Here is a 54182-nt window from a genome sequence, read left to right on the forward strand (position 1 = left end):
ACGGTGCGGATATCCGCGCCGCTTCGCAGCAGCAAGGTCGCGAACGAGTGGCGCAGCTTGTGGCAGGAATAGGATCGTCCGCGTCCCGGTGTTATGACGCCCTCTTCCGCTGCCAATCCTTCGAATGCCTGCTCGGCGATATATTGAATGTTGCGGATGGACAGCCGGCGTCCTTTTTGCGAGATGAACAGCGCATCCTCGCCCGCTCGCCACGGCGTCAAGCGCTCTTCCAGCGCGAGTTGGAGCTGCTCCGCCACCGCCGCCGGAAGCGGGACGGTCCGCCATTTGCGCCCTTTCCCGAGTACCTCCAGCGTATGCCGCTCCGGATGATAATCGCCCACATTCAGCCGGTGCACCTCCCCTACCCGCAGGCCGGCATAGGCCATCAGCATTAAAATGGCGAGATTCCGGTTATAATATTTGCCCCCTGCATGCGTCAGCATCGTCTGCAGCTGCTCCGGCTCCAAATAGACGGGAGCCCGGTTCATTTCCGTCTTCGACTTCTTCACGCCGAGCGCGGGATTGACGCTGGTCCATTCCAGCTCGTTCAGCGCCCGGTAGAAGCTGGTCAGCGCGCAATGCTTGCGGTTCCGGGTCGCATCGCTGACGCCGGAAGCCTTGACCTGCGCGAAGAAAGCCAGCACCTGCATCTTGGTCACTTCCTCGACGGGCTTGCCGTTCAGCGTGCGCAGGAACTGCCTCACATCGCCTATGTAATTGCGCTGTGTATATTCGGTATACCCCGCATTGGCCATCCATAATCGGAATCCTTCCAGCGGCTCTTCATACAGCGCGGTTAACTCATGACGGGTCAGATTCATTGCCAATCTATACTCCTTTATCGTCATTCCGCAGCGCCTAAATAACTGCGTATAATGATTATTATACGCAGTTTTTGTTCAGAAGCGCAAACTTCAACAAGCAAAGACAAAGGATCACGAACTTTTCGGCTCTATTTTTCCTTTTTTTATGGTCATCCTATATTTCTTGCCGTAGCGTAATAAATGAACAAGCTGATGCGTTTGCGGTTGTTATCTTTTTCTAATTATTGTGACACACTACTATATAACGCCGGTTACTAACAAGGAGGTCACTATGAAAAAACTTGCGTTCGTATGTATGTTGGGAAGCGCGCTTATCATAAGCGCCTGGAGCTTCCAAGCGGCTGCCGCCGACGACAATTCGTCCGTCGCAGACGTAAAAATCATTAACACCAAAGGCGAGCAAATCGGAATGGCTAAGCTTATGCAAATCGGGGATAAGGTGCAGGTTACCATCAAGGCGCACAAGCTGCCGCCGGGTCTCCATGGCTTTCACTTCCATTCCGTAGGCCGATGCGATCCGCCGGATTTCAAGACCGCCGAGGCTCATTTCAATCCGCATGATAAGCAGCACGGCTTCGACAACCCGAAGGGCTTCCATGCCGGCGATCTGCCGAACCTCGACGTGGACGCAGACGGCAAGGTAGAAGTGACCATGTCGACCACGGCCGTTACGCTGGAGAAGGGCAAGCCCAATTCGCTTATCCGTCCTGGCGGCACAGCCTTAATCATCCATGCGCAACCGGATGACTATGTTACCGACCCGGCCGGCAACTCGGGCGATCGCATCGCCTGCGGAGCCATTAATTAGCGATTCCGCTATCCGTCACACCGTGAAGGCGCATCTTCAACGATGCGCCTTCTGTGCTGCTTGCCTTTCTGCTCTATTAGCCGCGATTGACGGATAGCAGAAGTCATAGTACGGTATGGTAGAATTACATAATCATGGGAGATAACTACGATGTCTTTTAGCTCCTATGGGGAATTATGCACCGAGGTCTATGATCTGAGGAAAGAGGTTAGGCAATCGATTGGCGGAGATATCTACTACCGGGAGCGGCTTGCGGCGTGCCTAGGACCGATTCTGGAAGCGATGGCCGGTTTGGGCCGCATCCTGATCGCGCTGTTGGAACCGGCTTGAATGTGGAGGGCGTCGATTACTCCCCGAAGATGCTGGCTTCATGCCGCCGCCGGTGCGAGGAGCGCGGTCTGCAATCGAACACGAATGCATCTCCGGGTTGGACAAGACCGGAATACACTTTCGTCCATTCTTTTTGCCGCGGCTGCACCTGGCGAACAGCATGCCGCAAGATTGCGAAGTACTTCATTGGCATCCCTGCTTCCTCTCTGTCTGTCGTATCCTTTTCCGGCAATCCGCCTTATCATCAGAAATAACACTTCTGCGAGCGCAAGCGGGACACTGCCGACACCACTGCCACATCTGCTGTCCGCTATGTCTTGCGCTGCCGTCCGGCGCAGCTTTCATCTTTAGAAATCATTCAGAATTTCTTCAGAGGGATCTTACTTTTGTCGGATACGATAAGAGCAACAGGAAGAGATGGCAGAGTACGGCCGGACTCGCTGCTCGTTCCTTCATCAGGAAAAGCTTGGATGATCTCCGCTTGTTCGGGGAACCATAGGATACATCATACAAATCAGGAAGGGATTGTTATGAGACAAAAGATAACTTGGACCCAATACAGGCCATTGCTCTGGATGCTGGCCATCCCCGTGTTGAACATATTCTACGGAATTCAGAACCGGCCCGGGCCGCGCACTTACTCGCTGTCTACCGGCTGGGATGAACGCATTCCTTTTGTCCCGGAATTCATCGTTCCTTACATCGTTTGGTATCCCTTTATCATACTAACGCTGTTTTTTCTGTTCCGCCGGCGGCCCTCCGTCTATTATCGAACGCTGCTGGCGCTCTGTCTTGGACTTGTCATTTGCTATATGACCTACTTTTTCTTTCAGACTACGGTTGCGCGTCCAGACATTGAAGGCTCGGGAATGTTCGATACGTTAGTAAGGATCATTTATTGGACGGATATGCCGTACAACTGTTTTCCAAGCATTCACGTCTTGACGAGCTGTCTCATGTACAGAAGTTCATTGGTGTTCCAGGCGAGGACACGCCATTTCATCCGCTTCACCGCCGCGGCCATAATATTGTCAACGCTTTTTGTGAAGCAGCATGTGATAGCCGATCTGTTCGCCGGCTGGTTCGTCGCCGTCTTCACGTACTGGATGGCCGGAGTCATCCTCGCCTCAGGGGCGAACTACCGGGAATTACTCAAGAAAAGGAGACAAGAGCAATCATGATACACGAAAAACAGTTATTTTTGCAAAAATTCATTCATCAGCCAAAACAAATCGGGAGCATTATTCCAAGCTCAACGCTGCTCGCCCGCACCATGACCGATGCCGTTCCATGGGAACAGGTGAGGTATGCGGCGGAGCTGGGCGCCGGCACGGGGGCTATTACGGATCGTATCCGGCAGGTTGCGGCTCCTTCTACGAAGGTGTTTTTATTCGAGCAGGATCAGATTATGCGCGAGTTTCTGGCCAGCAACTATCCCGCTTTTTTATGTTACCCGAGCGCGGAAGAGATGCTAACGGTTATCCGGAAGTATGGCGTCTCTCATCTGGACTGCATTTTGAGCGGCCTGCCCTTCTTCAATTTCCCGCAGACGGTGCGCGATCAGATCCTCGGCCAGATCGAGGCCTCGCTCACGCCTGGAGGGTGGTTCGTCGCCTTTCAATATTCGCTTCAGATGAAAAAGCAGCTGGCGGCGCGCTTCGAAATCGAAGATATGAAGTTCGTTCTGCTCAACCTGCCCCCTGCCTTCGTATACGTGTGCCGAACAAAGGGCAATCTCCATGAATGCTGATCTTCTGCTTCATTGGGTCGGGCAATTCGGATATGCCGCCTTATTCTTCGCGCTTTGGCTCGGCATTGTCGGGATGCCGGTTCCTGACGAAGTGATCGTCTTGACGGGCGGAGCCGTCTCGGGAATGAATATTTTGCTCCCGCTGCCCGCCTTTGTTCTGACCTATCTCGGCGTCGTGTCCGGCTTGTCGGTCGGGTTCATGATCGGGAGAGGCATCGGCGTCCCAATTCTGGATCGGCTCCGGCGCAGAAGCCGGATGGATCGCTATCTTGAGGTATCCGAAAGCTTGATTCGGAAATACGGCAGCCTCGCGATCTGCCTCAGTTATTTTCTTCCCGTCGTCCGGCATGTCATCCCGTACCTGGCCGGCGTGAACAAGATGACATTCAGGCGTTACGCCCTGTATGCCTATTCGGCCGGCTTCGTATGGACCTTGCTGTTCTTCAGCATGGGGCGGGCATTGGGGAGCCGGGTGGAAGCCGTCGGAGAACTGCTGTACCGGTACGGCCTCTATGCTGCGGCCTTGATCATCGTGGCAGGAGGTGTGTATTGGGTTGTGAAAAATGCCTGGAACAAGAGGTTGAATGAGCCAGGTGGTTGAATGGCTAATATGGCCCGCAGCCGTCGATACAAGCGCCGCGGCCGCATCAAAATGACGGTCGCCCAAGCGGACCTCGCCGAAATCGATGATATAGACCCGTCCCTTAAGCAGAAGCAGGTTCCATGCCCCAAGATCGCCATGGATATAACCGCTCACCTTCTCGGCATAGCCAAGGCACCGCTTCACTGGTTCCTCCAGCAGCCGAATACGGCGTCCCCGGCATGCGAAGCGGAAACCTCGTCCCACATGCGCTGCAAATCAAAGCGATCTCTCTGCCCGGTGAGCGTCCGAATATCTGTCATGGCACCCGTGAACAGCGATAAGGTCCTCCCGAGCTCGGCATCATTCCGGTGCTCGTCATCCAAGAGATTCTCATGCTCGGTGAACCGCTGCAGATTATAGCAGGCATCGCCCAACTGAACTATACGGGAGACCCTCCTTCGCGGTAAGCACTTCCGGAGCGATATCGAGCGGATAGAGCCGACGGGAAATTTCATACTCGGTTCGCCCTTGCTCCTCATCTCTTATCCGGCGTAGTATATACCGGCCCGTATCCGTCGTGACGAGCTTGGCATCCGAGGTCGTACCTTACGCCACTGGCTCGATCCGCGCCCAACGTCCTATGTCATAATGGTCGGAAAGACTCCTGATCCGGGAATCCATACTCATATGTAATGCACACCTCCTGATAGGGATTGCAGCCGCCTCGGTTATCCCGGCAGCAAAATGGAAATATTGAAGATAAGATCATGCATAATACAAAGGAGACAACATGAAAGCGGAACAAATCAGACCGGATTCATCCAAAGCCCTCTCCGCTTCGAGACGAAATTTTCTGGTCAGGCATCCTGTTCGGTCTCGGGTTGGTCGGTTTTTTGGATGAAACGGTCTTTCATCAATTATTGCATTGGCACCATTTCTATGACAAGTCCACGAGCGACATCGGCTTAGTCTCGGATGGCTTATTCCATGCCTTCAGTTGGTTCGCTACGATCGGAAGCTCGTTCATGCTGGCCGCTCTGCACCGGCAAAGAGCTTGGCAGGCAGGCCTGTGGTGGGGCGGCGTGCTGCTGGGCGGCGGCGCATTCCAACTTTACGACGGAATCATCCAACACAAGCTGATGCGCCTTCACCAGATTCGGTACGTGGATAATGTGTACATCTACGACTGGATCTGGAATCTTATTGCAGCAGCCATGATCATCTCCGGCGTTATTCTCCTCATTCGCGGACGTCGGACATCAGAGTAGGAAGGATGGACTCGATTGCATTCGCATTTTCGCATTGACAGCGGCTCGGCGGTTGAGCTGTGGGCGACCGGGTTGTGGGCACTCTTGGCGTTGCTGTACAGTACGGCTGCGGTCATATCCGGCGGCAAGCACAAGCCGTGGCCGCTGTATCGACATCTATGCTGGTACGCGGGACTCGCCTGCGCCGCTGCTTCGATCGCCGGACCGATCGCTGCTCGCGCCCATGACGATTTCACGGCGCATATGATCGGCCATCTGCTGCTGGGCATGCTGGCCCCGCTTCTGATCGCGCTGGCCTCCCCGATGAGGCTTCTCCTGAGAACGCTGCCTGTCGTCTATTCGCGCCGGATTGCCCGTATCCTGAAGAGCCGCCCCATACGACTGCTGCATGATCCGGTGATTGCCGCCGTGCTCAATGTGGGAGGATTATGGGCCCTTTATACGACGGACATCTACTTATTGATGCAGCATCATGTCAGCGTGCATGCACTCGTTCACCTGCATCTTTTTCTTGCCGGGTACCTGTTCACCGTATCCATCATCTATATCGATCCGATGCCTTACCGGACAAGCTTCATGTACCGGGCGGTCGTGCTGGTAACCGGGATGGGCGCGCATGCCGTCTTGTCCAAGCATCTTTATGCCCGTCCGCCTGCAGGCGTGCCCACGGCGCAAGCAGAGGCAGGCAGCATGCTGATGTACTACGGCGGCGATGCGATCGAGATTATGCTCGTCTCGCTGTTTTGCTGGCAATGGTTCAAGGCGTCCCGCCTCCGTATGCTGGTCCCCGAACAGATCTCTTATCGGAAATAACCTCCAATGGACAACAACCGTTCCTAATCGTATGATAGAAACAAATGTTCCCGTTCAAAGGAGTGCTGTCATGGAAAAGCTGGGGACAAGCTTCGTACATCTTCATGTTCATACGGAATATAGCTTGATGGAAGCAACCTGCCGCCTGGAAGATCTGCTGCAGCGGGCGGCAGCGTGGAGTATGGATGCGCTGGCCATCACCGATAAAGGCGTAATCAACGGGATGATTCCTTTTTGCCAGCTTGCCGAGGAATACGGCATTCATCCGATTATCGGCTGTGAAATGCAGGTCGGCGATACGGGAGACTCGCTCGTCTTGTTGGCCGCTACCAGCCGGGGCTACGAGCACATCGTCGAGCAATTGAACGGCGCTTCATTCCATCCCCCAGCCTGCCATGGCGATATTATTGCGCTGAGCGGCGGCAGAACCGGTAGCATCCATCGCCTGCTCGCGAGCGAACGGCCAGATGAAGCAGCCAAGCAAGCCCTTCAATATATACAGTGGTTCGGCAGCGAGAATTTCTTCCTGGAGGCACAGCATCACGGTCTGGCAGACGATGATGCAGCGCTCGCGCGAACCGTTCATCTAGCTCGGGAAATGAAGATTCCGTTGGCGGCTACCCATGACGTGCATTACCTCGATCCCGAAGACGCCCCTTTACTTCACCTGATCCGGCAGCGAAAAACAGAGCCGAATCCGGCTGGTCCCGATGCCACCGGACCGTTTAATCTCCCTTCCCCTCATGAAATGAAGGCGAAATTCAGCCATCTGCCGGACGCTGTGGCCAATACGGTTCGAATCGCGGAGCGGTGCCGGTTCCAGCCGGAGCGCGGGACGAACAGGCTGCCAGCCTTCCCCGTGTCCCAAATATGGAGCGCAGATCGCCCTTCATGCACACACCCCGATGCTGAGGGGAACTCCGCGAATCCGCCGCGAAGCTCAGATGAAGCGCTGCGCCAGTTATGCCTGGATGGGTTGCGGCAGCGGTTCGGCTCGCCTGGTCAGACGCTTGATCATGCGGTTGGTACTCATACTCTTGAGCTTGAGCGAATGGACCAAGAGCTGGAGACCATTACGGCGCGAGGGCTCGCCGACTATTTCCTGATTGTGTGGGATATTGTGCGGTATGCGCGGAGCCGGAACATTCCCGTAGGCCCGGGAAGAGGCTCGGCCGCCGGAAGTCTGGTGGCGTATCTTCTTGCAATCACCGAGGTGAATCCGATCCTGCACGGCCTGTCCTTTGAGCGTTTTTTGAGTCCGGATCGGGCCGACTTGCCGGATATCGATATCGACGTCTGTCAGAGACGGCGCCACGAGCTGCTGCAATATGTGAAGGACAAATACGGAGAGGAGCGGATTGCTCATCTTGGCGTATTGAACACGTTCGGCGCACGCGGAGCAGTGCGCCAAGCCGGGACCTATTTGGGCTTGCGCAAAAAACAAGTCGATGTGCTGGCCAAGCTGCTCCCCTCTTTTAGCGGAAGAGGCGGTATCCGCCACAGTCTGGACACCCTGCCGGAGCTGGCCAAGCTGCCAACCGGCAAAGAGCCGTTCAACTCGCTGTTCCAGCTTGCCGAACGGCTGGAAGGGCTGCCTCATCAGCACGCTGCTCATCCTTCAGGAATCATACTCGGGGATGAACAGTTGGCCCGGACCATTCCTCTGCAGCGGCGTCCGAATGGAGAACCGATGACTCCTTTTACGAAGGAAGATATCAAAGCAATGGGTTTATTGAAAATCGATCTCCTCGGATTGCGCAACCTGACGATCATTCATGATACACTCGCTTCGATACGCGAACGTACGGGCAAGCAGATCGATTTGAGCGTTATTCCTCTTGATGATCCGGATACGTTCCAGGCCGTCGGCAGCGGCAATACATTGGGCTGCTTTCAGCTTGAAAGTATGGGAATCCGCCGTTTACTGCGCCGAATGCAACCGCGTAGCATCGGACATTTAGCCGATCTGCTCGCTTTGTACCGGCCTGGAGCATGGAATGAAGGAATCGTGGACACGTATTTGCGCCGGCATCGGGGTGAAGAGGATTACAAGCTGCTGCTTCCTGTCTTGGAGCCCATTCTTGCGCCGACATATGGCCTGATCTTGTACCAGGAGCAAGTAATGGCTATTGCTCATTCGGTAACTGGCTGCTCCATGGGGGAAGCCGACTCGCTCCGGCGCGCCCTATCGGCGAAATCAGTCGAAGCGCTATCCCGTCATCAGGAGCGGTTCCTTCAGGGAGCCGCAGCACGAGGCGTGGCGGACAAGCAAGCACTGGCCGTCTTCGATTTTTTGGTCCGGTTTTCCGGGTACAGCTTCAATAAAGCCCATAGCGTGTCCTATGCTTATCTGGCCTATTGGACCGTTTATTTAAAAACGCATTTTCCGAAAGATTATATGGCCTCCTTGTTAAGCATGGAGGGCGGGTATTACGACAAAAAAGTATATTTGCGGGAGATCTCCAAACTCGGTCTTTCCCTGCTGGGACCCGATATTAACCGGAGCGGGCTCGGGTTCCATGCGGAAGAGGAAGGGATACGCTGCGGGCTGGATGCGGTTCACGGCTCGGGTCCGGAATCGGTGATCGCGCTGCTGCGTTCCCGCTACCGCAACGGGGAATTCCACACTTTTCCCGAATGGCTTGAGCGGATGCAAGCGGGCCGGATCAAGAGACCGGTGCTCGAAGCCTGGATCGCCGCGGGCGCCTGCGATCGTTTTGTCCTCCATCGCAAGGAGATGATCGCCTATGTGCACGAATTGACGCAGGGAGCAAGCATCGATGCTTCGGCCGCAGCGATTCCCGATTTTACCGAGACGGAAAAAAGAAAGATGGAAAAGGCATTGCTTGGCTTTGCTTTGCAGCCAACAGCCTCGAGGAAATGGAATGAGTTTGTGCAGCACTTCCGTATCGTTCCGATCCGGGCACTATCCGAATGCTGCGATAACGCTCGTGTCCGCATCTGCGGTACCGTCATTCACAGCCGGCGTTATCCGACCCATGCGGGAGAATACGTGCTCACGCTCGTCCTGCAGGATGATACGGATATGATCGAGGTCGTGCTATACCCGGCAACATACAAGACTTTCTTATACGAATTGAATCCGAAGGGCATATTACTGGAAGGCGATGTCCGGAAGCAGAACGGGCAGACGCGCGTCGTAGCGGACAAAATCAAGGCGCTTGGAGGATAACAATGCTACTCATCGGAACGGCTGGCTACAGCTATGAGGATTGGAACGGGGTCTATTACCCGGAAGGCTTGGACAAAAAAGAACGGCTTTCTTTTTACGCCCGGGAATTTCCGTTTACCGAGGTGAACTCATCGTTCTATGCGATGCCCAACCGGTTCATGCTCTATCATATGCGGGAGAAAACGCCTGAGAACTTCCAGTTCGTCATCAAAGCCTACCGCGGCATGACACACAAACGGGAAGATAACGAACAGCATTTTCACGATTTTAAGGAAGCGTTGAAGCCATTAATCGAGGTTGATAAGCTGGGATGCGTCCTCGCTCAGTTCCCTACCAGCTTCCGGAACCGGGATGAGAACCGGGATTATTTGAAGGAATTCAAGGAATTGATGGGCGACATTCCGGTCGTTATCGAATTTCGGCATGAAGAATGGATCGACGAACGGATCTTCGATCTGCTGGAGGAAGAGCAGTTGGGTTATGTGTGCGTGGACGAGCCGCAGTTCAAAACGCTTGTTCCGCCGATTATCCGAGCCACCGGCCCGATCGGGTATATCCGGTTCCACGGACGAAATTATAAAAAATGGTGGCATCACAAAGAGACGCATGAACGGTACGACTATTTGTACAGCGAGAACGAGCTTGAAGATTGGGTTCCGAATATTCGCAAGCTTGCCAAGCGGACGGAAAAGACATTCGTCAGTATGAACAATCATTACCGGGCACAGGCCGTCATCAACGGGCGGATGCTGCGCGAGATGCTGAAGGAGGAGGTTGTGCCTACATGATTGCCGGAACCGCCATACCGGAAGATTTGAACACAATCGGAAATCTGGACGCGTTGCATGCCGTCTGTGAGCGTGTGTTTGTGCCGGAGCCCGGAGAACGGCTTGTATTCGGCGAAGGACCGGAGCACGCCCGTCTCCTGTTGCTTGGGGAGGCCCCCGGGGCCAATGAAGCCGAGACCGGCAGGCCATTTGTCGGCAACTCGGGAAGACTGCTGAATAAATATTTGCAGAAGGCGGATATTCCCCGGGAGAACGTCTATGTGACGAACGTCATCAAAGTAAGGCCGCCCGGTAACCGGAAGCCCAAAACCTCGGAAGTTACCGAAGCGCTTCCGATTTTGCTGCGGGAAATCGATTTGATCGCTCCGGCCATCATCGTATGTCTCGGGAGCATAGCGGTACAGGCGCTTATCGATCGCAAAGCGAAAATTACGGAAATACGCGGAACGTGGGTGGAGAAGGACGGAATCCGGATCATGCCAACCTATCATCCGTCCGCCGTATTTCGTGACGAACAGAAAAGGGAACTTCTAAAGCAGGATATCTTCTCCGCCGCAGAGGCCTTGAAAAAGCTGGAGCCATAACTGTCAGCAGCCGGTTATGGCTCCTTACGCTCTGCTTGCAATCTATAGACAGACGCTGCTTTTCGCTAGGATTTCTGTTTCTCGCAAGGCTGGCTGTTTCACTTCTATGCCTTCGACATAACGTCTCATAGCGGAGATCGCCGATATAGATATCGAGCTTCCTCATTCCGGAAGCGGTCAGCTTGAGACCGGAAGGCAGCGCCACATTGGCTCCGAGGTTCGGAGTGGGTCAAGGCATCTGCTCCTTCAGCAATATTCTCGATTCTCCGGTCTTTTGGGGAACATCTACATAGAGAGGGGCGTCCGGCATCCCGATTTTGCCCTCTACGCCGCGGAAGGTAAACGCCCGTTCCCTGCCTCGATCGTCCGTAAATTTCACATCGAACACCGGGCTCACCTCCCATCGTTCCGATTCGGTTGAGGCGCAGCCGGCAATCAATGCGATCAGGAATAAGAGCAGAATGCCCGTTTTCCCTTCATCAACCATCCTCCGCTTCCCATTCTTTATGGAATTGCTCCAAATAATCGACCATCACGCGATGCCGTTCCTTGGCCAGGGCTTTGCCACCGTCCGTATTCATGAGGTCTTTCAATCTTAGCAGCTTCTCATCGAAATGATTGATGGCGGTGCCTGTGTGGCTCCGGTACTCCTCTTCCGACCGGAATGACGCCGGAGGCTCCTCCGGCTCATGCATCCGATGGCCGGCCCAGCCGGCATAGGCGAACGCGCGCGCAATTCCGATCGCGCCCATCGCATCGAGCCGATCGGCGTCCTGCACGACTTGTCCCTCCAACGTCTTCATCGGCGAATGATGCCCGCCGCTGTAAGACAGGTTCGCCACGATATCCATGACATGGGATACCGCAGCCGCGTCGGCGCCGTTCGCCACAAGCCATTCCTTCACCTTGGCGCAGCCGGCCTCCTTCGTCGGATTGAACTTGGCGTCTGCCACATCATGCAGCAAGGCGGCCAGTTCGCATACCCCGGCATCCGCCCCTTCTTCCTTCGCGATCCGGACCGCCAATCGCCGGACACGATGAATATGCCACCAATCGTGGCCGCTACTGTCGGACTCCACCTGCTCGCGCACATACACTTCAGCGCGCGCGATCAGCTCCTGACACGCATCCAATCGCTATCCCTCCCCTGCATAATGGACCGGCGTCTCTACACACCGGCAGCGGCTTAGCTATACTGCGGCCGAATATCCACCCACTCGGCAGAGGCCGGATGACGAAGCGCTTCCAGTACGACCTGTGCATCATATCCATCCTGGAATGTAAAATAACGGGCCGGCTTGCCTTGAATCGAATGGAGCACCTGTCTTAACACCGGCAGCGCATCAGTCGATTCTTCTACTTGCACTGGTTCTAGCGGTTGACCAACCGCTCCCGTAAACAGCTGATCCCAGTTCTCCAGCGCGATCGTTCCCTCTGTCCCGTACAGAATGAGAGAGACCCGTTCCTCCCCCGCGAATCCGGAAATTCCGTTCACATGAACCGGAACTCCGCTGTCCAGCCTCAAGCCGGCACGGATTCCCGTCTCGCAGCGCCCGTTCTCGGACGGCAGCTCCAGCTCGCTCTGCACATGCGTAATGCGGCCAAGCAGCTTCTGAATGACATGTATCCAGTGGACGCCGACCTCCAGCACGAAGCCGCCCTGCTGTCGTGACCCAATCCATGAATTGTGCTGCCATGACCGCGGCCACTGCGGGAACTGCAGAATTAGATCGAGCTTCCGAATCTCGCCGATCGCCTTCTCCTCCAGCATGCTCCGCACCCGCTCCACCGACGGTTCATGCGGCATCGAGAAGTGAATGGCGTGAACGACCTGCGCCTCGCGTGCTTGCTGCAGAAGCTCTCTCGCTTCCTCCATGCTGTTCGCCAACGGCTTCTCGCAGAAAATATGTATCTTCCTGCGGAGCGCTTCCATGGCGATCTCATAGTGGAACGCCGGAGGCACGGAGATATACGCCAGATCGACGTCCGTCTCCTCCAGCAGCGCCGCGTAGTCCGAGTACCATGCCGCATGCGGGAAGCTGTCTTGATACGTATGTTGGAAGTGCTCGCGAGCTTGCTCGTTCGCTTCGCAGATGGCCGCAATCTCTATCGCTTGCGCGAATTCCGGCTGAGCTGCCAAGCGCAGCATATATTGTCCCATATGGCCCAGTCCGATGACCGCCAGTCTGATTTTCTTGCTGTTCATTGTTCTCTCTACCTATTGCATTGTGCAATTATCTATAGTCCCGGCCAGCCATAGGGCTTCCCGATATAGCGAATCAAATCGCCTGTCAACGCCTCGTCCTGCAGCTTGCCCGGATCGGAATTCGTCATGACGACGATGCCGCTTCGCAAGCGAGGATACGCCAGCAGCTTGCACTGGAAGCCGACTCCCCAGCCTTGGGAGAAGGCACGCGGCTCTCCTGAGGCGGACAGAACGAATACCCCCAGTCCTACCTCATCTGCGCAGCCGCTGCCCGCCAGCATCTGCCGGGCCAGCTCCGGCTGCAGAATCGAGGCCGTGTCCCCGTTCCAGGCTGCCATCAATTCCAGTGCGAGCAGGGCGAGCTCCGTCGGCGTCGACCACAGGCCGGCTGCGGCCAGACACGGGTAATACGCCCGTGATCCCTCCACGACATGACCCGCTGGATCATGTCCGGCCGAGGCGCTTGCTTTTGCCTTGATTTCTTCCGCGCGTCCAATTTTCGAATCATAATAATTCCAGTAAAACGTCCGCTTCAAGCCCAGCGGCGTCATGACGAGCCGCTCCATCGCAACGGCGAACGGCTCTCCTGTCACATCCTCGATCAGCTGTTCAAGAACGCAGTAACCGGCATCCGAATAAGCGAATCGGCTCCCCGGCACATTTTGGATATGTACGGGTTCAGTATGATACGGAGTAGCGCCCGCCAATATCTCCTTCACGGCAGGCAGCGGATCGGACGCCCGGTAGATGCCGAAGCTCCCCGGCGGGTCCACAATCCCGGACTGATGCGCGAGCAGATGACGCAGCGTAACCTTCACATCCGCCGTATACGGACTGTCCGGAAGCCGCCATGTCCGCAAATAACGGTTCACCTCCGCGTCCAGTTCCAACACACCTGCCTGCACTAGGCGGAGCACGCCAACCGCCGTAACCATTTTGCTTATCGAACAGGCATGGAACAAGCTATTCGCGGTTACCTTGCGCGCCGAGCCGGCTTCCAGTTCCCCATAGCCGCCGCTCCATTCCAACCGCCCATTACAGATCAGGGCGATGCCCACGCCCGGCACCTGGTGCTGCCTCCTCAGTGCCTCAATCCCATTGTCGTCCCTATCGATGATGTGCTTCATGAACTCAGCTCCCATTCATCTCGGAATGCAATGCATCGCGCTCCTGACGAAATGCCTCCGCCCGTGCCTTCCGCAGGCATGCGCTATTCCCTCGGCCGGCAAGCGTTCCGCCATGGCGCGTACTGACTTCAATGTGACGATATCTAGCCGCCTTAGTCCCACACCTGGTCCAGCTTGTCGGCATAGAAGCCAATCGCCCGGCTGTAGGCGCGAATGCCTTCGTCTTCTGAAGTGTTCGCCAGCTCAGTCAACAGCAGCCGCATCGCCTCCGCGTGCTCGCCCAGATTATGCAGCGCCATCGCGTAAAACACGCCAAATTCCTTGCGATCAGGATATTCGCGCATGCCCTGTCCAAGCGTCTCCTTCGCCTCGGCGTACCGCCCGAGCGTCCGGTAGGTGCTGCCCAGGCCAAGCAGGGCTTCGGCGCGGTGCTCATCGTTGAGCGGACAGCGCAGCGCCTGTTCGTAATACGGTACTGCCTCCCGTTCCCGGCCGAGATGATCATGCTCCCAAGCGAGTTGGCATAGAATCTCCCCATTATCCGGTTCATGCTCCAGCAATTCGGCCAGCAGCGAAATCGCTTCCTCCGCCCGTCCGGCCGCTCTCAGATCGATGGCACGCTGCAGCGCATCATTCATCGGTCGTTCATCCTTTCATCCTATATCGCACGACTTGGAGCGCTCATCCATTATACCACCTTTCCACCCGAGTCAGGCTGTTCTTCTGCCCTTTGCTTCACTCTCCCTTTCAATCAGAAAGGACTTGTCCTTCATGAAATAGAACCTCGTCAATTTTGCTTGCGATCGCCCCGGCACCCTTCCCGTTATTCGACAACACATGCGCCTGTGTATTCCGTTTAGGATAGAGGGAGGATTCCATTTTAATCCCTGGATCGCTTCCCATCACATAATATTTGAATATCTCGTTATACAAGATTAATATCCATACATCAAACCCGTAATATATGTAGTTATTTTTTTCTGATGAGGACACAGCATCATGTCTGTCAACCTTTTCGATAATAGCAAATGACTCATTAACGCACTCCAGAATTTCTCCAAATCATAAACCGTCGTAACTACACCTCCATCCGGTCCTCCGATCACAGGCACCGAGTAAATATTGGAACGCCAGGTATCCCCGAACTGTGCGTTCACAAATGACGCACAGTAATACCTTTCGACGAGCAAGTTGACACTCCCCGTACCTAAGGCTGGGGATTCTTGGGTAGTCACTCCTAACGGAGTGAAATCCATCAAGCTATCCCTGTGTGTCCCACAGTTCAGTTGGCTATGCCAACAGTCGAAGTCCTTCTTGCTCAATATTGATTGCAGCGTTTTCGTCACGATCGTGCTTAGCACCACATTTCGGGCAATTCCATTCTCGCAAGTTGAGGTTTTTCACGTCTTTATTGCGGTATCCACAATTTGGAGTGGAGCAGAGTTGGCTTGAAGGGAATTGCTTCCCAACGATGGAGATGGTTCGACCGTACCATTCCGTCTTATACTCTAGCATCGTACGAAACATAGACCACGAAGCATCTGCAATGGATTTTGCTAACTTGTGGTTTTTGAGCATATTTTCCACTTGCAAGTCCTCCAAACAGATCACTTGGTTTTCGTTAATCAACTTGGTTGACAGCTTATGTAGGAAGTCATTGCGGGTATTTGCGATCTTCTCATGCAAGCAAGCCACTTTGAGGCGTGCTTTGTAACGGTTTTTACCGCCTTTTTGTCTGCGTGAGTGAATTCGTTGCCACTTCGCCAACTTGCTTTTGAATTTGGGATAGCCTTTTTTCTCTTTGAAAAACTTTTTGTACGAGGAATCCAAATCTTTCAAAGCGGATTGCAGGGCAGTCGAATCCACTTCTTGTAACCATTCAATCTCTTTTTTAAGTTGTGTGAGCATGGCAGAACATTCGTGGTAATTGAGCGTTTTCTTTTCCTGTTCGTAAGCATCTTTTCGTCTTGCGAGGAAGTGATTGAATACAAAGCGGGAACACCCAATCGTTTTGTTGATGAGAGCAGCTTGTTTTTTGTTCGGATACAAACGGAATTTGTAGGCTCTGTGCATGTTCAATCACTCCTTTCTTTTTGAGACGCAATGTACTTTTTAATCATATCCCGTTGAACCGTCCCGACTGTAGCAACAAAGTAGGAGTTTGTCCAAAGAGAAGGGAGTCTGCTTTTCAGGTATCCAAATTCCACCGCAACACTCTGGATGTATAGCCCTTCAAATGCTTCACGACTCAGTGAATATCCCCATAACTAAAGTAAGGGGTTGTACGACACGATAACCAACTCAAATTCCAATATCAACCACATCATGATTGATGAAGCATCGGTGCACGGTTTTGAGGCTTTTAAGGCGCGTGTCTAAGGAACTCGCTCGCCGGTTTTACCTGTCATGTTATTGGGCTGCCATCACGAGCCGGCATTTTTGACAACAATGGATCCTGACCCAAGGGGAGAATGGTACTAAGAGACTCTGCATATTCCTGCTCCTGTCCAAAAGGAAGAACGGTACTAAGAGATTCTTAATTGGGACAGTGCTGCGAAGTTAACTCAACGTCTACACTCTCCTGACCGGATGGGAAAATGCTTGTAAGGCGCCTTCCCCCTAGCCCCTATCCATCCTGCCGGGCATCGAAAAAAAGCCCGATGCACAGCATGCATCAGGCCGAGCCAAGTCAAGCCAGGTTCAAGCGACAGCAACTTCGCCTTATTCCTTAATGGCGCCGATCATGACGCCTTTGACGAAATATTTTTGCAGGAACGGGTACAGCAGCAAAATGGGGACGGTGGCGACGATGATGGTTGCGTACTTGATGGTCTCCCCTATCGGCATTTTGTCAGCCGTCCCCGCCGATGTCAGCATGCTGTCCGTGCTGTTCGTAATCAGAATCTCTCGCAGCACGAGCTGAAGCGGATACAATTCGCGATCGCGAAGGTAGATCATGGCGCCGAACCAGGAATTCCAGTGCCCCACGCCATAGAACAGGATCATGACGGCAATGACCGGCATCGAGAGCGGAAGGATGATGCGGATCATAACGGTAAAGTCGTTCGCGCCGTCCAGCTTGGCGGATTCCTCCAGGCTGTGCGGAATCGACTGGAACGCCGTCCTCATAATAATCAGGTTGAAGGCGCTGACGGCTCCCGGGATAATGAGTGCCCACAAGCTGTCCAGCATGCCGAGCCCCGTCACGAGCAGGTAGGTCGGAATGAGCCCGCCGGAGAAAAACATCGTGAATACGATGAAGAACATGATTGGGTTCTTCCACATGACATTTTGCCGGGACAGACCGTAGGCGCCAAGCGCCGTCATGAAGACATTAAGGATGGTGCCTACACTGACAATGAACAGCGTGTTCAGATATCCGCTCGTAATCATCGGGTTGTCGAACACGAGCCGGTACGCTTCCAGGTTCAGCCCGGAAGGATGCCATATCAAGCCGCGCTGCTGGACGACCCAGGCCGGCTCGCTGAGCGAAGCGAACAGGACGTAGATGAAGGGGTACAGCGTGACGAGACATAACAAAATAAGGATCAGAATGTTGAACACTTCAAAGATGCGTTCGCCGAGCGACATGTTGTTCACCGCATAACCTCCTTGTATCGGAATGAATCGGCGTCATCTGCGCCAGCCCGCTGGTCGTCACCACAGCTTCGAGTCGCTTGTCCGGCGGCTGACCGTGTTCGCGAGAATGAGCAGCGCGAAGTTGATGACGGAGTTGAACAGGCCGATCGCGGTACTGTAGCTGTAGTTCGCTTCGAGAAGCCCTTTGCGGTATACATAGGTGCCGATGACGTCGGCCGTCTCATAGGTGGACGAGTTGTACATCAGCAATATTTTGTCGGTGCTGACGGACATAATGCTCCCCATCTGCAGAATAAGCAGAATGACCACGACAGGCATGATGCCCGGAATTGTAATATGGATGACCTGGCGCCATTTGGAGGCGCTGTCCACCTTCGCCGCTTCATACAGGGACGGATCAATATTGGATATTGCCGCCAAATAAATAATCGTCCCCCAGCCGACGCCCTGCCAGATGCCAGAGCAAATATAGAGTGTCCGGAACCATCCCGGCTCCCGCAAATAGGCGACCGCCTCCACGCCGAACCAGCTCAGGATGTTGTTGATTAGACCGTCCCGGGCGAGAAAGTCGACCATCATCCCGACAATGACGACAATCGAGATGAAATGCGGAATGTACGTAATCGTCTGCACAGCCCGCTTGAACAAATGATGGCGAAGCTCGTTCAGCATGAGCGCGAGGATGATCGGCGCCGGGAATGAGAAGATCAGCTCGTACAGACTAAGCAGCAATGTATTGCGGACGATGCGCCAGAAGAAATGGCTGTTGAAAAATTCTTCAAAATATTTGAAGCCGACCCAAGGGCTGTCCAGGAAGCCCAGCGCCGGAGAGTAATCCTTGAATGCGATCTGAATGCCGTACATCGGCCCGTAATGGAAAATCGCGTAATAGGCGACGACAGGCAGCAGCATCAAGTAGACATATTTGTTCAGCTTGGCGTCGCGGATGACCCGCTGCAGGAAGCTCCGGTCCGCTCTTGCATCCGGACTCCGCTTCGCGCGGGAGCGAGGACGCGCCGCCGCTTGCTTGGGGGTGGGCATGCCGATTCCTCCTTCTCTGAACGGTTCGTGCCGTTCGATTATCCGTCCCGGCACGAACCAGTTGCTTTATCGCTTATTGAACCGATCCAGAGCGGCTTGCTGAATTTGGATCGCCTGCTCAATCCCCATCGATTGAATCGTCTCGACAAAAGCATCGAACCGATCCAGCGGCTCGGCGCCCATGACGAATTTATTGAACATTTCCGATTTGTACGTATCGATATCGGCCATGATGGAAGCGTAGGTGGAGCTCTCATCCGACGTCCGCGTTAATGGAGGCAGCAGCTTGCTCCGGTCCGCATCAAGCCAGTTCTTCATCGCCTGCTTCTGCTCCGGCAGCTCGATATACTGCTCGATATAGCGTTTGTCCTGCACGAACGGCCCGGACCAGTTCACCGGCATATATTTGGCCATCGCTTCCGCGACCGGCAAGCCTTCCGGATTTTTCATAATCTCGTCCGTATATTTCGGGTACCCGTTCTCCATCAGATAGCTCACGCCTTCGACGCCGAAGTTGAACAGGAGATGCCCTTCCTCGCTGTATTTATAATCCATCCATTTCACGATCTGCTCCGGATTCGGCGCAGTCGCCGAGACGGCGGCGCCAATGCCGGCGAACGGCGAATCGGCTTGGCCAAGCGCCTTCTTGCCCGGAATGGCAGTCGGATAAGGCGCGCCGACCAGATCGAACTCCGGGTGGGAGGCCTTCATCAGATTCGTATACCGACCGACGCCCGACCCATTATACGTAACGAGCGAGCCAAGCACATTGCTCGTCATCTTCGCATCCTGCAGCTTGCCGTCGGTCGTCGCGTAATCTTTGTCCAGCAGTCCTTCCTTGTACCAGCGGTTCAGCATCGTCAAGTAATCCTTATATTCGGGTTGGATCGGCCCGTACTTGATCTCATTGCCTTCCCGGTAGAATCCGTCGGTAATGCCAAACGCGCCCACGAACGCGACATTGATATCGCGCAGCAGGAACGGGATCTCATCCTTCTTGCCGTTGCCGTTCGGATCGCCGTCCCGGAAGGCGATGAGCATCTTCTCCCACTCCTCGATCGTCGTCGGCACCTGCAGGCCGAGCTTGTCGAGCCAATCCTTCCGGATCGTCGGCCCCATGAACGTCAGCAGCTCTTCATCCGGGCGCAGGAACGGGAAGACGTAAATGTTGCCTTCATCGGTCGTGACCAGCTTTTTCAGATCGGGCCGCGCATCCAGCACCGCCTTCAGATTCGGCGTATGCTGGTCGATCAGCTCATTCAAGCGGAGTATGCGCTTCTCCTTAATCGCCTGATCCGGCCCCTTCGCGACGCCGCCCCATGTGTACTCGATGACATCCGGCAGCTTGCCGGAAGCGAGCATCAGATTGAACTGATCGGCTTCCTGCCCGGCGGGCGGATGCTGGAACGTGACCTTCGTTCCGGTCCGCTTCTCCAGCTCCTGATACGCCTCCATATCGCTGAAGCTCTTCATTACGGTGCCGGCATTCCCGATCGGGGCCCAGTACGTTAAGGATGCGGGATACGGCACTTCACCCGCCGGCGCATCGGCCGCAGGCTCCGCCGCCTGCTCCGTCTTCCCGCTGCATGCAGCCAGCATCCCCGTCAGCATCACGAGAGACAGCAGCGTCAGCATCGTTCGTCGCCATAATAATTGTTGCATGACATGACCTCCCATCGAATGTGTTATTCCAATTTCGGTGATTGGCGAAAGCCTGCTTCCACTATAGCGATCCGTTCAGCGGTCGGTAAGTAAACGTTTTCAATATTAATTAGCGGATGGTACGATTCCGGGTATACCGTTGTTAAGATCGGTTAACCGTTGTTCCGATCGTCTTGTCCGGCCAGCATCTCGCGGTATTTGCCGGGCGTGACGCCCTCGTGCTTTTTGAAGAAGCGCAGGAAGCCGACATCGCTCGCATAGCCGACCCGCTGCGCGATGTCCGAGATCGTCAGCCGGCTGTCCGCCAGCAGTTGCTTCGCCTCCTCGACCCGCAGCTTGGCGATATATTCGGTGATGTTGCGTCCGCCGTATTTTTTGAAGAAAGCGGAGATGTAAGGCGAGGTCATCCCGAACTCGTCCGCCATGACGTTCAGGCTGAAGTTCGGATCCCGGTAATTCGCCTCGATATAGGCCGTCATCTTGCGGAGCAGCCGTTCATGATAATCGCTGCGTTCTCTCCATATGTACTGGCAAAGCGTATTATACTGCCGCATAATCCGCTCCTGCATCTCCTCCCCGGCCACGGGCCGCGCGGTCAGTCCCACCGGGTCGATCGGAGAGCCGAACACCTCCCGATCATCGACTTGAATGCTGTTTATGATTTTCATTAATGTCGTTAATAACTCGATCGTCAAGCAGCGGATCCGATCCGGAGTCACCTGCTCCCGCTGCCAATTCAGCTCGAAAATATGCTGCAGCAGCTTCGCCGTCTGTTCCGCGTCGCCGCTCTTGACAACGTTCATCAGCTGAATCTCCGTCTCAATCGGATAGTGATAGTACGGAGATTGGCCCGCGTCAATCTGTTCATACATCATCGTCGATTCCGTCCCGTGCACGATCCGGTAATCGAGCGCCATCAGCGCCTCGCTGTAGGCGGCCGCAATCCGATCGATCCCGCGGTGAATCGAGCTGACGCCGCAGGCGATGGACAGCTTGAAGCGAAGATGCGCCGTCTCCTTCATCGGCAGCAGCAGATCGTCCCGGATCGCGCTGACGGAGGCCGACGATTCCGGCACATTCAGCAGCACAGCCAGCCGATCGCGCTCCAGCTCGACGATATAGCCCCGCCCCTGCAGCAGCTCATGACCTAGATTCGTCAGCACGAACCGGACCAACCCCCATTCGCGTTCGGTGTCCCCCTGAATGAATTGCGAGCAATCGGCGATATCAATCAGAATGATGCCGAAATACTCGTGATCGAGCCGGATGTCCATGAAAACGAGCGTCTCGTTCATCCCGTAAGACAGGTCGACATGCCCGCGAATGAGGCGCGACAGGAAATTCGCTCGCAGTACGGGCGCTTGCTCGGACAGCGTATGCCGCAGCTTATCCTCCTCCTCCAATGTCCGGATAACCGATTGCTTAATCAGATCGAATTCGTCCCGATATGTCTCGGCAGATGACCGTTCCCGCTGCGCCAACACCTTCACCACGCTCTTGATCGGCTGATAGTAGCGATAGGCCATCGCATAGGAGCCGCCAAGCCCCGCCGCCAGGCAGGCCATCAGGAGGATCAGCGCCCAGCGCTTGATGACGAGCACCTCCTGCAGAACCACCTTCTTCGGTATGACCGAGACGTATTCCCAGCCGTTGCTTCCCTTGACGCGCGACAGAACCATCGGCTCTCCGTCGATCCGCATCTCGTTATTACCGTTGTCCTGCTGCAGATGACGCTGAATGGCGGAGGCCTTATCGCCGTGAACCGTTGACATCAGCCCCTCCTGCTTATCGTTCAGGATCATGAGCGAGCCATCATTGACGCCTTCAATCTGCGTCAGCATCGCTTTAAGCTGCTGCTCATCGATCTCAACGATCAATTGCCCCTTAATATCGGATACATACTCATAAGGAAGAGATTGCACGAAGGTGACCATGTTGGATTGGACATTCTCCCGCCTGACAGGTTCGGAAGGCGAATAGTGCTTCGGATGGTGCCCCGTCAGCAGTTGATGGCGGACCCATTCGCCGCTACGGGAGGTGTAAATGGCGATGCGCGAGAAATAAAGAGAGGCATCCGTCTTCATCTCGGGGGTCAGAATCATATCGCTCCCTTGGAAATAGACCGCAAAATCATGGATGAAGCTGCTGATGTTTTTGTATTTACTCAGCTCCTTCAAGGCGTCAATGACCTTCAATTGCTTCTCCAGCCCTTCGCTGCCGGCATTGTTCAGCAGCCATCTGACCTTGGGATTAAACGCCACCTGGGCTGTAAGCTGCTCCACTTCCTTCAATCTCGAATCCGTAATCTGGTTCAACTGCTTCAAGAGACCGTTGTTCGTACGGATCGCGTGATTGATCATAATCTCCTCCATGCGGTAGTAAAAAACTCCTGCCACCGTCACCGGCAGCAGCAGAATAGCCAGGTATGACAGCAGGAGGGTCAAAAAAACGCTCCTCCTCGTCATGGTTCCTCTCCAGACGCGGATGCTCCAGCGATCCTTCACCCCTGTTCCCCCTTCCCTTTTCTTCAATAATGTGATGGCTTAAATATAATCAATGAGAAGAAGATGCGCCATTTCCAATATGGTAAAATAACAGATACTTATCGCATCAATCCAAGGAAATGAGTGAAGGCCATGCTGACATCATTAGAACATATCCGGATGTACAGGGAAGGACGCGACGATCCGGCGCTGCTGTCGGACAATCGCTGGCTGCAATATATCGTTACGGCCGAGGAGCGCATCGTCAATCTGGAGCGGATCCAGTCGCTGCAGCAGCTGGCGAACTCCAATCCGGTGCTGGATTACGTTGAGCGCACCTTGCAGGTGCTGGATGGGCTGCCGCTATCGTTCTGGATTAAGGAAACGATCGAAGAGGTATTGAAATGGTCGGAGACGGCCAAGGGCGGGAGCGTCCGTCAACGCATCGCCTGGCAAGAGCAAGGGATCTCGTTGTTCGCCCACAATGTAGGCTCGGCGCAGCTATACGGCCAACATACGCGGAATCAGCGGCAGGAACGCGTGCTGCTCACCCACACGCTCATTTTTACGCATGGCCTGATCGGCCAATATTTGCGCGGCGAAGTTCCGCTGGCGGAGAATGCCCCGCTCTATCATCTCATCGAGCGGGGCATCGTCACGGCGCAGGAGATGCGGGATCTGCTTCTGCCGCTGAACCAATGCATTATCGCGGCGGTATCCCCTGAGCTGTGGGATGCGCTGAAGGCCGATACCAAGCTCGTCATCGAGCAAATCGCAAGCGGACGCTTCGCCGAAGGGTTCACCCTTCCGGAGCGCATCCGCCGGCTGCGGGCGATGTCCGAACGGCTCGGCGAGAACACGGAAGCGGAGCTGAGGAAGCTGGCCGAGCAGCCGCGGGCGCTGGATTCGCTCCGGGCTTTGGAGCCGAAGACGCTCTGGTATGTGGAAGCCGCGCTCCATGAATGCACGTTCGAGGAATTCGTGAAGATTTTCTTATTAGCGTTGGCCGATCCGGAGATGGGCACCCACATCCGGCATATCAGCTTCGAGCGCCTGATGAATGGCATGTATTATGATTACCGGGGCCGGAAGCATTTGAACGTCTATAAAAAGCGGATGATCGAGCAGGCTCTCCGCTCCTTGAGCTGCGATGACATCGCGAACGGCGCGAAGCCGGACAGCCCGCATCTGGACTTACGCATCGAGCGGGCGGACGGGATGGCCGACAGCGTCTACGTGGACTTCGTCTTCTCCCCCGCCGCCGAGAAGCTGATTGAGTTCTGCATCGAGGCCGAGAAGACGCCTCTCTACGAGCGGGCCATTCTGATGCTGTTCGATCTGTTCGAGCTGCGGCGTGACGCCTATGACCGCTTCCACAACGAGGAGGCGTATCTGTCCGATCTGAACGGGTCGGCCGATTATAAGCAGGTCATCCTCGACTACGTGACAGGCTCCCGCGTCATCGATATCGGGCCCGGCGGCGGCGCCATGCTCGATCTGCTCGAAGAGCGGCTGCCGGAAGCGGAAGCGATCGGCATCGATATTTCCCAAAATGTCATTGAGGCGCTGGAACGGAAGAAGCAGTTGGAGAACCGGCGCTGGCGCGTTATGAAGGGCGATGCCCTCGATTTGAAGCGGTACGTGGCTCCCAAGAGCATCGATACGGTCATTTTCTCTTCCATTTTGCATGAGCTGTATTCTTATATTGATTATGAAGGACAGCGGTTCAATCCGAAGACAGTCGCTGCCGCCCTCCGCAGCGCGTTCGATGTGCTCTCCCCGGGCGGACACATCATCATACGCGACGGTATTATGAGCGAGCCGGAAGAACAGATGCGGATAATCCGCTTCCGGAGCGCGGACGGCCTGCCATGGCTGGAGCGGTATGCCAAAGACTTTGCCGGGCGGCGCATCTCGGTCGAGCGCCTGTCTCCGTTCGAGGCGAAGCTGCCGGTCAATGACGCGATGGAATTTCTGTACACGTACACCTGGGGACCCGAAGCGTATGTGCATGAGGTGCAGGAGCAGTTCGGCTATTTCACGCCGACGCGGTATGCGGAGTTCATTCTGCGCACCCTTGGCGAGCGTGCGGCAATCCTCCGCTGCGATCATTACTTGCAGGACGGATATACCGAGGCGCTGGCGCCGAAAATCAGATTGCTCAATGAACACGGGGAGCCTGTCCGCCTGCCGGACAGCACCTGCTTGATCGTGATTGAGAAACGGTAGCGCGGAAATAGCGGACAGGCCGATATCCTTCTCCTGCGCGGGAAGGCATCAACTGGCTGCAGCGGATGTTAGCGGAACTTCCGCGTTGAACCAGCGGCAAGGGAAGCCGTGAAGGAAGAGCTGGCAGCCGACTCTTCCTTCACAGCTGTCTTGAGTCCGGCCGCTTATCCGATGCCCTGCTCCTTCGCATAATTGCCCCAATGCGGACGGCTTCCGTCGACATCGGTGAACGGGTACCGCTCCGACAAGCCCCATGTGCTGAAGCTTTTCCCCGACAAGTCCAACTTGTCCGGATCGGCGGCCAACGCCGCAATCGCCCGGCCGATATAGACCGGCGTCTCCGACATCAGGAAATGCGGCTCCTTCTTCCCGGCTTCTCTCCAATTCTCCGCCGTCACGCCGAAATGATCCAGCATCTCCTCGGAACGAAGGAAGCCCGGCGTAACCGCGACGGCGGTTACCCCATGCGGGCGCAGATCCTCTGCCATCGCGGCTGCGAGATGAATGGTAGATATTTTGGCCAGACTGTAATACAGATTGCCGCGGTAACGATAATCGATGCCATCCGTAATCTCAATGATGATGCCCTGCCCCCGGTTCACCATGAGCGGTGCGCCGTAATAGCTCGTCATCATATGGGAATGTACGGCCTGCTGCTGCATCCGCAGCCCGTTGGCCAGCGAATGCTCCCAGAAGGCGGTTCCCCACTGGGTCAGCGACTCGCCTCCCCATACGTCGTTCACCAATATATCCAACTGACTGTCCTGCTCGGCCCGAATCCGCTCGAACAGCGCCTTCACTTCCTCCTCGACCGTATGATCGACACGAACCGGAATGCCCTCGCCTCCATGGGCCGTCACCAGCTCCGCCGTCTCCTCGATCGTTTCGCTCCGACCCATGTCGGACTGCCGGCCGCGAACCGAACGGCCCGTGCAGTATACGGTGGCCCCGGCCTCTCCCAGCATCGTGGCAATTCCTCTGCCCGCTCCCCGCGTTGCGCCAGCTACGACGGCCACCTTGCCATGCAATGGCTTCATGTTCTCATCATCCTCTCTACATTCTTGTACGAACCTAGTGTACCCGACCCTATATGACATCTATTGTCATATTGATATGATAAGATGAGATTAGATGAGCACGCTGCAAATGAACTGCGTCAGAAATAAATTACACGGGAAAGAGGATGATAGGATGCGGGCAGATAGGCTGTTAACCATTGTGCTGCTGCTGCAGAATCATGGCAAATTAACGTCGAAGGAGTTGGCCCGGCAGTTGGAGGTATCCGAGCGGACCATCATGCGCGACATGGATGCTCTCAGCGCCGCCGGCATTCCGGTGTATGCGGATCGGGGATCGAATGGCGGCTGGATGCTGACGGAAGGATACCGCACGACGTTGACGGGAATGAAGGCGACAGAGCTTCTGTCGCTTCTGCTGATCCCCTCCACCCTGCTCGATGATCTCGGCCTTCGGGAAGAGGGAGACAGCGCCCTGCGGAAGCTGCTCGCCTCCACGACCGCCGAGCAGCGGCGGGATGCGGAGATTGCCCGGGAGCGCCTCCATATCGACGGAGCGGGTTGGCATGAGACGACGCAGGACTCGTCGCCCTTACTGTCTCTGCTGCAGGAGGCTGTATGGGAAGAGCGGGCGGTTCGCGTGGACTACGAACGCGAGGATGGCGTCGTGACCCGGACGCTCCATCCGCTCGGGCTCGTGGCGAAGCGGAATGTGTGGTACGTCGTCGCGGAGACCGGCGATGCCCTGCTGCGCACGTACCGCTTGTCGCGGCTGCGGCATGCCGAGCTGCTGGACGAGACCTTCACGCGCCCCGCTGGCTTCGACCTTGCGTCCTACTGGGCGCAATCGACGGCCCAGTTCACCGCAAGCCTGCCGCGCTACCCGGCGCGTATTCGGCTGCGCGACGATATGCTGGAGCGCTTGTCCCTGGACCGGTACGTGCGGGTCGGCCCGGTCCGGGCGGCAGACGGCGGGTGGTCCGAGGCCGAAGTCGAATTCCATACGCTGGAATCAGCCGCCGAGACAATTCTCCGCTTCGGGCCGCGGATGGAGGCGATTGCACCGGCTGAGCTGCGCGCCGCAGTCATTGCGGAAGCGAAGGCGCTGCTGGCGCAATACCGCGAGGAGCAGGCCTGATGCCGCTTTTTCGAATGCCGCCTATGTACTTTTTTTCTTCCATCGTATAGGTGGCCATGTTATTTACAGGTATACTGGAAGCAATTCCAATGCCGGAGGTGCATGTATCATGCCGCAAGATTCGAAGGAGAGCGTGGCTCAGCATTATTTGCGGATCGTCATCGATAAATTCACGAGCCTAAAAGCGGACGCCGAGCGTGCGATGGCTCAGCTTCAGGAGCAGGATATCCATTGGGCGATGACGAGGACTCGAACAGCGTCACCATTATCGTCCAGCATATGAGCGGCAATATGATATCCCGCTGGACCGATTTCCTGACGAGCGACGGAGAGAAGCCGAATCGCAACCGCGACGATGAATTCATCGATTCGATTCGTTCCAAGGACGACCTGCTGCGGGTATGGAACCGCGGGTGGGACGTCTTCCTGAATGCGCTCCGCTCCCTGACCACGGACGATCTGTTGACGACGGTCACGATTCGGAACGAGCCCCATTCCGTTCTCGAAGCGATCGAGCGCCAGATGTCGCATTATTCGTATCATGTGGGCCAGCTCGTCTATGTCGCGAAGCAGATTCGAGCAGAAGAATGGAGCACCTTATCGATTCCCCGCAAAAAATAAGGCCTCGGCACAGGGCAGGCCTGCCCTTCGTTCCGGACCGACTCCTGGCATCAACTGTCTTCAGACCCGTTTCCCTGATCGCCCCATCTACCGTTGGCATATCGCTCGATCATGTCCGCCAGCTTCTCTATCGTGCCGATCGCATTGCCTGAGTGCGAATCCATCCGCTGCACATACTCCTCCCTTTTCTCCGCTAGCGTATGCACCATGCGCAGGAAGGCGTCCGACGACACGTCTGCATCATCCAGCACCTCGGCGAAGCCTCTGTCCGCGAACGATCGGGCGTTCAAAATCTGATCGCCGCGGCTGGACCCCTTCGGCAGCGGAATCAACAGCATCGGCTTGCGCAGCGACAGCAATTCAAAGATTGCGTTCGATCCGGCCCGCGAGATGACGACATCGGACATCGCCAGATGAGGCAGCTCGTCATGGACGAATTCGAATTGCTTGTAGCCCGGAAGCTGCAGAGCTTCATCCACCTGGCCCGCGCCGCAAATATGCACGATCTGGAAGGTGTCGAGCAGAGAACGCAGGTTGGCCCGGATCGCCCCGTTGATGCTTTTGGCGCCCAAGCTGCCGCCCATGACGAGCAGGACCTTCTTCCCTGCCGGGAATCCGCAATGCAGCCGGCCACGGGCGGCATCCCCCTGGCGCAGCTCCTCGCGCACGATCGCGCCGACGTATTCCGCTTTGCCGCTGCGGATATGGTGAAGCGTCTCCGGGAACGTCGCGCAGATCCGGGTAGCGAAGGGAGTGGCGATACGATTCGCCAAGCCCGGCGTCATATCCGACTCGTGGATGATAGCCGGCACGCGCCGCATCCATCCCGCCGCCACCAACGGCACGGACACGAATCCTCCCCTTCGAGTGGTCGTTCAAAAAGTTCGATTTTGATCACGAAGAGCTACAGGGAGCAACTCTGCATCGAATCTTGCATTCACTCTTGAAGTCCGCTGCTCATGTAGTCCCGCCTACACTCCGCTGCTCCTTCTTCGAGTTCTTGCAACCTTCTCGGTGCTGAAAATCGTCCTTTTTGAACATTTACTTCAAGAAAATAATGCGCGGCCCAATGCGCCTCAATAACGCGTAGGCTTGGCCACAACCTTTTAAGACCTTGAACGGGTCCTTCACATTGTTCCAATCCGCATAGCGCCTTAGCTTCCCCGTCGAGATGCCGTGATAGGTCACTTCGGAGAAGGCGGACATGATCTTCCGTTCGATTCCTTCATACGACCCGATATAGTGAATATCCCAATTCCGCTCCAGCAGCTTGGGAATCAAGGCGGCATTGACGCTTACGTGCCCTGCCGAGCCACCTCCGGTCAGGACTATCTTTTTATTCTTCATCCGCTTCCTCCTCCCGCGCCCCGTTGACCAATCATCATGATACCTTGCTGACAGGCTTCGGACATGCGAATTTCCTGTCGCAACGGAATCGGATGGAATGCCTGTCAGCCATAGCGGACCTATTGGTTTACATAATATTTATTATGATAACTATATGTCTTACTCTTACTGGACCTGGATCATTTCGCATAACGAGGAATACCGCAACATACTCTTTACTTGCCTCATTGTATTCTACCGCTTCCCGTACTGGCAAATAAAATCGATTACCTCTTCGGCAGCCGTACCGTGAAGGTGAAGTGTCCGTCCTCATGCCGGAGCTTGATCGTGCCGCCATGCAGCTCGACGATGTTCTTCGCGATGGACAGTCCCAGACCGGAGCCGGATTGAATCGCATGCGCCGTGCGGGAATCATCGGCCTTGTAGAAGCGTTCAAACAGATGCTTCTCCTGCTCCGCCGTAATCGGCTTGCCCTCGTTCTCGATCGCAACGCTCAGATGGCCGTTCCCGGATTGGAACGAGACATGAATCTGACCCGGCCTAATCGAAAATTTCAAGGCGTTCAGCAGCAAATTATCGAGGGCTGGGATGATCTTCTCGCTGTCCACTTGAACGAGAGCAGGCACGGGTTCAAGCTGGCAATGCAGTTGCACCCCATACTCCTGCGCAATCGGCTCGAATTCCACGAGCATCTGCTCCAGCAGATCGACCGGCTCCTTGTGGAGCTTCACATCGGATGAAGTGAGGCGCGTGATACTCGAATAAATCTTCAATCAAATATTTCAGAAGAATGGCCTTCTTGTGCGTATTCCGAATAAATCGCTCCTGCTCTTCCGTGTCTTGATACGATTTGCTCGTCAATAGATCCAGGTACCCGATAATGCTCGTAAGCGGCGTCCGCAGATCATGGGAACTCCCCGTAATCAGCGCCATTTTCGCTTGCTCCTGCTGCCGTTCATTCGCTTGCTGCAGCATCTGCGCCTCCGCCATCGCATTGATGCTCTCCGCCACCCTCCCCGCAGAAAAACTAAAGAAATTCTAAAGACGCCCGCTGGGAAGGAGCTGCGTTCTCAATCGGCATACGGCACGGTAAATCTGCGTCCGGATCAACAAAGCCATCCAGCATGCATACTTGGATGGCCTAAAAATCCTTATTTTCGAAGCAGAACGTTCTTCTTCAACAGCAAGTCCTCGAAGACAGGCCGTTGGACGGTACTGATCTGTGCGGTATCGATCTGCTCCAGACGCTTGAATTCCAGCGCCGCCGATTCCCCCGCCTCGTCCCGAAAGCGCAGCGTCTTGCCGTCTTCCTCCAGCTTCCCTTCCAGATTCACTGCCGCATTGAACAGGAACATGACGAACACGACTTCATTGCCGTCCGGGTATGTATAATGCATTCGTTCGCCGCTGTAGATCGAGTACAGCTCATACCGCTCAACCACAAGCCCCGTCTCTTCATTGACTTCCCGAATCATGGTGTCCTCGATCGCTTCTCCCGGCTCCATGCCGCCTCCTGGCAGCCCCCAGTTGCCGTAATCCGATCGCTTCTGCAGCAGCACTCTGCCGGCACGATCGCGGATGATCGCTCCCGCGGTCACGATGATTTTGCTTTTTGCCACATTTTCCACCCTTATCTTTGTATATTTCGACGTTGCGCAGCGCATGCGGCAACCCGTGTCTAGCGATGCCTGCAAGCGCCCCTCCCTGTCGGCATCCAGCCGCGCCTATTAATTAATCACATTTATGATTAATGTCATTAATTATATTATAACGCCTATTTTCCTCACCGCATCGATAAATGGCTTCATTTCTTCACCCGTTCCGATCGATACTCTCAAGTAGTTATCGATTCTGGGCTGAGCGAAGTACCGGACCAGTATGCCTTGCTCGCGCAGTTCCTCGAACAGTCGCTTCGCCGGAATCGCGGGATGGGTCACCATGACGAAGTTCGCCTTCGATTCGATAACGGAGCACCCCAGTTCTTCGAGCTGCTTGACCGTCCATTCCCGCGTCCGGATGACGTTCCGGCAAGTCTCCCGGAAGTAATCCTCATCCTCCAGCGCCGCCTTCGCGCCGCGAGCGCGATCGGGTCCAACGTACTAGGAGTTGAACGAATTTTTGACACGTTCCAGTCCTTCGATCAAGTCTTCCTGTCCGAAGGCCATGCCTACCCGCAGGCCGGCCAGCGACCGCGACTTGGACAGCGTCTGAATGACAAGCAGGTTCGGATAGTCATTGATAAGCTTCACGGCGGATTCCACGCCGAAATCAATATAGGCTTCATCGAGGATGACAACGTGCTCCGCATGCTTCTCCAGCAGCGGGCGGAAGGAATCGGCCGCAACGTATTTCCCTGTTGAAGCATTCGGATTCGGGATGACAACTCCCGCGCATTCCGGATGAAATGCGTCCAGCCGCACATGAAAATCATCATCCAGGGCGATTGTTTCATACGGCAAGCCATACAAATTCGCATATACTTTGTAGAAGCTGTATGTAACATCGGGGAACAGGACCGGAGCTCCCGGCGTAAAAAATGCGGCGAAGGAGAAAGCCAGTATTTCATCGAGCCATTGCCGATGAATACTTGCCGCTCGCTTAGCCCGAATCGTCCAGCCGCGGCCTGCCTCAGCTCCTGGCATGCCGAGTCCGGATACAGGCGCAGATCCGCCTGAACCGCCTGTTCGATGGCAGCCAGCACGCGGGGAAAGGGAGGATACGGATTTTCATTTGTATTCAGTTTGATATAGGTTTTGTCCTTAGGCTGCTCCCCAGGCACATAGGGAACAAGCCTCATGGTCAGGTCGCTCCAATATTTGCTCATGCTCTGCTCTCTCCTTTACTGCGTCGGATCTTCTCACGATGTACTCACAACGTGCCGCGGTACGAGCCTCATCTCTATCTGTGAACGAATTTAATTAATATCATTAAATAAAAAGGCCACAGCCCCTATCCCCGGAAAACAGGCGCCTATCCAAAACGGCTCGAATCAACGAACCTCCCGCCCGATGTCATGGGAATACGTCTCTTCCTGAATAGACGGCCGGGCCGGATCCAGCAAAGTGAGGAACTGTTCATAGAGCAGGTCCAGTTCCGGCTCCCGATACAGAGGTCCCGCCGCTTCCCGGTAGGCTTGTTCGCTTGAAAAGATCTGAATCTCTATCCATAGGCCGGGCTCATCGGAGCTTGGAGCATAATGCAGCGTATAATCGATATGTGCCCGGTATACGGCATCGGCACGTGCCATTAGCTGATGATAGGCCTGCGTCTGCGACGCTTGTATGTAGTAGCGGAATATTTTGTAATACAGAGTTATCCCTCCCGAGTCCGCATTTTTGATTCGAGATCGGCCGTACCCCAAAAAATGACGTTCGAGCATGATTTCGCCTTCTCCACTTTTTCCCTGTCTTCATCATAGAATAGTAAACGTCTATCTGCAATCCCGGATTCTGAGTCATTGGGAGTAGGACGAACGGAGCATCCAGACGCACAAAGCCAGAGAGCCTGACGCCCTCTGGCTTATCTTCTTCTATTTTGATCAGACCAAAGTCGCAAACCTACCCTACCTACCGGGATCCACCAACCACATCGGGACGCACATACCGCGAGAACAGACCGTGCCTCGGCGAGCCGATAAAGCTAATCATGAATACAATGCCGGTGGCGAAGGCCATCGAACCGGAAATCGACGTGTCCAGCCATACCGCAATATAGTAACCTCCGGCTGCGGAGAGAATCCCGAAGGCAGAGCTCAGCACGAGCATGACGGACAAGCGGTCGGTCCACAAATACGCGGCTGCCGCCGGTGTAATCAGCATAGCTACGACCATAATCGCTCCGACCGCATCGAACGAGGCGACGGTAGTCACCGAGACCAGCCCCATGAACACGTAATGCATAAGCGCCACAGGGATTCCGATGCTTGCGGCCAGCGCCGGATCGAAGGTTGTAATTTTCCACTCTTTATAAAATGCCAAGATCGCAATCAGCACAGCCAGCAGCACGATGCCGAGAATCAGCGTCGCTTCCGGTATTGAACCGATCCCGGGCAGGTCAACCGTATTCCACGGCACAAACGTAATCTCCCCCATCAGCGCGTGCTTCACGTCCAGATGGGCATTGCCCGCCTGCGTCGCGATCAGGATCACGCTAATCGCGAACAGCGTCGTGAAGACAACGCCGATCGAGGCATCCTGCTGCACGCCCCGGGAATGGAACCACTGCACCAGCAGAGCGGTCAGCAGTCCGGCAATAATCGCGCCGATCAGCATATGGATGCCGCTTAGCTCCCGGGTGATAAGAAAGGCCGTTACGATGCCAAGCAGCACGGTATGACTGATCGCGTCGGCCATCATCGCCATCCGGCGCAGAATTAGGAAGACGCCGATCAATCCGCAAGACACCCCGACCAAGGAGGCGGTCAATACTATCCACGCTGTATAGCTCATGTCAGTTCCCCTCCTCGAGCACATGGCCTAGCGGCTTGCCTGTCCAGGAGCGGGCCAGCCGCTTTTTCTGGGCGCGCAGCTGCAGCGATTGAACGAGAAGTCCTTTTTGGGCCCCAAATACGAGCGACACGAGGAAGAGCGAGGAGGACGCGACGACGATGAACGGACCGGTCGGCCAGCCCTTGCCCAGCGTGCTGATCACGGTTCCGAAGAAGCCGGAGCCGCCGCCGAAGAGAGCCGACAGGATCATCATCCACTTGAAGGAATGCGTCCAGTAGCGTGCGCTGACCGAAGGAATGATGAGCAGCGCGGCCATCAATATGACGCCGACGGCCTGTATGCCGATGACGATGACGAGCACGAGCACAGTCAAATAGACGGCATTCATCAGCCTGCCCGACAATCCTAGTCCCGCGGCAAAATCCGCGTCGAACAGGAACAGCTTCCATTCCTTGAACGCAATGATGACGACGAGCATGACGAGCAAGGCGACGACGAGCATCGTGTACACGTCTTTGCGAACCATCGATGCGGCTTGGCCGAATATAAAATTGTCCAGGCCGCTCTGATTGCCGGCGCCGGTCCGATTGACGATGGTGAGAAGCATAATCCCGAATCCGAAAAAGACGGACAGGATCATGCCCATCGCCGTGTCCTCCTTCACGCGGCTGGATGAGCGTATCCATTGAATCAGGGAAGCCCCCAGCAGCGCGCTGACGGCCGCTCCGGCGATCATCACCGGCAAATTTTTGCTTCCCATGACGGCGAAGCCGATGACGACGCCGGGCAGCGCCGCATGGGACAGCGCATCGCTCATCAGACTCTGCCGCTTCCAATAGGCAAGGCATCCGATCATCCCCGACGCCATCCCTAGAATGAGCGTGCTGAACAGCACCCACTGCGCGTTCGGAGACAATAAGGCGTTCAACATGACTATGCCTCCTTCATCCAGTGCAGCGTTCCGCCATAGGCACGGTGCACATTATCACTGGTGAAGACCTTACCGGTCTTGCCGTGCGCGACGACCGTCCGGTTGAGCAGCAGCACATGGTCGAAATAATCTTCCACCGTCTGCAGATCGTGATGCACGACCATGACGGTCTTGCCGGACAGCTTCAATTCCTTGAGCGTCGTCATGATCGCCGTCTCCGTCGCGGCGTCGACGCCGGCCAGCGGCTCATCCATGAAGTACAGATCCGCATCCTGAACCAGCGCCCGCGCGAGGAATACCCGCTGCTGCTGGCCGCCGGACAATTGACTGATCTGGCGTTCCGCATAATCCGCCATTCCCATCTTCGCCAACGATTCCATCGCCAGCTCCCGGTGGCGGCGGCCCGGCCATCTGAGCCAGCCGATCCTGCCGTACAGGCCCATCAGCACCACATCCAGCGCATTGGTCGGGAAATCCCAATCCACAGATCCGCGCTGCGGCACATAGCCCACTCGCGTCTTCATCTTCGCCAAGGTCGATCCGAAGAAGGAGACCGAGCCGGACAGCTTCGGGTGCAGCTCCAGCATCACCTTGAGCAGCGTTGACTTCCCCGCCCCGTTCGGCCCGACGATTCCGGTCAACGATCCTGGCTTCACGTCAAAGGCGACATCGTGAAGCACTTGATTTTTGCGGTAAGATGCCGTTACGCCCTCCACGTTCAGAACAGACATATTACTCACCTCTCTCTGTCAATGCGTGATAGATCGTCTCCACATTGTGGCGGTACATTCCGAGATATGTTCCTTCCGGCGAGCCCGCATCTCCCATCGCGTCCGAGAACAGCTCCCCGCCCAGCTTGACCTGAAGGCCCTTGCTTGCCGCTCCTTCGATGACGGCCTTGATCGAGCTCTGGTTGATGCTGCTCTCGACAAACACCGCAGGAATCCGGTATTCGAGCAAAATCGCAATCGTATCGTCGATATCGGAGATTCCGATCTCGTCCTCCGTGCTCAGCCCCTGGAGACCGACCACTTCCACGTCGTGCATGCGCCCGAAGTAGCCGAATGCGTCATGCGCCGTGACGAGGACGCGCTGATCTTTCGGTATGAGCGCCAGCTTGCCCTTCGATTCCTCCTGAAGCGCATCCAGCTGCTCGAAATACTTCGTCTTATTCGCTTCAAAATAATCGGCATCATCCGGCGAATACCGCTTCAACTCCTCGGTCGCCGCGCCGATCGCCAATTTCCACAGCTCAATATCGAACCAGACATGCGGATCGATTGCCCCCGCATCGTCCTTCAACAAGCGTTCGGCTGGAATCGCTTCCGCTAATGCCCGTACAGGCCTCTTTTTGCCGATTTGCTCGAAGACCTTTCCCATATTGCCTTCCAGGTTCAGGCCGCTGTACAGTACGATATCCCCGCTCTCCAGCTTCTGAATGTCTCCCTGTGTAGCGTTATACAGATGCGGGTCCACCCCCGGGCCCATCAAGCTCTGCACATTCACCCGCTCCCCGCCGATGACCGATACCGGCTCCGCGATTTGGGCGATGGTCGTAACGATGTTGATTTTTCCGTCCCGTGCTGCTGCCGGCTTATCGGATCCGGTACCGCATGCCGATACGATGATCGACAACGCCAAGATCATGATGCTCATCAGCTTCCATCGAATGTTCTCCTGCTTCACTTCCTATTCCTCCTCCATCATTTGCATGCAGCACTGGTATCTATAGTATGCATTCAGGAAATAAAATTTACCTAGTGCAACTCTAATGCTAAGTATAAAATTAGTTTCCCAAGGCTTATTTGTCAAGAGCCCAATTTTCCAGGATTGGAGCCGTTTTCTGCTCACTTATGCTCCTATTCTTTTTGCTTTTCCATGAAAAATCCTTATGTTAAAGGAACTTCCCCACGCAGCCTGACACTCACAACTTTCCTTTGTCCAACTTATTTTGATGAATTTAATTATTTTTCACACCGTCTCATCGTCGATTCGTATCCATGTCCCGAGGCAGATGCCCCATCGGTTCTGCTTCATTTTCCCGTCCACAACGACACAAAGCCTCCATTCCCGTGAATGAAGGCCACAATAGCGGACTGCCTATTTCGTTACAAAATATACAATGGTCACCACCAAAAACGGAATCGAGCATATGAACGCGCTCCCAGACCATTGATTACGGGCTCGCAGTTCTTCTGTTGAGCTGGAGTGGGAGTTGGCTCGCGACCGATTCCCGCTTAGGAGCGCACCGGATAGGATTGCCGCAAGAATCACTAGGATTCCCCCAGGCCACGCATTCGCTTGGGCCGCCAGTTCCCAGCCTCCCCTCGCATACGCAAGTGCCGTTATTAGCAGACTTATAATACATGCCAATCCGAAATATTTCATTCCCGATCCCTCCTCTGCCTTGATGCTGTCGCCCATCTGTCTCGGCAATATTCACCTTTTCTAGTGTAATACGTTACAGAGCGGATTCGGTTCGACCTATATTTATCGAGCGGCCCGATCAGGATGTAATAATAGATTCGCGGCTTGCTTGCCAGAATAGCTGATTCATGGAAAAGTGAAGATAAGTCACGGCTTGACAGCACCGATATATCGTACAGTCCGCGACGCGGGCGTACCACCGGCTCTCTATCGTAATTATCGCATTTGCCAGCGACTGACCGAAAAATCGATCCCGCTCTTCCTCGCTCATATCCGGTGTGGCCCTGACGACAATCCGGGGACAGTTCCTCGGAAAAAAATAAGTAAATTGATGCTCCTCATCAATCGCCCATACGACCGGAGGTAAGCCTTCACGATTCTGGTTCTCCCTCGGGACGAACCGCTTAATGCCGGGTTCTTCGCTGAAATGGTACAGCATTGCGTCCCTTCTCATTCTCTGCTGGTCATTCTCAATGCATGTCTCCGTCCAGTTGGGCGCGTCTGCGCCGAAAGATGCCGCTGGCTTGCTCGTACAAGGCAAAGTCCATCCCGAACTTGTCTGTTATCCAGTGCCTGAGTTCATCCGGCTCCAGCTCCCGCTCGATCTTCCGATCCGGGAAATACTGCTTCAGCGTGCCGTTCGTCAATGAGGTCGGGATGTCTGCGATATAACAGAATATGAGCAGATCCCGCAGCATCGGTGACGTATTCCAATCATTCGATCGGTTGATGATCGGAAGCATTTCCTCCAGTTGGACTGGTTCAGGAGTCAATGTTTTGGTCGGACCCGGCTGCCGAACAATGGTAATCCCGTCCGCCGCTGCGGTATAGGTGAAGGTCTCCCTATCGTCCGCAGCAACGAATGACTGATGCAGCGGATAGGCTTGAAATAAGGGTGCGCCATAACCCAGATCGACATAATAGGGCTGATCCAGATCCACGCGCAAGCAGAGATGCCCCGGGTCCATGTAGAGATAATACGCGTTATATCCAAGCTGCCGCAGCAGACAGTGGAAGCCGATAGCTATCGTCCAGCAGGTACCGCCATACCCTTGTGTCACCATGCGATTGACATAGACCTCGATAGGAGGAATATACTGCTTCCTCGCGGCGCCCGCCTCATAATCGATGATCTTGGTCAAGTTCTCCCATCGCACCTTCCGCTGGAACCGATCGATCAACCTGTTCAGCAGGGCCAAATCTGCCTTGCCCCGCGGCACCTCTACATATGCCAAAAACCGCTCAACAAGCGCTGCTGCTTCCATTACATCTCCCCTTCGATTGTTGACTCATTTAGTCATTCCGAATCTTGCGCCGGGGCCGGCTGCCCGTCTCTCACATTCAGCGGGCGCTCCGGCATACCCGAGCGGCACCAGCACTCTCACGGCTTCTACTCCGCTTGCTTCCCCTATAGAATATCCCATTTTATCCCTCCTGTCCCGCTACCTGTATTGTAGAGGAGCGGGGGAATAATTCAAGTCTGTTCTAACGCCCGTGTTCAGGAGCGGAGGAAAATTATTCTCCCTGCAACTGGTCTGCCAGCACACGTTTGCACGAGGGTTTGTGCATGCAATGACCGTTGTCTTCCCTCTGCCTAACCTTAACCGGCGCAGCTCGGGTTAAAGGAACTGCCCCGGTGCGAAGAACGGCAAGCTCGATCGCAAAAAAGACTCTTCCATCCCCTGCAAGGGACAAAAGAGTCTGGATGCCGCCAAAGTCATTCATACCGGACCGAGCCGATATAATCGACGGATAACCGTTCATTCGCGGCATGCCGCACATGACCGTTGTACGCAAACTTATACAGCAGAATAACCGCGTTCCGCTCCTCCGGGAATGGTTCAGGGTGAAGCTGCATGAACCGAGGAATCACTTCCTCCTCATAGGAACAGCCTGCCAGCAGGCCTGCCAGCCCGACGCCGGGACTATCTGCAAGATACGCTTCCCGCAACGCTCCAGCTCCTCTTCCGAGCCGCATCGTCCTACCCAGAGGGACACGATGCGGGCTGCTCCCAAGCTTCCTCTTCGTTCATGCCTCTTCCCCTAACGAATCAGGGCGGAGCTCCCTATCCGCCCTGCTTCATCACAGCTCCACAAGCCGTCTCTGATATTTCTGAATATCGCCCGCTCCCATGAAGACGAGCACCGAATCCTCATAGGATCCCAGTTGGCCAATCGAGCTTTCGGACAGAAGCTGCGCACGCGGAATCCGATCGCGCAGATTTTCAATCGATACGCTGCCGGCCCGCTCGCGCGCCGAGCCGAAAATCGGACAGAGGAACACATCGTCCGCGGCGATCAGCGATGCGGCGAAGTCATCAATCAACCGTTCCAGGCGAGTGAAGGTATGCGGCTGGAACACGCTGACAATGCGCCGATCCGGATATTTGCTGCGGGCCGCATCCAGCGTCGCCCGAATCTCGGACGGATGGTGAGCGTAATCGTCAATGACGATATTGGTCTTCCATCCCGTTTCCGTGAAGCGCCGCTTCACACCGCCAAAGGAAGAAACGCGCTGCCGGATCGCGGCCATATCCAGCCCGAGCACGAGCCCGACGCCAATAACAGCGAGCGTATTCAGCACGTTATGGCGCCCATAGACCGGGATCGTGAACCGATCCAGCTTGGCCCCCTGCCAGATAACATCGAAGCTGACGCCTTGGCCATGCACGGAGATGGAATCAGCCCTTAGTTCATTATGATCTCCGAACCCGTAATAGAGAATGGGCTTCGCGGACTGAAGCAAGCGCACCTGCTCGTCATCTCCGCAAGCGACGATCTGCTTGCCGACGGTGGCAGTCATCTGCTCGAAGGCATGTCTCACATCGTCTACCCCCCGGAAGTAATCCGGATGATCAAAATCAATATTCGTAATTATGGCAATATCCGGCTGATAGGCCAGGAAATGCCGCTTATATTCACAGCTCTCGAAGACGAAGAATCGGGCGTCGGCCGTACCGGACCCAGTCCCGTCGCCGATCAGGCTGCAGGTCGGCCAGGAGGAGCCGAGCGCATGCACCAGCATCCCCGTCGTCGTGGTCTTGCCATGCGATCCGGTAATGGCGATGCTCGTATAGTCCTTCATCCAAGCCGCCAGGAAATGATGGTACCGGTGGATGGTCAACCCCTGTCTTCTGCATTGCTCCAAGCTCAAATGCGCATCATCGAAGGCATTCGATGCGATTACGATTATATCGTTCGCCAACGGCGCCTCACCGAAAGCGTATATTGGGATATTCCTTGCCTCCAAAGGAGCCTGTGTAAAGATCGCCTCCTCGACATCTTCCCCTTGAACCCGATGTCCGAGATCATGCAGCAATTGTGCTAACGCACTCATTCCGCTTCCTTTTATCCCAATAAAATGATAGCTGCCCATTGTGACCTCCCTATACCGATTACACGATGTTGTACAGTATATGTATTTATACAAAATATGCGCTTGCCTACGTGCGCGCATACAGACATTATACGTAATTACGCCCCCGTTTCCAATGTATTCCCTTCATTTGCCAATCATATGCACAAAAACACCGGCAGGATGCCGGTGCTCAGCTTGTCGTCTTATTCTGCATGACACGCCTGTTCTCTATCTATGCTGTGATGCCTTTCGGGCGACAATCATAAAACGAACATCCGTTTGATACCCATATTTCCAATATTGCAGTGATTGCTTATACCCGGGAAAATAATCGGTCCGGACGATATCGATTGTAAAGCCTGCCTGCTCGAGTGCTTCGATATCGGCCTCCGGCCGAGCGGCCTGCACGAACGGCAGCCGTTCCAGCGCCCGCTCATCGCGGCCCTCCCGTGTGCTTATTCTCCGCTCCGTCAACAGGATGAGCGTCCAGGCCATGGCACGCCGCAGAAGGTACCTGAGGCCTCGCTGCTTCTGGTACAAATAGTTGCCGTCAAATAGGAGCAAGCGTCCGCCCGGCCGAAGCACTCGCAACCATTCGCCGTACGCCCTGGCCGGATCCGGCAGCGTCCAGACGACATCGCGGGATACGACCGCATCGTAGGATTCATCCTCCTCGCGCTCCAAATGGGCCGCGTCGCCTTCATACACCTGAATATCCAGTCCCGCGGCCTTGAAGTTGCGCGCGGCGGTATCCACCATGCCGGACGAAGCATCTACCGCAGTCGGATGATGGCCCATCTCCGCAAGGAGCAAGGAGAAAAATCCGGGCCCGGTCCCTGCATCCAATATGCGCTGCGGCTTGTGATCGCTCAATCCTTCCTGCAATAACGCCTTCCATCTTTGTACGGTCCGCTGGCTGCGGAACTGCGCCTGAACGACCTTGTTATAGCCGGAAGCCCCGGACGTCCAATAGCGGGAAATTTCATGTAGCAAGCTTCATCACTCCTCCATTTCGATTGGGCGGACAAGCCGGCTCCGTCAGTACTCCACCTGAAGCTCGTTCCACGCAATTGGCGCATACGTCGTATAGCCCGGCTTGAAGTTCCGGACTCGCTGGTTCACCACAAAAATATCGTCCGGGTAATAAATAGGCGCGTATATCGCCTCTTCCTTGGCCCTGGCAAACCACTGATCATACAATGCCTGCCTGTGGCCGGTGTTCGTGGATATAAGCGCTTGATCAAGCAGCGCCTCTAACTGCGCATCCGACCAGGCAACGGCAGGCGTGCCGCCCGTGCGATGGAACAGCGACAGTAAAAACGCATGCGGATTGTAGGCATCCGAATAGGTTCTGTACAGAATCAGATCATATTTTCGGCTTTTCCACAGCGTATCGTAGTACGCATTCGGTTCCAGCACCTGAAGCTGAACTTGTATGCCCACTGCTTGCAATTGGGACTGAACCGCTTCGGCAATCGGCTTCCACTCGGGATACTCTGCCTGCTGCAGCACGAGCTTCAGCTCCAGCTTGCGGCCGTCCTTCTCTAGCGTCCCGTCTCCATCGGAGTCGGTGTAGCCCGCTTCCTGGAGAAGCCGTCTAGCCTCATCAAGGTCATATCCATACCAACGGTTGTTGCGTTCCGTGATGTACGGGACGGTCAGCGGGAACAAGCCTTGCGCTTCCTGGCCAGCGCCGCCGAGCAGCTGCTCGACGATACTTTGTGTGTCGATGGCGAGATTGATCGCCCTGCGAACATTTACATCCTGAACCATCCATTGATTTTCGTTGAAAATAAGAAAATGAGAGCTAGTCCCTGGCGCTTGTTGAACCGATAACTGCGGGTCCGCCCGCAGCAGCTCCAGATTGTCAAAGGGAATTGTGCCCGCTTCCCCGCCGGAAATGTCGACTGCGCCGCTCTGTAACGCAAGAACCCGCGACTGGGCGTCCGGAATCACCTTCAGAACAATCTTCTCCAGCTGCGGCGCATTCCCCCAATAAGCCGGATTGCGAACAAGAACCGCTTCTTGATCCTTCGTGTAACTGTCAACCATCCATGCTCCGGTGCCGACTGGCTTCGTGAACCGCCCGTCCGGATCGCCGAACGGCTCAACCGCCGAAGGGCTGATGATGCGAACGGGCCGGGCAAAGGCCATTTCCGTCAACAGCGGGTAAAAAGGCTCCTTGAATGTAAATTGAATCGTCGCCCCATCGATGACCTTGATGTTCTGAAGCCCTGTGGCGACATTGAGCGAAGAATATGCCGGATCCCGGTACCAGCGCTCGAACGAAAATTTCACCGCCGCCGCGTCCAATGGCGTGCCATCGGAAAAAACGACGCCCGATCTCAGGTGAAAGGTATAGGTCCTGCCATCGTCCGACAGGTCCCATGACTTGGCCAGCGACGGGACAATGCTCCCTTTGTCTCCGTATTCCACCAGACTGTCGTACACCATAGGGTGTACCATAATAGAGCCTCCATAGGTGCCCGCGTCCAGTTGATCCAACGCCGGATCCGAGGCGACAGCCACTACAATCTGCTTGCCGGTGCCGCCTTCGCCAGTCGACGCGGGTCGTGCAGCCGGACCGCACCCAGCCGCCAAGACAAGGACGAGCGCAGCCATTGCCGCGCAATACCAACGCATTGGTTTGATTCTGGTCATTCGTTTTCTCATAAGCAGGTCTCCAACTCCTGGTGTCTTTTTTTCCGGTGACGAGGATCTTGGGCGGGAACCGCCTCTAGCAGCTGACGCGTATACGGATGCCTGCACTCTTCCACAGCCGCCGCCGTCTCGATCACCTGGCCGCGGCGCATAACGGCGACCTGGTCACACAGTTCGGGAATGAGCGATAAATCATGGGTAACAAACAAGTAAGTCAGGCGCAATTGCCGCTTCAATCTCTGAAGCAGATGCAGCATCGATCTGCGAAGCGTAAAGTCCAGGCTGGAGAAGGGCTCGTCGCAGATGAGCAATTCCGGTCCCGGCGCAAGGGCGCGCGCAATTCCGACTCGCTGCTGCTGGCCGCCGCTCAGCTCATGCGGATAGCGCTTCAAATACCGCTCGTCCAGCTCCACGAGACTTAGCAGCCTAAGCACCTCCCTCCGGCGTTCCTCTCGCGACAGCTTTTGATAATAATCCAGCGGCTCGGCAATGATCTGTTCCACGGTTAGCAGCGGATCGAAGGAGGCGAAGCTGTTCTGGAACACCATCTGCATCCGCGATCTCAATGGCCGCATCCGCCGCGGGCTCCATCCGGTAATGTCCGTCCCCCGGTAGAGGACACGCCCCGATGTTGCGCGCTCCAGTCCGAGCAGCAGCCGCGAGAGCGTGCTTTTGCCGCAGCCGCTCTCCCCGACGAGTCCGAGCGCCATTCCTTGCGCAACCCGCAGCGATACCCGGTCGACCGCCACTGCTTCCTCAGCCCTGGAGAACCACCTCCGATCCTGTCGATACATTTTGGTCAGCAACTCCGTTTCGATAAGCATGTTTTCCTCCCCTCGGCATCGCCGTCTCTTCTATCGGATGCGGCCGCAAGCAGCGGCTGTCCAGCAGCATCCTTGTATAGTCATGACGGGGGCGCTCGAAAATATCATACACATCGCCCGCTTCCACGAGGCGGCCTGCCTTCATTACATAGACGCGATCGGCAATCTCGGCGACGACACTCAGATCATGCGTAATCAGCAGTATCCCAATGCCGCTCTGGCGCAACCGGCCCAATTCATCCAAGATCTGCGCCTGGCTCATGACGTCAAGCGCCGTAGTCGGCTCGTCCGCGATCAGCAGGCGCGCACCCGAGACAAGCGCCAGCGCAATCATGACCCGTTGGCACATCCCTCCGCTAATCTGGAAGGGGTAGCGTCTCCATAATCCCGCGGGATCGGGCAGTCCGACGCGTGCGAGCTGAGCGATCGCGAGCGCTGTGGCCTCCCGGCGCGACACGCGGCGATGGCGGCGAATCGTCTCTATCATCTGGGCGCCGACCGTAAGCACCGGATTCAGGCAATTCGCCGGATCCTGGAATATCATCGCCATGTCCTTCCCTCTTCGTCCGCGAATCTGCCGTGGCTTCAGCCGGAGCAAGTCCGTACCGTCAAGCCACACTTCTCCGGCTGTTACCCGGCCGGACCGGTCAAGCAGGCCGAACACGGAGCGCGCCGTCACCGATTTGCCGCTCCCGCTCTCCCCAATCAACGCGACGATAGAGCCTGACCCCACGTCAAGACTAACGTCCCGTATCGCCTCTACAGCATGTTCTCCCGGCCCGAATTCAACCGTAAGCTGTCTGATGCGCAGCAGCTCGCTTTTTTCCATATGCAGTCCTCCCCTCCGCTCCATCATCGCCGGTTGTCCGTTCGATCCGTTCTCCGCAATCCCTCGCCAAGCAAGTTGAAGCCCATCGCCACCGCCATGATCGCCAACCCGGGATACAGCATGAGATGCGGCGCCGTCTGTATATACGGACGACTGTCGTTCAGCATGACGCCCCATTCGGGCGTTGGAGGCTGCGCCCCCAATCCAAGAAAGGAAAGCCCCGAAATGGCCAGCAGAATCGCCCCAATCTCGAGCGAAGCGAGCACCAGCATCGGCCTCGCTGCATTGCGGATAATATGCCGCAGCAGGATTTGCAGATGTGTCGCACCAGAGGCGCGGGCAGCGGTAATATAGTCTCTCTCCTTGATCTGCAGGACGAGGCCGCGAATGATGCGGGCATACCCCGCCCACCATACGAGGACGAAGGCCAAGAGCAGGTTCGGCAAGCTGGGCCCCAATACCCCCGCAATGGCCAAGGCTAAAATGAGACTGGGAAACGCCAGCAGAATATCGATAATCCGCATCATGAAATGATCGATCCACCCGCCAACATATCCCGAGACCATGCCAATCGGCACGCTGATGAGCAGGACAGCCCCCAGCACCATCACGGAATAGAACAGCGACACCCGCGTTCCGGCAATCAACCGCGACAATATACAGCGCCCCAAATGATCGGTTCCGAGCGGGTAATCCAGCGAAGGGGGGCTCAACCGGATATCCAAGTGAATCTGGAGCGGGTCCGACGGCATGAGATAAGGAGCCAACAGTCCTATGAGTGCCGTTAGTCCGACGATTCCGGCCCCGGCCCATAAGGAGACATTTTTTAGAAAATATCTAGCACGATACATATGGTTGCTCCTTTACATGCGTGTTCCAAAGCGGACTGTGGGGACAACCTCTTCACACCGGCTTGCCGAGACGAATTCTCGGATCTGCCATCTGATAGCCGATGTCGACCACGAGGTTGACGATGACAACGTTCACGGCCATGAACAGGACATAGCCTTGAATCACAATGTAGTCCTTCGCAAAAATGGCATCGACGGCATACTTGCCGAGCCCCGGCCAAGCGAAGATCGTTTCCACGACGACCGCTCCGCCAAGCAAATGCCCGATGTGAATGCCGAACAGGGTCATTACCGGCAATAACGCATTACGCAGGGCATGCGACCCGACGACAGCATGCTCGGCCAGCCCCCTTGCTCTGGCGGAGCTCACATAGCTTTGGCGGAGGGCATCGATCATGCCGGCCCGAATCAGCCGGATATAGGTCCCCGCCAGCCCGAAGCCAAGCGTACAAGCAGGCAGCAGCACACCGGAATAGCCAGCTGTCCCGGTTACCGGGAACCATTGCAGCTTGACCGCCCCGTAATAGAGTAAGAGCATGCCCAGCCAATAACCGGGCATGGTGACGCTGATCATCGCCACTGCCCTGCCGATGCGATCGATCCAGCCATCAGGGAATACCGCTGAAGCGATGCCAAGCGGCAGCGCGATCAGCAGAAGGATGACGATCGCCCCCGCGGCTAGCAGAAGCGTAGCCGGAAGCCGGTCCAGCAGTTCGTCGATGACGGGTCTGCCGCTGCTCACAGAGACACCCAAATCAAGGTGAAGCACGCGCCACAGCCATTGTCCGTATTGCACATAGAACGGCTTATCGAGGCCCAATTCGGAGCCCGCTGCCGCAACCGCCTCCGGCGACGGCTGCACGCCGCCGGACCGAAGCATGATCTCCGCAGGATCGCCAGGGGTCACATGCATCACGCCGAAGGAAAGGAGTGAGATGCCTAACAATACAGGCAAGGTCTGCAGCAGCCGCAGCACAACATATTTGATCATGACCACGCTCCCCATGTTCAATGAAGCGACCACAGCATAAGGGATGGATCGCCCCTTGATCTTTAATCGTAATATTTACGAATAGAGACTTTGCTATTATTACTCATTGCTTCTGGCTCTGTCAATTCTTTTTTATGAAAAAGGAAAACGGCCCATTCCTTCGTTCGGAATGGACCGCTTTGGTATAAGATCGTTTTCGAGTGCCGTGATGCAACGCTAAGCATATGCGGCGATCTGTGCTTCGATGTAGCGCCAGGCGCTCTCCCTGTCCCGATGAATCCATTCGAACTTGTCGATCGATTCGGTGCTGTGAAGGCCCAGCAACAGTGTTCTGATCGCTTCCTCGCAATGCGGTCCGACGATGACAGCCAGCGGAAAGGGCTCATCCGCATACTTAACGCTCCCAATATCGAGTACGGTCTCCAGCATGTCTCCCCACTCATAATGCAGCTCCGACCAGTCGAGAAGACGGCGCTCGGCTCCCATGCCTCCAGCGCGGCGACCCCCATCGCACTCATATATATGGCATTGCTGTTGCCGGAGGAGCCGAAGCCGTATTGGCCGGCATAAGCAATAAGCAGGATCTTATCATTGGGACGGTTCGCCGCCGCTCCGGTGTAATACTTTACCTCAATGCCGCTCATGTCCGCAAGCTGAACTTCGCTAAAAGGCAATGTCATTTTCCTTCTCCCTTATGCTTCAGTAACCATAAGCCCGTTTTGGCAGGCTTGCGGCCGCTCCGGCCTCAATCGCCTGCTCACTCCTGACCCGCAATCGCATAAAAGCGGAGTCGGTGCAATTCACGGAAGCCGGCTCGGCGATACAAATGCAGCGCCTGCTCGTTATCCGCCCGAACGCACAGCGTTATCTTTTCGATCCGGGGGTCTTCGAATAGATAACCTAGCCCCCGCTGGAGCAGCGCCGCCCCGATTCCTCTCCCCCGAGCCGAAGGAGCGACGGCAATGAACTCGATCCGGCCTTCGTCGAACTCCGGCTCCCGCTCCACGTAAATATATCCTTGCAAGCCATCCTCGTCTTCAAACATAAAGACGCAATAATTCTCGTTGATTCGTTCCAAAATGTCCGGACCGCTTCGGTACGTTCCGGGAAATACACTCTTATGCAAGCGAAGAAATTCTTCTGAGCGAAGCGATGATATTTCCCGCACGGACGGGTGGGCATGCCTGGTATGGAGCGAACGCTCTGCCTCGAGCACCACCTCCGTGCTCTTCAGCTCGGCCCCAAGCTGCATCATCCATTGCTGGGCATTCCGGTTCATCTCGTGATAAAAGCCGTAAAACGTATCCACCCGATGCGCCAGCTCGTTCCTCATTCGGTGCCATAGCTGCATTGCGCGCCGCTGCCATTCATCCTGCGGACAACTTAGGAACGGCCCCCATATCTCCGCTGACCGCCCGCCCGCATCGATATCCAATCCAAGCGCTCCAACCAGCTCGCCTCGTTCCATTTGTACGGCGAAGGCTTCAACCAGAGCGGGGAATTCATGCTCCAGCGCATGCTCGATCTCTTCCGGCTCCTGACCGCAATAGCCGACATGATGCTTCGGATCCCGATTCAAGCCGGCGATGAACGAGGCGAGCGTATGCTTGTCCGGGAACGCGCCGGCACGCTCAGCCGCGGAAGATTCGCTTGCGGATTCATTGCCGGTCCAGCCTACCTGATCCCATACCATTGCAATCTCGGTATGCCTGCTGTCTCCAATCTGAATCTCCTTCGTATGCCGGGCCCAGCCTCCCATCCTCTGGTAAAAGGCAATCGCTGGATTCCCTTCCAGCACCCATAAATGCAGCGAGGTATGTCCCTTCTCTCTCATGTCGGCAACCATCCGCTCGAACAGCATCCTTCCCCAGCCTCTTCCCTGGACTTCCGCCAATAAATAGACGGCGTATAGTTCAGAGTCATAACCCATGTCCGGCTCCCGGCTGCTGCCGGCATGGAGGAAGCCGATGATCCCGTGCTCCTCCGTCTCGGCGACAATGAGTGTCTGATCGGGGGGCAATTGGGTCAATATCCTGTCCCACACTATCCTGCGGCGCTCAACGCGCAGGGATTGGAGAAATATTTCCGACACCAAGCCCGAGTATGTAGTCAGCCAGCTGTCCACATGAACCTGGGCGATGGCTGCCGCATCGTCTGCGGACGCGGTTCTTATCCTCATAGCCCAACGAACCTCCTAATCGTGGAATGCACTGCTGATCCGGTAGCAGAATCATTCCTTCATTTTATTTAACTACATTAATAATAATGGTCATTAAATAGTTCCGTTATATAGGCTAGCTACATCTTGTCGTACGGCTCGCTTCGTTGATCTCGTTCTCAGCATCCCAAACGCAAACAAGCCCTCGCAATATCCTCAAGCCGGGTGTTAATTTGCCGTGCCTCCCCGGCACGAACATCATAGTGTAAAGATAAAGGAGGGGAGCACCAATGGAAGCTTATCATAATTGCTTATATTGCATGAACAAAAAAGTCCGAATTCTGACCGTAGACCGCAAGGAATATGTCGGAACGATTGTGAATGTGGATAGAGAGAATGTCTATTTGCGTCCTGAAGCGAGTGGCGGCAAAGTCAAGACTTCCGGATTCTACCCCTACTCTTCCAGCAACGATATTATTACACTCAGCTTATTCGTCCTGCTTGCTATCGCATTGCTGTAACATGACTAGGCCCGGCATGCTGCCGGGCCAGTTGCTTGCCCTATGAAGAAGCTCTGCGTGAAGAGACATGACTGCACTTCCGCCCCCTAGAGCTTAACCGCCACGATGATATAGGATTTCGGTATGCCCTTATCGAAAAAGTCACACGAGAGGTTCGGCAGTTCCTTCAGCGTTTTCACATAAAGCCCTTCCCCCGCGAAGAAATCAGCTTCGTCGATACGGGATGGAAATCTTGCAGAATCAACCGGCCTCCCTGCGCCAACAGGCGGAAGACCACGTCGAACAGAGGGCCCATCTCCTGAAAATAATGGAGAATCCCCTGCATATTTAATAATTCTCGGATCCGCTTCGCCGGGTCTTTTTTGATCCGGGCCGCTGCTTCTTCCGGCTGGCCGAACCGATTCAGCCACGTTTGATAGGCATTGGCATTCCATGATACTTGATTCCCTTGTGTCGTCTCCATTCGACATCCTCCATCCTATTCCGTTCGATGTTATGCGGTTGCGGAGATAGAATTGAACAATGGAATCACCTAGTCCTTCTGATTGGGTAGTGGTACGGTAACATATAGGATATCTGCATGAATGGAGACGCAGCTTCGTTATTCCTTGCCTATCGATCGGTCAATCAAATACTGCGCCGCCTCCCAAAGATCAGCGGCGGCTTGAAGCAGCATGCCGATGCCCGGCTTCCTGCAGGCGCAGTTGGCCCACATAACACACTCCTTCGCAATAGGATAAAGCACTGATAGCCAGAACATGCGAACTTCCGCGTAAGACGCAAGGCGCTGCACAGCCCGCCCTAAATGGAAGACTTGGGGCTGGAGACGTTAGAATACAGAATCGATACGGCGATCTCGCAGATTTCATCGGTGTTGTTTTTGTAGATATGTCCGGTCTCCGCGGAGAACGAGATGGCATCCCCCTTGCTTAACGTGCTCGTCTCCGGCCCGATCTCGATCGTCAGCGTTCCCTCAAATACGGTGATCGACTCAATCACCCCCAGGCCGTGCGGCTCCGATTGATAGGAGCAGCCCGGAAGCAGCCGGGCCCGGAACGTCTCCAGCGAGACGCCAGGCGCCGCATACGTGTTGTACGCCTCGAAGCGCTTGTTGTCTTCTCGGAACTGGGGCTGATCCTCCGCCCGCACCACTTTCAGGGACGGATTCTCGAATATGAACGCCGTGAGCGGCACCTGCAAGCCGGAAGCAATCTTCCACAGCGTAGCGACCGTAGGGTTCGAGCTGCCCCGCTCAATCTGGCCAAGCATCGGCTTGCTTACGCCCGTAAGCTCCGCCAGATCATCCAGCGTCAGGTTCAGCTGCTGCCGATAGTGACGAAGCCGCTTGCCGATCCGGTCTGAGATTAAATCTTTTTCCATAGCTTCCTCCTAAGATGCAGAGATGTTCAAAATTCAAACACTTTCACAATAAAATGACAAAAATTTGATAGAAAAGTAGTTGCTTCCGCCTGCCGGTATGTTATATTATATCTCATGGCTTACGATAACATATTAGAGGAGCATATCGGAATGGCGGGCTATGTATCATCCACAATACCAAAGAATATACCAATACGAAAAGGGTTTACGAAAGCCGTTTTCGATGTATTTCCGCTTGCGGTGAGCGTGTTCACGTATGGTCTTGCGTTCGGCGCGCTGGCCAACAACGCCAATCATTTCACATGGTTGGAGACGATTGCGATGTCCTTTTTTGTCGTCTCCGGCGCGGGGCAATTCACGATCCTGTCCTTACTTCAGCAGGATGCGGCCCTGTGGACGATTGCACTTAGCACCTTTCTGATCAATGCCCGTTATATCATCTATACCTTGTCCGTGGGCCGCGAGCTTGAATCATGCCGCCGGGGACAGCCGCTCTGGCTGTGCCACATCATTACGGACGAGAGCTACAGCGTGTCCATGATGGAGGCGCAGCGCGGCAAGCTCAGGGTCGGCTACGTTGCAGGCGCTGGCTGCAGCGTATTCCTATCATGGGTTCTGAGTTCGGCTGTCGGGTACCAGATCGGTGGATTCATCCAGGATCCTGCCCGGTTCGGCCTGGACTTCGCTTTCACGGCGGCCTTCCTCGGTCTGCTCGTCGTCATGCTTAAGCGACGCAGCCACGCCGCGGCAGCCGGACTCGCGATTGCCGCCTCCGTGCTAGCGTTTCCTTGGTTCGGCACGTCCGGAGCGGTGTTCGCCGGAGCGGCGGCCGCATTTGCCGTAGGAGTGTATGCCAAATGATCTCGCTGCCAATCCTTATCGTCATCTGCGTTGCCGCCGCAGCGACCTACCTGACCCGGTATCCAAGCATGGCGCTCGCCCGGTACATCAAGATGTCGCCCAGCATCGAACGCGGCTTCCGCTATGTGCCGATTGGCGTATTCGCCGCGCTCGTCGCTCCAGCCATCTTCTACCACCCGACCGTCGACGGCCGGATCGAATGGATGTATTATGTAGCGGTCGTCGTGACCAGCCTGACCGCTTGGCTTAGCAAAAGCCCGCTCTGGGCGATGGTCGCCGGCGTGCTCGTCATTGCGCTGCTGCGGCTGATATAGTTCAGCGGCCGCGTCCCGATTCAAGCGCATTCCAGCAGAGGAATGCGCTTTTTAGCTGTTCCTACGATTGCAGATCCTGCCGGGCGAAGCGGTATAGCCCCTCGCCTTCCGTTTGCACAAGCTCTTCGTTCATGAAATACACGCCCGTGCCGTCATCCATCCCATACCCAATGGATACCCCGGTCCGCAGAACCGCTGCCTTCAGGTTCTCCTCCTCATTCCATTGCGTGTAATGGACGCTGACTACGGCATCGCGGAGCAAGCCCAATCCTTGAAGGCACAGATTCGTATTGCTGGCATTATCGATCGCCGGGATGACACAGTCGGCCGGGATGATCAGGGCGCCGGCAGAGAATCCTGCCACCGGAACGCCCTTGCGATACATGTCCTGGATAACGCTCCCCAGCACCGTATCGACAATATGGCTCCGATACCGCTCCGTCTCTCCGCCGCAGATGACGATTCCGTTGCAGCCGAGCAGCTGCTCAATCGCCGTCCGCGAAGGCTGGGGAGTTAGCGCCAAATACATCAATTCGGTCAATCCGTTCCGTTCCAGCACCTCTGTGCAGGTCGGCATATACTCTCGCCATCCGTCTCTCTCGATGAATAATATCGCTGTCTTCCCCTTCCTGGCTGAAGCGATTGCCGCGAACTTCCTTCCCAGCTCTTCCCCGAACGGCGGTCCCCCGCCAAATAGAAACAGATGACGATCCTTCATTCCATCTACTCCTTCTTGTACACTTGATAATTACGATAATATGGCTCCTCGCGATGATGCCGCTTCCCGATTCCGGCTGCGGTGGACGGCAGCTTAGGAACCGCATCGACAATGCAAGCATCGGTAATAAATAGCTTGACTGCCCTGCCCGTATGTCCCTCCTTCCCCCTTGTTTGCAACCGCTGTCTTTCTTTACCATAGCAGAAAAAAGAGCCTATTAGAAGGCTCTCTTTCAACATCCATATTCGCTCCCCGGCGCAGACCGCTGGACGCATCCCTTCCGGAGCGGCGCGGGATGAAGCCACTGGCCGCCATGCGCCATTGTTAGTAGGCCCGCTTATAATAGATTATCTCCGGGTCCCCTGCATCCAGATTGTCAATCATGCCGCTCTGAGCGATGCTGTATGCGATGCGCAGCCAGTTGTTGGTGGCGGCTGGTTTCGCCTTCATCCGCCTCGCCTCTATTCCAACAAGTTGGGTTACAGCGCAATAATCATATGAATATCATGAGGCTCTTTCTCGAACAGGTCGGGATCTTTGTCCCGGGTCAGCTTGCTGCCGCAGGAGTGATAGAACTGAACGGCAGATTCGGTCTCCGTCGAGGAAATATATAAATATTTCGCTCCGCGGTGCCTCGCCTCATCTGAGAGCAGCTGAATAATCCGGCTCCCAATGCCTTGCCGGCGGTACGCCCTGGAGACATACATCAGATCGACCTGTATTCGATCGTTGTCGGGACCTCTTAATCGATGAGCCAGTACGCCGAATCCGGCAAGCTTTTCCCCGTCAAAAGCGCCAATCGCCAGACCGCCATGCTTCAGCTCATACTGGAATCTCTCCTCCAGCTCCTTCAATTCAGCCTGATTCCATGTCGGGCATTCATGGCCCGCCGGTTGTTCCACGATCGAATCTCCCTGATTGACATATATCAAGTTAATTTGTTCCGAACGGTCGATCTCTTTAATTTTACGATATTCCTCCAGCTCCATCTTTCTGATGCGAATCATGATGTGCATCCTCCTTTGTATTTCTCTCTTCTCTTCATGAACATGAACCGGGCTCCTGTTCATTGCAGAATGCAAACCAGCTCCTTCACGAAATAATAGCGGCAGTAACGCAATTCATGGCGCCGTTTATGATAATCAGGACGGAGCAAGCCCCGCTCGTACCTATAGATTCCAGCATGATTGGCTTATATTGGAACGGACTTCTTCATCTTACCACGGCCCCCTGCCGAGAGAACAGCACCAAAAGAATTGCCAAAACGTGATAAGTTGGGAGTAATTTCAAGAATGGAGGGTTACGTGTGGTAGATAATAACCGAGTTTTTTCTTTGTACATCTAATTGGATAATGCAAAGACTCTGCCGGCGGCGGAGGACTCGGGATTGGTCTCCCCTTTTGAAAGATAACGCCAATCGTAATCTCATACAGGATGAATAGGAGCGTGGTGCGATTTGTTCTGCTATAACTGCTACACAGCAGGAAAAGCAGGGGTTC

The 54182-nt window shown here is 55.4% G+C and carries 56 protein-coding genes and 6 pseudogenes (1 of these 62 running past the window's edge); 16 read left to right on the forward strand and 46 right to left on the reverse strand.

Annotation, left to right across the window (positions count from 1 at the left end):
• Positions 1-821: the 5' portion of a tyrosine-type recombinase/integrase gene (locus tag DQX05_RS13160; protein ID WP_119794073.1), read on the reverse strand. 148 nt of this gene lie to the left of the window's left edge; only the first 821 of its 969 coding nucleotides appear in the window; it begins with the start codon at positions 819-821; the stop codon falls past the left edge of the window.
• Between the two features lie 274 nt (positions 822-1095).
• Between DQX05_RS13160 and DQX05_RS13165 the strand changes: the two genes are divergently transcribed.
• Positions 1096-1632: a superoxide dismutase family protein gene (locus DQX05_RS13165; RefSeq protein ID WP_119794074.1), complete on the forward strand. Its 537-nt coding sequence runs from the start codon at positions 1096-1098 to the stop codon at positions 1630-1632.
• A gap of 150 nt (positions 1633-1782) precedes the next feature.
• A pseudogene (locus DQX05_RS13170) lies at positions 1783-2042 on the forward strand (class I SAM-dependent methyltransferase); the annotation flags it as partial.
• Here DQX05_RS13170 and DQX05_RS30720 read toward each other — a convergent pair.
• Positions 1979-2149, reverse strand: a complete 171-nt coding sequence (locus DQX05_RS30720) for a hypothetical protein (protein WP_182914737.1) — start codon at positions 2147-2149, stop codon at positions 1979-1981. The pseudogene DQX05_RS13170 and the gene DQX05_RS30720 overlap by 64 nt on opposite strands.
• Positions 2150-2492: 343 nt before the next feature.
• Between DQX05_RS30720 and DQX05_RS13175 the strand changes: the two genes are divergently transcribed.
• From DQX05_RS13175 to DQX05_RS13185, 3 genes are read left to right on the forward strand one after another with little or no spacing between them, the layout of a single operon-like run.
• Entirely contained in the window at positions 2493-3143 is a 651-nt protein-coding gene (locus tag DQX05_RS13175) for a phosphatase PAP2 family protein (protein WP_119794075.1), read from the forward strand.
• Positions 3140-3712 carry a class I SAM-dependent methyltransferase gene (locus DQX05_RS13180; RefSeq protein ID WP_119794076.1) on the forward strand — a complete coding sequence of 191 codons (573 nt, stop codon included), beginning with the start codon at positions 3140-3142 and terminating at the stop codon, positions 3710-3712. Before DQX05_RS13175 ends, DQX05_RS13180 begins: the two co-directional genes overlap by 4 nt.
• Complete coding sequence (locus DQX05_RS13185) at positions 3702-4313, forward strand: DedA family protein (RefSeq protein WP_119794077.1); 612 nt, start codon at positions 3702-3704, stop codon at positions 4311-4313. The genes DQX05_RS13180 and DQX05_RS13185 overlap by 11 nt, the downstream gene beginning before the upstream one ends.
• A gap of 42 nt (positions 4314-4355) precedes the next feature.
• Here DQX05_RS13185 and DQX05_RS33140 read toward each other — a convergent pair.
• Both DQX05_RS33140 and DQX05_RS13195 read right to left on the reverse strand, forming a co-directional pair.
• Positions 4356-4559 (reverse strand): annotated as a pseudogene (locus DQX05_RS33140) (phosphotransferase); the annotation flags it as partial.
• A complete protein-coding gene (locus DQX05_RS13195) occupies positions 4496-4810 on the reverse strand; it encodes a hypothetical protein (protein ID WP_147385183.1) in 315 nt (104 codons plus the stop codon). The pseudogene DQX05_RS33140 and the gene DQX05_RS13195, both read right to left, overlap by 64 nt.
• Positions 4811-5110: 300 nt before the next feature.
• On the opposite strand from DQX05_RS13195, the gene DQX05_RS13200 reads away from it, so the two are divergent.
• The 5 genes from DQX05_RS13200 to DQX05_RS13220 all read left to right on the forward strand — a co-directional run bounded on the left by DQX05_RS13200 (position 5111) and on the right by DQX05_RS13220 (position 10941).
• Positions 5111-5563: a DUF2243 domain-containing protein gene (locus DQX05_RS13200; RefSeq protein WP_119794079.1), complete on the forward strand. Its 453-nt coding sequence runs from the start codon at positions 5111-5113 to the stop codon at positions 5561-5563.
• Positions 5564-5578: 15 nt separating this feature from the next.
• Positions 5579-6376, forward strand: a complete 798-nt coding sequence (locus DQX05_RS13205) for a cytochrome c oxidase assembly protein (protein ID WP_119794080.1) — start codon at positions 5579-5581, stop codon at positions 6374-6376.
• Between the two features lie 70 nt (positions 6377-6446).
• Positions 6447-9569 (forward strand): DNA polymerase III subunit alpha, encoded by a 3123-nt coding sequence (locus tag DQX05_RS13210; RefSeq protein WP_182914731.1) that lies wholly within the window; start codon positions 6447-6449, stop codon positions 9567-9569.
• A gap of 2 nt (positions 9570-9571) precedes the next feature.
• The gene (locus DQX05_RS13215; RefSeq protein ID WP_119794082.1) at positions 9572-10357 is read left to right on the forward strand and encodes a DUF72 domain-containing protein; all 786 of its coding nucleotides are present in this window, start codon (positions 9572-9574) and stop codon (positions 10355-10357) included.
• On the forward strand, positions 10354-10941 hold the full coding sequence (locus tag DQX05_RS13220; RefSeq protein WP_119794083.1) for a uracil-DNA glycosylase: 588 nt from the start codon (positions 10354-10356) through the stop codon (positions 10939-10941). Before DQX05_RS13215 ends, DQX05_RS13220 begins: the two co-directional genes overlap by 4 nt.
• Positions 10942-11170: 229 nt before the next feature.
• On the opposite strand, the gene DQX05_RS13225 is transcribed toward DQX05_RS13220, so the two are convergent.
• The 11 genes and pseudogenes from DQX05_RS13225 to DQX05_RS13285 form a co-directional block, all read right to left on the reverse strand.
• Complete coding sequence (locus DQX05_RS13225; protein WP_119794084.1) at positions 11171-11428, reverse strand: hypothetical protein; 258 nt, start codon at positions 11426-11428, stop codon at positions 11171-11173.
• Positions 11421-12074, reverse strand: coding sequence for an HD domain-containing protein (locus DQX05_RS13230; protein WP_119794085.1), 654 nt, complete (start codon positions 12072-12074; stop codon positions 11421-11423). The genes DQX05_RS13225 and DQX05_RS13230 overlap by 8 nt, the downstream gene beginning before the upstream one ends.
• Before the next feature lie 53 nt (positions 12075-12127).
• On the reverse strand, positions 12128-13147 hold the full coding sequence (locus tag DQX05_RS13235; protein WP_119794086.1) for a Gfo/Idh/MocA family protein: 1020 nt from the start codon (positions 13145-13147) through the stop codon (positions 12128-12130).
• A gap of 32 nt (positions 13148-13179) precedes the next feature.
• Positions 13180-14274, reverse strand: a complete 1095-nt coding sequence (locus DQX05_RS13240) for a serine hydrolase domain-containing protein (protein ID WP_182914732.1) — start codon at positions 14272-14274, stop codon at positions 13180-13182.
• 152 nt (positions 14275-14426) lie between these two features.
• Positions 14427-14912, reverse strand: a complete 486-nt coding sequence (locus DQX05_RS13245; RefSeq protein ID WP_119794088.1) for a tetratricopeptide repeat protein — start codon at positions 14910-14912, stop codon at positions 14427-14429.
• A gap of 652 nt (positions 14913-15564) precedes the next feature.
• Positions 15565-16347 (reverse strand): RNA-guided endonuclease TnpB family protein, encoded by a 783-nt coding sequence (locus DQX05_RS13260; protein ID WP_119794091.1) that lies wholly within the window; start codon positions 16345-16347, stop codon positions 15565-15567.
• A 2-nt stretch (positions 16348-16349) separates the two neighbouring features.
• Positions 16350-16522 (reverse strand): annotated as a pseudogene (locus DQX05_RS13265) (IS200/IS605 family transposase); the annotation flags it as partial.
• Positions 16523-16995: 473 nt separating this feature from the next.
• A complete protein-coding gene (locus DQX05_RS13270; protein ID WP_119794126.1) occupies positions 16996-17865 on the reverse strand; it encodes a carbohydrate ABC transporter permease in 870 nt (289 codons plus the stop codon).
• Positions 17866-17931: 66 nt separating this feature from the next.
• Positions 17932-18915, reverse strand: coding sequence for an ABC transporter permease (locus DQX05_RS13275; RefSeq protein WP_119794092.1), 984 nt, complete (start codon positions 18913-18915; stop codon positions 17932-17934).
• 66 nt (positions 18916-18981) lie between these two features.
• Positions 18982-20577, reverse strand: coding sequence for an extracellular solute-binding protein (locus DQX05_RS13280; RefSeq protein ID WP_119794093.1), 1596 nt, complete (start codon positions 20575-20577; stop codon positions 18982-18984).
• A gap of 152 nt (positions 20578-20729) precedes the next feature.
• Positions 20730-23081, reverse strand: a complete 2352-nt coding sequence (locus DQX05_RS13285) for a helix-turn-helix domain-containing protein (protein ID WP_259391967.1) — start codon at positions 23079-23081, stop codon at positions 20730-20732.
• 132 nt (positions 23082-23213) lie between these two features.
• On the opposite strand from DQX05_RS13285, the gene DQX05_RS13290 reads away from it, so the two are divergent.
• Positions 23214-25289 (forward strand): class I SAM-dependent methyltransferase, encoded by a 2076-nt coding sequence (locus DQX05_RS13290; protein WP_119794095.1) that lies wholly within the window; start codon positions 23214-23216, stop codon positions 25287-25289.
• 164 nt (positions 25290-25453) lie between these two features.
• Here the strand turns inward: DQX05_RS13290 and DQX05_RS13295 are convergent, their stop codons facing one another.
• A complete protein-coding gene (locus DQX05_RS13295; protein ID WP_119794096.1) occupies positions 25454-26326 on the reverse strand; it encodes an SDR family oxidoreductase in 873 nt (290 codons plus the stop codon).
• 154 nt (positions 26327-26480) lie between these two features.
• Between DQX05_RS13295 and DQX05_RS13300 the strand changes: the two genes are divergently transcribed.
• Both DQX05_RS13300 and DQX05_RS13305 read left to right on the forward strand, forming a co-directional pair.
• Positions 26481-27443 (forward strand): helix-turn-helix transcriptional regulator, encoded by a 963-nt coding sequence (locus DQX05_RS13300; RefSeq protein WP_119794097.1) that lies wholly within the window; start codon positions 26481-26483, stop codon positions 27441-27443.
• A gap of 109 nt (positions 27444-27552) precedes the next feature.
• Positions 27553-28064: pseudogene (locus DQX05_RS13305) on the forward strand (DUF1572 family protein).
• 50 nt (positions 28065-28114) lie between these two features.
• Here DQX05_RS13305 and DQX05_RS13310 read toward each other — a convergent pair.
• From DQX05_RS13310 to DQX05_RS13420, 24 genes and pseudogenes are all read right to left on the reverse strand, one after another.
• On the reverse strand, positions 28115-28915 hold the full coding sequence (locus DQX05_RS13310) for a glycosyltransferase (RefSeq protein ID WP_259391968.1): 801 nt from the start codon (positions 28913-28915) through the stop codon (positions 28115-28117).
• A gap of 193 nt (positions 28916-29108) precedes the next feature.
• Positions 29109-29411 (reverse strand): annotated as a pseudogene (locus DQX05_RS13315) (glycosyltransferase); the annotation flags it as partial.
• A 266-nt stretch (positions 29412-29677) separates the two neighbouring features.
• Positions 29678-30097 carry a sensor histidine kinase gene (locus DQX05_RS32030; protein WP_259391969.1) on the reverse strand — a complete coding sequence of 140 codons (420 nt, stop codon included), beginning with the start codon at positions 30095-30097 and terminating at the stop codon, positions 29678-29680.
• Complete coding sequence (locus DQX05_RS32035; protein WP_259391970.1) at positions 30042-30422, reverse strand: sensor histidine kinase; 381 nt, start codon at positions 30420-30422, stop codon at positions 30042-30044. The genes DQX05_RS32030 and DQX05_RS32035 overlap by 56 nt, the downstream gene beginning before the upstream one ends.
• Before the next feature lie 140 nt (positions 30423-30562).
• The gene (locus tag DQX05_RS13325; protein ID WP_119794098.1) at positions 30563-31030 is read right to left on the reverse strand and encodes an NUDIX domain-containing protein; all 468 of its coding nucleotides are present in this window, start codon (positions 31028-31030) and stop codon (positions 30563-30565) included.
• 141 nt (positions 31031-31171) lie between these two features.
• Positions 31172-32053: pseudogene (locus DQX05_RS13330) on the reverse strand (pyridoxal phosphate-dependent aminotransferase).
• A 347-nt stretch (positions 32054-32400) separates the two neighbouring features.
• The gene (locus DQX05_RS13335) at positions 32401-32790 is read right to left on the reverse strand and encodes a hypothetical protein (RefSeq protein ID WP_119794099.1); all 390 of its coding nucleotides are present in this window, start codon (positions 32788-32790) and stop codon (positions 32401-32403) included.
• A gap of 187 nt (positions 32791-32977) precedes the next feature.
• Positions 32978-33859: a metal ABC transporter permease gene (locus DQX05_RS13340; protein WP_119794100.1), complete on the reverse strand. Its 882-nt coding sequence runs from the start codon at positions 33857-33859 to the stop codon at positions 32978-32980.
• Position 33860: 1 nt separating this feature from the next.
• Positions 33861-34790 (reverse strand): metal ABC transporter permease, encoded by a 930-nt coding sequence (locus tag DQX05_RS13345; protein ID WP_119794101.1) that lies wholly within the window; start codon positions 34788-34790, stop codon positions 33861-33863.
• Between the two features lie 2 nt (positions 34791-34792).
• Positions 34793-35521: a metal ABC transporter ATP-binding protein gene (locus tag DQX05_RS13350; RefSeq protein WP_119794102.1), complete on the reverse strand. Its 729-nt coding sequence runs from the start codon at positions 35519-35521 to the stop codon at positions 34793-34795.
• Position 35522: 1 nt separating this feature from the next.
• Positions 35523-36446 (reverse strand): metal ABC transporter solute-binding protein, Zn/Mn family, encoded by a 924-nt coding sequence (locus DQX05_RS13355; protein WP_182914736.1) that lies wholly within the window; start codon positions 36444-36446, stop codon positions 35523-35525.
• Positions 36447-36890: 444 nt separating this feature from the next.
• The gene (locus DQX05_RS13360) at positions 36891-37214 is read right to left on the reverse strand and encodes a DUF5316 family protein (protein WP_310735666.1); all 324 of its coding nucleotides are present in this window, start codon (positions 37212-37214) and stop codon (positions 36891-36893) included.
• A gap of 82 nt (positions 37215-37296) precedes the next feature.
• Positions 37297-37656 (reverse strand): DUF6886 family protein, encoded by a 360-nt coding sequence (locus DQX05_RS13365; RefSeq protein ID WP_182914733.1) that lies wholly within the window; start codon positions 37654-37656, stop codon positions 37297-37299.
• Between the two features lie 31 nt (positions 37657-37687).
• Positions 37688-38482, reverse strand: coding sequence for an arylamine N-acetyltransferase (locus DQX05_RS13370; protein WP_119794105.1), 795 nt, complete (start codon positions 38480-38482; stop codon positions 37688-37690).
• A 452-nt stretch (positions 38483-38934) separates the two neighbouring features.
• Positions 38935-39168, reverse strand: coding sequence for an immunity 22 family protein (locus DQX05_RS13375; protein ID WP_182914734.1), 234 nt, complete (start codon positions 39166-39168; stop codon positions 38935-38937).
• Positions 39169-39300: 132 nt separating this feature from the next.
• A complete protein-coding gene (gene murC, locus DQX05_RS13380) occupies positions 39301-40593 on the reverse strand; it encodes a UDP-N-acetylmuramate--L-alanine ligase (RefSeq protein ID WP_119794107.1) in 1293 nt (430 codons plus the stop codon).
• A 210-nt stretch (positions 40594-40803) separates the two neighbouring features.
• The gene (locus DQX05_RS13385; protein ID WP_119794108.1) at positions 40804-41568 is read right to left on the reverse strand and encodes a class I SAM-dependent methyltransferase; all 765 of its coding nucleotides are present in this window, start codon (positions 41566-41568) and stop codon (positions 40804-40806) included.
• 45 nt (positions 41569-41613) lie between these two features.
• Entirely contained in the window at positions 41614-43236 is a 1623-nt protein-coding gene (locus DQX05_RS13390) for a nickel ABC transporter substrate-binding protein (RefSeq protein WP_259391971.1), read from the reverse strand.
• Between the two features lie 8 nt (positions 43237-43244).
• Positions 43245-44060, reverse strand: coding sequence for an ATP-binding cassette domain-containing protein (locus DQX05_RS13395; protein WP_182914735.1), 816 nt, complete (start codon positions 44058-44060; stop codon positions 43245-43247).
• Positions 43993-44889, reverse strand: coding sequence for an ABC transporter ATP-binding protein (locus tag DQX05_RS13400; RefSeq protein WP_259391972.1), 897 nt, complete (start codon positions 44887-44889; stop codon positions 43993-43995). Before DQX05_RS13400 ends, DQX05_RS13395 begins: the two co-directional genes overlap by 68 nt.
• Before the next feature lie 23 nt (positions 44890-44912).
• Positions 44913-45740 (reverse strand): nickel transporter permease, encoded by an 828-nt coding sequence (gene nikC, locus DQX05_RS13405; protein WP_119794111.1) that lies wholly within the window; start codon positions 45738-45740, stop codon positions 44913-44915.
• Positions 45741-45792: 52 nt separating this feature from the next.
• A complete protein-coding gene (gene nikB / locus DQX05_RS13410) occupies positions 45793-46731 on the reverse strand; it encodes a nickel ABC transporter permease (RefSeq protein WP_119794112.1) in 939 nt (312 codons plus the stop codon).
• A gap of 216 nt (positions 46732-46947) precedes the next feature.
• Complete coding sequence (locus DQX05_RS32040; RefSeq protein WP_259391973.1) at positions 46948-47217, reverse strand: hypothetical protein; 270 nt, start codon at positions 47215-47217, stop codon at positions 46948-46950.
• Between the two features lie 271 nt (positions 47218-47488).
• Positions 47489-48910, reverse strand: a complete 1422-nt coding sequence (locus DQX05_RS13420; RefSeq protein ID WP_119794113.1) for a GNAT family N-acetyltransferase — start codon at positions 48908-48910, stop codon at positions 47489-47491.
• A gap of 269 nt (positions 48911-49179) precedes the next feature.
• Between DQX05_RS13420 and DQX05_RS13425 the strand changes: the two genes are divergently transcribed.
• Positions 49180-49410 (forward strand): hypothetical protein, encoded by a 231-nt coding sequence (locus DQX05_RS13425; protein WP_119794114.1) that lies wholly within the window; start codon positions 49180-49182, stop codon positions 49408-49410.
• Positions 49411-49585: 175 nt separating this feature from the next.
• Here the strand turns inward: DQX05_RS13425 and DQX05_RS13430 are convergent, their stop codons facing one another.
• Positions 49586-49873: a hypothetical protein gene (locus DQX05_RS13430; RefSeq protein WP_259391974.1), complete on the reverse strand. Its 288-nt coding sequence runs from the start codon at positions 49871-49873 to the stop codon at positions 49586-49588.
• A gap of 338 nt (positions 49874-50211) precedes the next feature.
• Positions 50212-50790 carry a helix-turn-helix domain-containing protein gene (locus tag DQX05_RS13435; RefSeq protein WP_119794115.1) on the reverse strand — a complete coding sequence of 193 codons (579 nt, stop codon included), beginning with the start codon at positions 50788-50790 and terminating at the stop codon, positions 50212-50214.
• A 150-nt stretch (positions 50791-50940) separates the two neighbouring features.
• Here DQX05_RS13435 and DQX05_RS13440 point away from each other — a divergent pair, with 150 nt between their 5' ends.
• Together DQX05_RS13440 and DQX05_RS13445 are read left to right on the forward strand one after the other, a co-directional pair.
• Positions 50941-51651, forward strand: a complete 711-nt coding sequence (locus DQX05_RS13440) for an AzlC family ABC transporter permease (RefSeq protein ID WP_119794116.1) — start codon at positions 50941-50943, stop codon at positions 51649-51651.
• Entirely contained in the window at positions 51648-51965 is a 318-nt protein-coding gene (locus DQX05_RS13445; RefSeq protein ID WP_087440547.1) for an AzlD domain-containing protein, read from the forward strand. Before DQX05_RS13440 ends, DQX05_RS13445 begins: the two co-directional genes overlap by 4 nt.
• Positions 51966-52026: 61 nt before the next feature.
• On the opposite strand, the gene DQX05_RS13450 is transcribed toward DQX05_RS13445, so the two are convergent.
• From DQX05_RS13450 to DQX05_RS13460, 4 genes are all read right to left on the reverse strand, one after another.
• The gene (locus DQX05_RS13450; RefSeq protein ID WP_119794117.1) at positions 52027-52683 is read right to left on the reverse strand and encodes a Type 1 glutamine amidotransferase-like domain-containing protein; all 657 of its coding nucleotides are present in this window, start codon (positions 52681-52683) and stop codon (positions 52027-52029) included.
• Positions 52684-52688: 5 nt separating this feature from the next.
• Positions 52689-52862 (reverse strand): hypothetical protein, encoded by a 174-nt coding sequence (locus tag DQX05_RS13455; protein ID WP_220483174.1) that lies wholly within the window; start codon positions 52860-52862, stop codon positions 52689-52691.
• A gap of 145 nt (positions 52863-53007) precedes the next feature.
• Positions 53008-53133, reverse strand: coding sequence for a hypothetical protein (locus DQX05_RS32045; protein ID WP_259391975.1), 126 nt, complete (start codon positions 53131-53133; stop codon positions 53008-53010).
• A gap of 29 nt (positions 53134-53162) precedes the next feature.
• Positions 53163-53690, reverse strand: a complete 528-nt coding sequence (locus DQX05_RS13460) for a GNAT family N-acetyltransferase (protein WP_119794119.1) — start codon at positions 53688-53690, stop codon at positions 53163-53165.
• Positions 53691-54182: the final 492 nt, after the last annotated feature.

Source organism: Paenibacillus thiaminolyticus, assembly GCF_003591545.1.
GTDB lineage: Bacteria > Bacillota > Bacilli > Paenibacillales > Paenibacillaceae > Paenibacillus_B > Paenibacillus_B thiaminolyticus_A.

Excerpts from the sequence above, each read along its gene's own strand:
- DQX05_RS13165 (WP_119794074.1), top strand. The coding sequence starts at position 1,096 with ATGAAAAAACTTGCGTTCGTATGTATGTTGGGAAGCGCGCTTATCATA.
- DQX05_RS30720 (WP_182914737.1), bottom strand. The coding sequence starts at position 2,149 with ATGAAGTACTTCGCAATCTTGCGGCATGCTGTTCGCCAGGTGCAGCCG.
- DQX05_RS13175 (WP_119794075.1), top strand. The coding sequence starts at position 2,493 with ATGAGACAAAAGATAACTTGGACCCAATACAGGCCATTGCTCTGGATG.
- DQX05_RS13180 (WP_119794076.1), top strand. The coding sequence starts at position 3,140 with ATGATACACGAAAAACAGTTATTTTTGCAAAAATTCATTCATCAGCCA.
- DQX05_RS13185 (WP_119794077.1), top strand. The coding sequence starts at position 3,702 with ATGAATGCTGATCTTCTGCTTCATTGGGTCGGGCAATTCGGATATGCC.
- DQX05_RS13195 (WP_147385183.1), bottom strand. The coding sequence starts at position 4,810 with ATGAAATTTCCCGTCGGCTCTATCCGCTCGATATCGCTCCGGAAGTGC.
- DQX05_RS13210 (WP_182914731.1), top strand. The coding sequence starts at position 6,447 with ATGGAAAAGCTGGGGACAAGCTTCGTACATCTTCATGTTCATACGGAA.
- DQX05_RS13215 (WP_119794082.1), top strand. The coding sequence starts at position 9,572 with ATGCTACTCATCGGAACGGCTGGCTACAGCTATGAGGATTGGAACGGG.
- DQX05_RS13220 (WP_119794083.1), top strand. The coding sequence starts at position 10,354 with ATGATTGCCGGAACCGCCATACCGGAAGATTTGAACACAATCGGAAAT.
- DQX05_RS13225 (WP_119794084.1), bottom strand. The coding sequence starts at position 11,428 with ATGGTTGATGAAGGGAAAACGGGCATTCTGCTCTTATTCCTGATCGCA.
- DQX05_RS13235 (WP_119794086.1), bottom strand. The coding sequence starts at position 13,147 with ATGAACAGCAAGAAAATCAGACTGGCGGTCATCGGACTGGGCCATATG.
- DQX05_RS13240 (WP_182914732.1), bottom strand. The coding sequence starts at position 14,274 with ATGAAGCACATCATCGATAGGGACGACAATGGGATTGAGGCACTGAGG.
- DQX05_RS13245 (WP_119794088.1), bottom strand. The coding sequence starts at position 14,912 with ATGAATGATGCGCTGCAGCGTGCCATCGATCTGAGAGCGGCCGGACGG.
- DQX05_RS13260 (WP_119794091.1), bottom strand. The coding sequence starts at position 16,347 with ATGCACAGAGCCTACAAATTCCGTTTGTATCCGAACAAAAAACAAGCT.
- DQX05_RS13270 (WP_119794126.1), bottom strand. The coding sequence starts at position 17,865 with ATGTCGCTCGGCGAACGCATCTTTGAAGTGTTCAACATTCTGATCCTT.
- DQX05_RS13275 (WP_119794092.1), bottom strand. The coding sequence starts at position 18,915 with ATGCCCACCCCCAAGCAAGCGGCGGCGCGTCCTCGCTCCCGCGCGAAG.
- DQX05_RS13280 (WP_119794093.1), bottom strand. The coding sequence starts at position 20,577 with ATGCAACAATTATTATGGCGACGAACGATGCTGACGCTGCTGTCTCTC.
- DQX05_RS13290 (WP_119794095.1), top strand. The coding sequence starts at position 23,214 with ATGCTGACATCATTAGAACATATCCGGATGTACAGGGAAGGACGCGAC.
- DQX05_RS13295 (WP_119794096.1), bottom strand. The coding sequence starts at position 26,326 with ATGAAGCCATTGCATGGCAAGGTGGCCGTCGTAGCTGGCGCAACGCGG.
- DQX05_RS13300 (WP_119794097.1), top strand. The coding sequence starts at position 26,481 with ATGCGGGCAGATAGGCTGTTAACCATTGTGCTGCTGCTGCAGAATCAT.
- DQX05_RS13335 (WP_119794099.1), bottom strand. The coding sequence starts at position 32,790 with ATGCTCGAACGTCATTTTTTGGGGTACGGCCGATCTCGAATCAAAAAT.
- DQX05_RS13340 (WP_119794100.1), bottom strand. The coding sequence starts at position 33,859 with ATGAGCTATACAGCGTGGATAGTATTGACCGCCTCCTTGGTCGGGGTG.
- DQX05_RS13345 (WP_119794101.1), bottom strand. The coding sequence starts at position 34,790 with ATGTTGAACGCCTTATTGTCTCCGAACGCGCAGTGGGTGCTGTTCAGC.
- DQX05_RS13350 (WP_119794102.1), bottom strand. The coding sequence starts at position 35,521 with ATGTCTGTTCTGAACGTGGAGGGCGTAACGGCATCTTACCGCAAAAAT.
- DQX05_RS13355 (WP_182914736.1), bottom strand. The coding sequence starts at position 36,446 with ATGAGCATCATGATCTTGGCGTTGTCGATCATCGTATCGGCATGCGGT.
- DQX05_RS13360 (WP_310735666.1), bottom strand. The coding sequence starts at position 37,214 with ATGGGCGACAGCATCAAGGCAGAGGAGGGATCGGGAATGAAATATTTC.
- DQX05_RS13365 (WP_182914733.1), bottom strand. The coding sequence starts at position 37,656 with ATGCTGTACCATTTCAGCGAAGAACCCGGCATTAAGCGGTTCGTCCCG.
- DQX05_RS13370 (WP_119794105.1), bottom strand. The coding sequence starts at position 38,482 with ATGGAAGCAGCAGCGCTTGTTGAGCGGTTTTTGGCATATGTAGAGGTG.
- murC (WP_119794107.1), bottom strand. The coding sequence starts at position 40,593 with ATGGGCAGCTATCATTTTATTGGGATAAAAGGAAGCGGAATGAGTGCG.
- DQX05_RS13390 (WP_259391971.1), bottom strand. The coding sequence starts at position 43,236 with ATGACCAGAATCAAACCAATGCGTTGGTATTGCGCGGCAATGGCTGCG.
- DQX05_RS13395 (WP_182914735.1), bottom strand. The coding sequence starts at position 44,060 with ATGCTTATCGAAACGGAGTTGCTGACCAAAATGTATCGACAGGATCGG.
- DQX05_RS13400 (WP_259391972.1), bottom strand. The coding sequence starts at position 44,889 with ATGGAAAAAAGCGAGCTGCTGCGCATCAGACAGCTTACGGTTGAATTC.
- nikC (WP_119794111.1), bottom strand. The coding sequence starts at position 45,740 with ATGTATCGTGCTAGATATTTTCTAAAAAATGTCTCCTTATGGGCCGGG.
- nikB (WP_119794112.1), bottom strand. The coding sequence starts at position 46,731 with ATGATCAAATATGTTGTGCTGCGGCTGCTGCAGACCTTGCCTGTATTG.
- DQX05_RS32040 (WP_259391973.1), bottom strand. The coding sequence starts at position 47,217 with ATGGGAGCCGAGCGCCGTCTTCTCGACTGGTCGGAGCTGCATTATGAG.
- DQX05_RS13420 (WP_119794113.1), bottom strand. The coding sequence starts at position 48,910 with ATGAGGATAAGAACCGCGTCCGCAGACGATGCGGCAGCCATCGCCCAG.
- DQX05_RS13425 (WP_119794114.1), top strand. The coding sequence starts at position 49,180 with ATGGAAGCTTATCATAATTGCTTATATTGCATGAACAAAAAAGTCCGA.
- DQX05_RS13430 (WP_259391974.1), bottom strand. The coding sequence starts at position 49,873 with ATGGAGACGACACAAGGGAATCAAGTATCATGGAATGCCAATGCCTAT.
- DQX05_RS13435 (WP_119794115.1), bottom strand. The coding sequence starts at position 50,790 with ATGGAAAAAGATTTAATCTCAGACCGGATCGGCAAGCGGCTTCGTCAC.
- DQX05_RS13440 (WP_119794116.1), top strand. The coding sequence starts at position 50,941 with ATGGCGGGCTATGTATCATCCACAATACCAAAGAATATACCAATACGA.
- DQX05_RS13445 (WP_087440547.1), top strand. The coding sequence starts at position 51,648 with ATGATCTCGCTGCCAATCCTTATCGTCATCTGCGTTGCCGCCGCAGCG.
- DQX05_RS13450 (WP_119794117.1), bottom strand. The coding sequence starts at position 52,683 with ATGAAGGATCGTCATCTGTTTCTATTTGGCGGGGGACCGCCGTTCGGG.
- DQX05_RS32045 (WP_259391975.1), bottom strand. The coding sequence starts at position 53,133 with ATGAAGGCGAAACCAGCCGCCACCAACAACTGGCTGCGCATCGCATAC.
- DQX05_RS13460 (WP_119794119.1), bottom strand. The coding sequence starts at position 53,690 with ATGATTCGCATCAGAAAGATGGAGCTGGAGGAATATCGTAAAATTAAA.